The sequence below is a fragment of the Pseudomonas fluorescens genome, from assembly GCF_005938625.1.
Lineage (GTDB): Bacteria > Pseudomonadota > Gammaproteobacteria > Pseudomonadales > Pseudomonadaceae > Aquipseudomonas > Aquipseudomonas fluorescens_BD.
The window spans coordinates 1-57206 of sequence record NZ_VCNJ01000024.1 but is presented as its reverse complement, the minus strand read 5'-3'; the positions used below and the strand labels follow the sequence as shown (position 1 = coordinate 57206).

The 57206-nt window shown below is 57.7% G+C and carries 51 protein-coding genes and 1 pseudogene (1 of these 52 running past the window's edge); 29 read left to right on the top strand and 23 right to left on the bottom strand.

Annotation, left to right across the window (positions count from 1 at the left end; translation table 11 throughout):
• The 4 genes from murA to hisC all read left to right on the top strand — a co-directional run.
• A protein-coding gene (gene murA / locus FGA82_RS15535; protein WP_007912385.1) for a UDP-N-acetylglucosamine 1-carboxyvinyltransferase crosses the window boundary here: on the top strand, positions 1-508 show its 3' portion. 758 nt of this gene lie to the left of the window's left edge; only the last 508 of its 1266 coding nucleotides appear in the window; the start codon falls outside the window, past its left edge; it ends in the stop codon at positions 506-508.
• 127 nt (positions 509-635) lie between these two features.
• The gene (hisG, locus tag FGA82_RS15530) at positions 636-1271 is read left to right on the top strand and encodes an ATP phosphoribosyltransferase (RefSeq protein WP_007912384.1); all 636 of its coding nucleotides are present in this window, start codon (positions 636-638) and stop codon (positions 1269-1271) included.
• A gap of 125 nt (positions 1272-1396) precedes the next feature.
• Positions 1397-2722 (top strand): histidinol dehydrogenase, encoded by a 1326-nt coding sequence (gene hisD, locus FGA82_RS15525; protein ID WP_141127745.1) that lies wholly within the window; start codon positions 1397-1399, stop codon positions 2720-2722.
• A gap of 2 nt (positions 2723-2724) precedes the next feature.
• Positions 2725-3777, top strand: a complete 1053-nt coding sequence (gene hisC, locus FGA82_RS15520; RefSeq protein WP_141127744.1) for a histidinol-phosphate transaminase — start codon at positions 2725-2727, stop codon at positions 3775-3777.
• A 222-nt stretch (positions 3778-3999) separates the two neighbouring features.
• Here hisC and FGA82_RS15515 read toward each other — a convergent pair whose 3' ends face one another.
• The 3 genes from FGA82_RS15515 to algW all read right to left on the bottom strand — a co-directional run bounded on the left by FGA82_RS15515 (position 4000) and on the right by algW (position 8083).
• A complete protein-coding gene (locus tag FGA82_RS15515; RefSeq protein ID WP_141127743.1) occupies positions 4000-4719 on the bottom strand; it encodes a DUF4198 domain-containing protein in 720 nt (239 codons plus the stop codon).
• Positions 4720-4731: 12 nt separating this feature from the next.
• Positions 4732-6837: a TonB-dependent siderophore receptor gene (locus tag FGA82_RS15510; RefSeq protein ID WP_141127742.1), complete on the bottom strand. Its 2106-nt coding sequence runs from the start codon at positions 6835-6837 to the stop codon at positions 4732-4734.
• 88 nt (positions 6838-6925) lie between these two features.
• Positions 6926-8083, bottom strand: a complete 1158-nt coding sequence (algW, locus tag FGA82_RS15505) for a Do family serine endopeptidase AlgW (protein WP_141127741.1) — start codon at positions 8081-8083, stop codon at positions 6926-6928.
• Positions 8084-8186: 103 nt separating this feature from the next.
• Here algW and FGA82_RS15500 point away from each other — a divergent pair, with 103 nt between their 5' ends.
• From FGA82_RS15500 to cysN, 4 genes and pseudogenes are all read left to right on the top strand, one after another.
• Entirely contained in the window at positions 8187-8945 is a 759-nt protein-coding gene (locus FGA82_RS15500; protein ID WP_141127740.1) for a Nif3-like dinuclear metal center hexameric protein, read from the top strand.
• 252 nt (positions 8946-9197) lie between these two features.
• Positions 9198-10115, top strand: coding sequence for a sulfate adenylyltransferase subunit CysD (cysD, locus tag FGA82_RS15490; protein WP_007912374.1), 918 nt, complete (start codon positions 9198-9200; stop codon positions 10113-10115).
• 104 nt (positions 10116-10219) lie between these two features.
• Positions 10220-10491: pseudogene (locus FGA82_RS15485) on the top strand (four helix bundle protein); the annotation flags it as partial.
• Positions 10492-10613: 122 nt separating this feature from the next.
• Positions 10614-12512, top strand: coding sequence for a sulfate adenylyltransferase subunit CysN (gene cysN, locus FGA82_RS15480; RefSeq protein WP_141127739.1), 1899 nt, complete (start codon positions 10614-10616; stop codon positions 12510-12512).
• A 260-nt stretch (positions 12513-12772) separates the two neighbouring features.
• Here cysN and FGA82_RS15475 read toward each other — a convergent pair whose 3' ends face one another.
• Genes FGA82_RS15475 through FGA82_RS15465 form a run of 3 tightly spaced genes read right to left on the bottom strand, consistent with a single transcriptional unit; the run spans position 12773 to position 16162 of the window.
• Positions 12773-13675, bottom strand: coding sequence for an acyltransferase (locus FGA82_RS15475; protein ID WP_141127738.1), 903 nt, complete (start codon positions 13673-13675; stop codon positions 12773-12775).
• Positions 13676-15775, bottom strand: a complete 2100-nt coding sequence (gene pta, locus FGA82_RS15470) for a phosphate acetyltransferase (protein WP_122595131.1) — start codon at positions 15773-15775, stop codon at positions 13676-13678.
• A 60-nt stretch (positions 15776-15835) separates the two neighbouring features.
• Entirely contained in the window at positions 15836-16162 is a 327-nt protein-coding gene (locus FGA82_RS15465; RefSeq protein WP_141127737.1) for a DUF3565 domain-containing protein, read from the bottom strand.
• On the opposite strand from FGA82_RS15465, the gene FGA82_RS15460 reads away from it, so the two are divergent.
• The 3 genes from FGA82_RS15460 (at position 16131) to FGA82_RS15450 (ending at position 18521) form a co-directional block, all read left to right on the top strand.
• Positions 16131-16616 (top strand): FKBP-type peptidyl-prolyl cis-trans isomerase, encoded by a 486-nt coding sequence (locus FGA82_RS15460; protein WP_007912368.1) that lies wholly within the window; start codon positions 16131-16133, stop codon positions 16614-16616. The two genes, FGA82_RS15465 and FGA82_RS15460, sit on opposite strands and share 32 nt — an antisense overlap.
• 123 nt (positions 16617-16739) lie before the next feature.
• Positions 16740-17222 carry a glutathione peroxidase gene (locus FGA82_RS15455; RefSeq protein WP_141127736.1) on the top strand — a complete coding sequence of 161 codons (483 nt, stop codon included), beginning with the start codon at positions 16740-16742 and terminating at the stop codon, positions 17220-17222.
• A gap of 195 nt (positions 17223-17417) precedes the next feature.
• Positions 17418-18521 carry an NADH:flavin oxidoreductase gene (locus FGA82_RS15450; RefSeq protein ID WP_141127735.1) on the top strand — a complete coding sequence of 368 codons (1104 nt, stop codon included), beginning with the start codon at positions 17418-17420 and terminating at the stop codon, positions 18519-18521.
• Between the two features lie 109 nt (positions 18522-18630).
• On the opposite strand, the gene FGA82_RS15445 is transcribed toward FGA82_RS15450, so the two are convergent.
• A complete protein-coding gene (locus FGA82_RS15445; protein WP_141127734.1) occupies positions 18631-19806 on the bottom strand; it encodes a glycosyltransferase family 4 protein in 1176 nt (391 codons plus the stop codon).
• Positions 19807-19944: 138 nt separating this feature from the next.
• On the opposite strand from FGA82_RS15445, the gene FGA82_RS15440 reads away from it, so the two are divergent.
• The gene (locus FGA82_RS15440; protein WP_141127733.1) at positions 19945-20520 is read left to right on the top strand and encodes a hypothetical protein; all 576 of its coding nucleotides are present in this window, start codon (positions 19945-19947) and stop codon (positions 20518-20520) included.
• Between the two features lie 25 nt (positions 20521-20545).
• On the opposite strand, the gene cysZ is transcribed toward FGA82_RS15440, so the two are convergent.
• Positions 20546-21301, bottom strand: coding sequence for a sulfate transporter CysZ (cysZ, locus tag FGA82_RS15435; RefSeq protein WP_141127732.1), 756 nt, complete (start codon positions 21299-21301; stop codon positions 20546-20548).
• A gap of 312 nt (positions 21302-21613) precedes the next feature.
• Here cysZ and trxB point away from each other — a divergent pair, with 312 nt between their 5' ends.
• Positions 21614-22576, top strand: coding sequence for a thioredoxin-disulfide reductase (trxB, locus tag FGA82_RS15425; RefSeq protein ID WP_034154501.1), 963 nt, complete (start codon positions 21614-21616; stop codon positions 22574-22576).
• A gap of 205 nt (positions 22577-22781) precedes the next feature.
• Here the strand turns inward: trxB and FGA82_RS15420 are convergent, their stop codons facing one another.
• From FGA82_RS15420 to FGA82_RS15395, 6 genes are all read right to left on the bottom strand, one after another.
• Positions 22782-23120 carry a HopJ type III effector protein gene (locus FGA82_RS15420; protein ID WP_141127731.1) on the bottom strand — a complete coding sequence of 113 codons (339 nt, stop codon included), beginning with the start codon at positions 23118-23120 and terminating at the stop codon, positions 22782-22784.
• Complete coding sequence (locus tag FGA82_RS15415) at positions 23113-23409, bottom strand: DUF1244 domain-containing protein (protein WP_034154503.1); 297 nt, start codon at positions 23407-23409, stop codon at positions 23113-23115. Before FGA82_RS15415 ends, FGA82_RS15420 begins: the two co-directional genes overlap by 8 nt.
• Positions 23410-23504: 95 nt before the next feature.
• Entirely contained in the window at positions 23505-23876 is a 372-nt protein-coding gene (folX, locus tag FGA82_RS15410) for a dihydroneopterin triphosphate 2'-epimerase (protein WP_007914273.1), read from the bottom strand.
• On the bottom strand, positions 23877-24437 hold the full coding sequence (gene folE, locus FGA82_RS15405; RefSeq protein WP_141127730.1) for a GTP cyclohydrolase I FolE: 561 nt from the start codon (positions 24435-24437) through the stop codon (positions 23877-23879).
• 21 nt (positions 24438-24458) lie between these two features.
• Complete coding sequence (gene folM / locus FGA82_RS15400; protein WP_141127729.1) at positions 24459-25169, bottom strand: dihydromonapterin reductase; 711 nt, start codon at positions 25167-25169, stop codon at positions 24459-24461.
• Between the two features lie 133 nt (positions 25170-25302).
• On the bottom strand, positions 25303-25869 hold the full coding sequence (locus tag FGA82_RS15395; protein ID WP_038357558.1) for an antibiotic biosynthesis monooxygenase: 567 nt from the start codon (positions 25867-25869) through the stop codon (positions 25303-25305).
• Between the two features lie 213 nt (positions 25870-26082).
• On the opposite strand from FGA82_RS15395, the gene FGA82_RS15390 reads away from it, so the two are divergent.
• Positions 26083-27042: a MerR family transcriptional regulator gene (locus FGA82_RS15390; protein ID WP_141127728.1), complete on the top strand. Its 960-nt coding sequence runs from the start codon at positions 26083-26085 to the stop codon at positions 27040-27042.
• Between the two features lie 3 nt (positions 27043-27045).
• Here FGA82_RS15390 and FGA82_RS15385 read toward each other — a convergent pair whose 3' ends face one another.
• The gene (locus FGA82_RS15385; protein ID WP_122606005.1) at positions 27046-27651 is read right to left on the bottom strand and encodes a hypothetical protein; all 606 of its coding nucleotides are present in this window, start codon (positions 27649-27651) and stop codon (positions 27046-27048) included.
• A 54-nt stretch (positions 27652-27705) separates the two neighbouring features.
• Entirely contained in the window at positions 27706-28182 is a 477-nt protein-coding gene (locus tag FGA82_RS15380; RefSeq protein WP_141127727.1) for a PAS domain-containing protein, read from the bottom strand.
• Positions 28183-28336: 154 nt separating this feature from the next.
• Between FGA82_RS15380 and FGA82_RS15375 the strand changes: the two genes are divergently transcribed.
• The gene (locus FGA82_RS15375) at positions 28337-28792 is read left to right on the top strand and encodes a flavodoxin (protein WP_141127726.1); all 456 of its coding nucleotides are present in this window, start codon (positions 28337-28339) and stop codon (positions 28790-28792) included.
• Here FGA82_RS15375 and FGA82_RS15370 read toward each other — a convergent pair.
• Complete coding sequence (locus FGA82_RS15370) at positions 28782-29669, bottom strand: LysR family transcriptional regulator (RefSeq protein ID WP_141127725.1); 888 nt, start codon at positions 29667-29669, stop codon at positions 28782-28784. The genes FGA82_RS15375 and FGA82_RS15370 overlap by 11 nt on opposite strands.
• Positions 29670-29766: 97 nt before the next feature.
• On the opposite strand from FGA82_RS15370, the gene FGA82_RS15365 reads away from it, so the two are divergent.
• From FGA82_RS15365 to FGA82_RS15345, 5 genes are all read left to right on the top strand, one after another.
• A complete protein-coding gene (locus FGA82_RS15365) occupies positions 29767-30153 on the top strand; it encodes a CidA/LrgA family protein (protein WP_141127724.1) in 387 nt (128 codons plus the stop codon).
• Entirely contained in the window at positions 30143-30829 is a 687-nt protein-coding gene (locus FGA82_RS15360) for an LrgB family protein (protein WP_141127723.1), read from the top strand. Before FGA82_RS15365 ends, FGA82_RS15360 begins: the two co-directional genes overlap by 11 nt.
• Positions 30830-30960: 131 nt before the next feature.
• The gene (locus FGA82_RS15355; protein WP_141127722.1) at positions 30961-31743 is read left to right on the top strand and encodes a class II aldolase/adducin family protein; all 783 of its coding nucleotides are present in this window, start codon (positions 30961-30963) and stop codon (positions 31741-31743) included.
• The gene (locus tag FGA82_RS15350) at positions 31743-32645 is read left to right on the top strand and encodes an alpha/beta fold hydrolase (protein ID WP_141127721.1); all 903 of its coding nucleotides are present in this window, start codon (positions 31743-31745) and stop codon (positions 32643-32645) included. The genes FGA82_RS15355 and FGA82_RS15350 overlap by 1 nt, the downstream gene beginning before the upstream one ends.
• 200 nt (positions 32646-32845) lie before the next feature.
• Complete coding sequence (locus tag FGA82_RS15345) at positions 32846-33757, top strand: SDR family oxidoreductase (RefSeq protein WP_141127720.1); 912 nt, start codon at positions 32846-32848, stop codon at positions 33755-33757.
• 387 nt (positions 33758-34144) lie between these two features.
• Here FGA82_RS15345 and FGA82_RS15340 read toward each other — a convergent pair whose 3' ends face one another.
• On the bottom strand, positions 34145-34405 hold the full coding sequence (locus tag FGA82_RS15340) for a hypothetical protein (protein ID WP_141127719.1): 261 nt from the start codon (positions 34403-34405) through the stop codon (positions 34145-34147).
• The gene (locus FGA82_RS15335; protein ID WP_141127718.1) at positions 34405-36543 is read right to left on the bottom strand and encodes an S-type pyocin domain-containing protein; all 2139 of its coding nucleotides are present in this window, start codon (positions 36541-36543) and stop codon (positions 34405-34407) included. The genes FGA82_RS15340 and FGA82_RS15335 overlap by 1 nt, the downstream gene beginning before the upstream one ends.
• A 721-nt stretch (positions 36544-37264) precedes the next feature.
• On the opposite strand from FGA82_RS15335, the gene FGA82_RS15330 reads away from it, so the two are divergent.
• The 4 genes from FGA82_RS15330 (at position 37265) to FGA82_RS15315 (ending at position 46832) form a co-directional block, all read left to right on the top strand.
• Positions 37265-39058, top strand: a complete 1794-nt coding sequence (locus FGA82_RS15330; RefSeq protein ID WP_141127717.1) for a DUF1302 domain-containing protein — start codon at positions 37265-37267, stop codon at positions 39056-39058.
• 23 nt (positions 39059-39081) lie between these two features.
• On the top strand, positions 39082-40449 hold the full coding sequence (locus FGA82_RS15325) for a DUF1329 domain-containing protein (RefSeq protein WP_141127716.1): 1368 nt from the start codon (positions 39082-39084) through the stop codon (positions 40447-40449).
• A 139-nt stretch (positions 40450-40588) separates the two neighbouring features.
• Positions 40589-43147 carry a LuxR C-terminal-related transcriptional regulator gene (locus FGA82_RS15320; RefSeq protein ID WP_141127715.1) on the top strand — a complete coding sequence of 853 codons (2559 nt, stop codon included), beginning with the start codon at positions 40589-40591 and terminating at the stop codon, positions 43145-43147.
• A 169-nt stretch (positions 43148-43316) separates the two neighbouring features.
• On the top strand, positions 43317-46832 hold the full coding sequence (locus FGA82_RS15315) for a dermonecrotic toxin domain-containing protein (protein WP_141127714.1): 3516 nt from the start codon (positions 43317-43319) through the stop codon (positions 46830-46832).
• A gap of 52 nt (positions 46833-46884) precedes the next feature.
• Here FGA82_RS15315 and FGA82_RS15310 read toward each other — a convergent pair whose 3' ends face one another.
• Positions 46885-47673, bottom strand: a complete 789-nt coding sequence (locus tag FGA82_RS15310; protein ID WP_141127713.1) for an IclR family transcriptional regulator — start codon at positions 47671-47673, stop codon at positions 46885-46887.
• A 164-nt stretch (positions 47674-47837) separates the two neighbouring features.
• On the opposite strand from FGA82_RS15310, the gene hmgA reads away from it, so the two are divergent.
• The 4 genes from hmgA to FGA82_RS15290 all read left to right on the top strand — a co-directional run bounded on the left by hmgA (position 47838) and on the right by FGA82_RS15290 (position 52605).
• Positions 47838-49142: a homogentisate 1,2-dioxygenase gene (gene hmgA / locus FGA82_RS15305; protein ID WP_141127712.1), complete on the top strand. Its 1305-nt coding sequence runs from the start codon at positions 47838-47840 to the stop codon at positions 49140-49142.
• A 3-nt stretch (positions 49143-49145) separates the two neighbouring features.
• On the top strand, positions 49146-50450 hold the full coding sequence (fahA, locus tag FGA82_RS15300; protein WP_141127711.1) for a fumarylacetoacetase: 1305 nt from the start codon (positions 49146-49148) through the stop codon (positions 50448-50450).
• Between the two features lie 12 nt (positions 50451-50462).
• Complete coding sequence (maiA, locus tag FGA82_RS15295; RefSeq protein WP_141127710.1) at positions 50463-51098, top strand: maleylacetoacetate isomerase; 636 nt, start codon at positions 50463-50465, stop codon at positions 51096-51098.
• A gap of 151 nt (positions 51099-51249) precedes the next feature.
• Positions 51250-52605 carry an MFS transporter gene (locus FGA82_RS15290; protein ID WP_141127709.1) on the top strand — a complete coding sequence of 452 codons (1356 nt, stop codon included), beginning with the start codon at positions 51250-51252 and terminating at the stop codon, positions 52603-52605.
• Between the two features lie 87 nt (positions 52606-52692).
• On the opposite strand, the gene FGA82_RS15285 is transcribed toward FGA82_RS15290, so the two are convergent.
• Positions 52693-53496 (bottom strand): SirB1 family protein, encoded by an 804-nt coding sequence (locus tag FGA82_RS15285; RefSeq protein WP_141127708.1) that lies wholly within the window; start codon positions 53494-53496, stop codon positions 52693-52695.
• A 186-nt stretch (positions 53497-53682) separates the two neighbouring features.
• Between FGA82_RS15285 and FGA82_RS15280 the strand changes: the two genes are divergently transcribed.
• A complete protein-coding gene (locus tag FGA82_RS15280; RefSeq protein WP_141127707.1) occupies positions 53683-54702 on the top strand; it encodes a Leu/Phe/Val dehydrogenase in 1020 nt (339 codons plus the stop codon).
• 2 nt (positions 54703-54704) lie between these two features.
• Here FGA82_RS15280 and FGA82_RS15275 read toward each other — a convergent pair whose 3' ends face one another.
• Both FGA82_RS15275 and FGA82_RS15270 read right to left on the bottom strand, forming a co-directional pair.
• Positions 54705-56003 (bottom strand): hypothetical protein, encoded by a 1299-nt coding sequence (locus FGA82_RS15275; protein WP_141127706.1) that lies wholly within the window; start codon positions 56001-56003, stop codon positions 54705-54707.
• Positions 56004-56038: 35 nt separating this feature from the next.
• Positions 56039-57142 carry a nucleotidyltransferase domain-containing protein gene (locus tag FGA82_RS15270; RefSeq protein WP_141127705.1) on the bottom strand — a complete coding sequence of 368 codons (1104 nt, stop codon included), beginning with the start codon at positions 57140-57142 and terminating at the stop codon, positions 56039-56041.
• Between the last annotated feature and the right edge of the window lie 64 nt (positions 57143-57206).

The window sequence follows — 57206 nt, the reverse complement described above, 5'->3', positions numbered from 1 at the left end:
GGTCAAGGACACCGATCCGACCATCCTTGAAGCGGTTCTGGAAAAACTCCGTGAAGCCGGCGCAGAAATCACCTGTGGTGAAGACTGGATCGAGCTGAACATGCACGGCAAGCGTCCGAAAGCAGTCAACGTGCGCACTGCGCCGTACCCTGCATTCCCGACCGACATGCAAGCGCAGTTCATCTCGCTCAACGCCATTGCCGAAGGCACCGGTGCGGTGATCGAGACGATCTTCGAAAACCGTTTCATGCACGTGTACGAACTGCACCGCATGGGCGCCAAGATCCAGGTCGAAGGCAACACTGCCATCGTTACCGGTACTGAAGTCCTCAAGGGCGCGCCAGTGATGGCCACCGACCTGCGTGCTTCGGCCAGTCTGGTGATCTCGGCACTGGTTGCCGAAGGCGACACGCTGATCGACCGCATCTACCACATCGACCGTGGTTATGAGTGCATCGAAGAAAAACTGCAGATGCTGGGCGCCAAGATCCGTCGCGTTCCGGGCTGATTGCTGCATTGGGACACAGGGACGTGTCCACTGAATTCGTTTTGAGTCGAGCCGGTTTCCGGCTCGATGTATGTCCGGCGCCGATTGCGACCGGACATGAGTACCTTGATAAGGACTGACGTTTCCCATGTTGACCATCGCACTGTCCAAGGGCCGCATCCTTGACGACACCCTGCCGCTTCTCGCCGAAGCGGGCATTGTGCCGACCGAGAATCCGGACAAGAGCCGCAAGCTGATCATTCCCACGACGCAGGACGACGTTCGTCTGCTGATCGTGCGTGCCACCGATGTGCCGACCTATGTCGAGCATGGCGCGGCTGACCTCGGCGTGGCCGGTAAAGACGTGCTGATGGAATACACCGGTCAGGGCCTGTACGAGCCTCTGGACCTGCAGATCGCCCAGTGCAAGCTGATGACCGCCGGCAAGATCGGCGCGCCTGAGCCCAAGGGCCGTCTGCGCGTGGCGACCAAATTCGTCAACGTTGCCAAGCGTTACTACGCCGAGCAGGGCCGTCAGGTCGACATCATCAAGCTGTACGGCTCGATGGAGCTGGCACCGCTGATCGGTCTGGCCGACAAGATCATCGACGTGGTCGACACCGGTAACACCTTGCGCGCCAACGGCCTGGAACCTCAGGAACTGATCGCCACGATCAGCTCGCGCCTGGTGGTCAACAAGGCTTCGATGAAGATGCAACACGCCCGAATCCAGGCGTTGATCGATACCCTGCGCAACGCAGTGGAATCGCGACACCGCGGCTGATTCACCTGCGCGACGTTAAGTCGCGCCCGTCTATCCGCCTCATAGCCAGAATCTCAGGTGCCCAAGCGGAAACGACTGCTAAGTTAGGGCGCCTGAGTTTTTGCCATTCCTATGAGGCTCTCGCTATGACCGCACCGACTGCAATTCGCCGACTCAACGCTGCTGACCCGGATTTCGCGCATCATCTGGATCATCTGCTGAGCTGGGAAAGTGTGTCTGACGACTCGGTCAATCAGCGGGTGCTGGACATCATCAAGGCTGTGCGCGAACGCGGTGACGCGGCGCTGGTGGAGTTCACCCAGAAATTCGATGGCCTCGAAGTCGCCTCGATGGCCGACCTGATCCTGCCGCGCGAGCGTCTGGAACTGGCCCTGACCCGCATCACCGTGGCGCAGCGCGAAGCACTGGAAAAAGCCGCCGCTCGCGTGCGTAGCTACCACGAAAAACAGAAGCAGGATTCCTGGAGCTACACCGAGGCCGACGGCACCGTGCTCGGCCAGAAGGTTACGCCGCTGGATCGTGCCGGTCTGTACGTGCCGGGCGGCAAGGCGTCGTACCCGTCGTCGGTGTTGATGAATGCGATTCCGGCCAAAGTGGCGGGTGTGACCGAAGTGGTCATGGTCGTGCCAACGCCGCGCGGCGAAATCAACGAGCTGGTGCTGGCGGCCGCGTGCATCGCTGGCGTTGACCGTGTGTTCACGATAGGTGGCGCGCAAGCCGTCGCTGCGTTGGCCTACGGCACCGAAAGCGTGCCGAAGGTCGACAAAGTGGTTGGCCCGGGCAACATCTATGTCGCCACCGCCAAGCGTCACGTATTCGGTCAGGTCGGCATCGACATGATCGCCGGTCCTTCGGAAATTCTCGTGGTGTGCGACGGCCAGACCGATCCGGACTGGATCGCCATGGACCTGTTTTCGCAAGCCGAGCACGACGAAGACGCCCAGGCGATCCTGGTCAGCCCGGACGCCGAGTTCCTCGACAAGGTCGCGGCGAGCATCGACAAACTGCTGCCGACCATGGACCGCGCAACCATCATCGAAACGTCGATCAATGGCCGTGGTGCGCTGATTCACGTGCGCGATATGGCGCAAGCCATCGAAGTCGCCAACCGCATCGCCCCGGAACACTTGGAGCTGTCGGTCGCCGACCCACAGGCCTGGCTGCCGCAGATCCGCCACGCAGGCGCGATCTTCATGGGCCGTCATACTTCCGAAGCGCTGGGCGATTACTGCGCAGGTCCGAACCACGTATTGCCGACGTCCGGCACTGCGCGGTTCTCCTCACCGCTGGGCGTGTACGACTTCCAGAAGCGTTCGTCGATCATTTTCTGCTCCGAGGCCGGTGCTTCCGAGCTGGGTAAAACTGCATCCGTGCTGGCCCGTGGCGAATCCCTGAGCGCTCACGCGCGCAGCGCCGAATACCGCATCAAAGACGAATCGAAGGGGAACTGAACATGAGCAAATTCTGGAGCCCGTTCGTCAAGGATCTGGTGCCGTACGTGCCGGGCGAACAGCCAAAGCTGACCAAACTGGTCAAGCTCAACACCAACGAAAACCCGTACGGCCCATCGCCAAAAGCCTTGGCGGCGATGCAGGTCGAACTGAATGACAACCTGCGTCTGTACCCGGACCCGAACAGTGACCTGCTGAAAACTGCGGTCGCCAACTACTACGGCGTGCAAAGCAATCAGGTCTTTCTGGGCAACGGTTCGGACGAAGTGCTTGCGCACATTTTCCACGGCTTGCTGCAACACGATAAGCCGCTGTTGTTCCCCGACATCAGCTACAGCTTCTATCCGGTTTACTGCGGTTTGTACGGCATCGAGTTTGATGCGCTGCCGCTGGACGCGCAGTTCCAGATCAACCCGGCGGACTATGCGAAGCCGAATGGCGGGATCATTTTTCCTAACCCTAATGCACCCACCGGTTGCCTGTTGGCACTGGATGCGGTCGAGCAGATCCTCAAGGCCAGCGCGGATTCGGTGGTGGTGGTGGACGAGGCTTATATCGACTTCGGCGGTGAAACCGCGATTAGTCTGGTGGACCGTTATCCGAACCTGCTGGTGACGCAAACCCTGTCCAAGTCGCGCTCGCTGGCGGGCCTGCGTGTGGGCTTTGCGGTGGGGCATCCGGACCTGATCGAGGCACTGGAGCGGATCAAGAACAGCTTCAACTCGTATCCGCTGGATCGTCTGGCGATTGTCGGCGCAGCGGCGGCGTTCGAGGATCGAGAGCATTTCGACAAGACCTGCCGACTGGTGATCGAGAGCCGTGAGTGGGTGATTGCGCAATTGCAGACCAAGGGGTTTGAAGTGTTGCCGTCGGCGGCGAACTTCATCTTCGCCCGGCATCCGCAGCATGATGCGGCGGGGTTGGCGGCCAAGCTGCGTGAGCAGGGCGTGATTGTCAGGCACTTCAAGCAGGAGCGGATTGCGCAGTTCCTGCGGATTTCGATTGGTACGCCGGAGCAGAATCAGGCGCTGATCGATGGGCTTGGCGATCTCTAAAGGCAAGAGCCCCTCATCGGAACGCCGCCCGCCTAACCCTCTCCCAAAGGGAGAGGGGACTGACCGAGGCGCACTTTAGAGATACACCGACTTGAGATATCGAGTCGAACTCCAGTGTTGAAGAGCAAACAGATTTGCTCCCTTTCCCCCTCGCCCCCTTGGGGGAAAGGGTTGGGGTGAGGGGGTAATTTTCGGATTCAACAAATATCTCGAGTACACCACTTATTCGTGATGCGGTTCGCCAAGGAAGGTCAGTGAGCTGAACAAGCCGCGACTGTTCACATCAGCACTGTCCTTGACCGGCACCTCAACCTGCGCCGCAATCACATTCAACCCTTCATTCCTCACCAACACCTGCGCCCGACCATCCTTGTCAGTCTCGGTGCTCAACGTGTCAGGCGCGCTGCGATAGTCGCCAACCAACTTCACCCCGGCCGCCGGTTTGCCATCGAGCAACACTCGCACCGGCAATGACTTGCCCGGCCCAACCGTCAGCGGATCAACCTCCGGCAGAATCAACAATTTGATTTGATCAAGCTTCGGTAACTTCGCCCCCGGCTGATAAATCGCCAAACTGTATTTGAACGTCTCGGTCGCCTCGACAGCGCCCGGCACCTTGCTGCGTCCTTCGTTGACCCACTTCTTGTCAGCCGTTTGCGACCACATGCCATTGTTCAGCGCCACGGCCATCACCGCAGGCGACTTCAGCGGTTTCAAACGCGCGTGATCCGCCAGACGCTCGACGCTGACCGGAATCATCTTGCCGGCAACGTCGTAGGCCCAGGCGCCGCTGATCTTCTGCGCTTTGAACGCATTGTCCTCAGCGCCGTGACCGTAGACCACTTCGATATTGCCGCGACGTTGCTCGGTCCACAGGCCATGAGCCGAGACTTGACCGGTGAACAGCGCGGCGATGAGCACAAGGGATTTGCCGTATTGCATGGTGACGTCCTTTTACAGGTTGAGTGTCAGGCTGACGGTGAAATTGCGCGGCTCGCCGGGGTTGACCCAGTAGTTGCTGTAGGAGCGCTCGTAGTACTTTTCGTCGAAGAGATTGTTCAGGTTCAGGCCGACGGTGACGTTGTCGCTGGCTTTGTAATGAGCCAGCAGGTCGACGGTCTGGTAGGCCGGCAATTCGAAGTCGCTGCCGGATTCTCCTGATCGATCTCCGACATAAGTGAACGCCGCGCCGACATCCGAGCCGCGCAGATGGCCATCCTGAAACTCATAAACGCCAAGCAGGCTGCCGCTGCGTTTGGCCACGCCGAGGATGCGACTGCCGGTGGGAATTGCCGCGTCACCCTTGGTCACTTCTGCGTCGATGTAAGCAAAGGCGCCGATCACCCGCACTGCGTCAGTCACTTGTCCGGTGATTTGCAGATCGAAACCGCGACTGCGCGCCTTGCCCATCGCCCGGCTGGTGTCGCTGGCCGGGTCGAGGGCGAGGACGTTTTCCTTGTCGATGTGGAAGAAGGCGAGGGTGCTGCTCAGGCGCTCGTCGAACAGCTCGTTTTTGATCCCGAGTTCGTAGCCGACGCCTTCTTCCGGGTCGAAGGATTTGCCGGACGCGTCGAGGCCATTGTTCGGTTTGAACGAGGTCGAGGCGTTGGTGAACAGCCCGGTGTTCGGTGTCAGTTGGTAGAGCAGGCCGGCGCGTTGGGTGAGGGCGTCATGGCGCTGACTGCTCTTGGCGTTGCGGCTGTGGTCGTCGATGTGCTGATCGAAGTGCTCGAAACGCGCACCGATCATCCCGCGCAGTTTGTCGGTGATGACGATCTGATCCTGCAGGTTCAGTGCATGACTTTCGACGTGTTCGAAAAAGTCGCTGCCCGAGCGGGCGCCGTTGGGTTTCGGCTGACCGTAGATCGGCTTATAGATGTCGATGGCGTACGGGCCGCCGGCAATCGTGGTGACGCGCTCGTTCTTGCGGAAGTTTTCGTACTCGGTGCCGATCAGCAATTCGTGTTGCCACGGGCCGAGGTCGAACAGCCCGCGCAGCTCAAGCTGGGTGATGCTGTCGTGCCAGTTGGTGTCGCGCTCGCGATAGCGGCGGCTGTCAGTACGGTTGTCGGCGCTCAGCGGACGGTTTTCCGAGGCGTAGCCCCAGAGTTTGCCTTCCTTGTAATGACTGGCCAGGCGCAGTTTCCAGCTGTCGTTGAGATGATGTTCCAGCGTGGCCTGCAGCAGGTTGTTGTGGTTGTCGATGTTGCCGTCGTTGGGTTCGCCGAGGAAGGTCGAGCGCGACACGCCGCTCCATTTGTTGTTCGGTGCGACGATGCCACGATCGAAGGTCGAGCTGTGACGGACGATTTCGCTTTCCACCAACAGCGACGTGTCCGGGTTCAATTGCCAACTGATCGAGGGCGCGACGAATACGCGCTGGCTGTCGACGTGATCGCGAAAGCTGTGGTTGTCCTCAACGGCGAGGTTGATTCGCGAGAGCACATTGCCCTGATCATCCAGCGGCGTGTTAACGTCCAGTGCGGTGCGATAACGGTCCCAACTGCCGGCGCTGGTTTGCAGGGTGGTGAACCCTTCAGGCTGCGGTTTCTTGGTGACGATGTTCACTGTGCCACCCGGGTCGCCGCGGCCGTACAGACTGGCGGCAGGGCCCTTGAGCACTTCGATGCGCTCGATGTTGGCCGCGTCGGGTGTGCTCGGATAACCGCGATTGGCGCTGAAACCGTCCTTGTAAAACTCCGAGGTGGTGAAGCCGCGCACGCTGTATTCGTACAGCGTCAGGCCGCCAAAGTTGTTTTGCTTCGATACGCCACCGGCGAAATCCAGCGCGCGCTCGACACTGGTGCTGCCCAGATCCTTGAGCACGTTGGCGGGTACTACGCTGATCGCCTGCGGGATATCGCGTATTGCGGTGTCGGTTTTGGTTGCGCTGGACGAACGTGTGGCGCGATAGCCCTTGACCGGGCCGGTCGGCGATTCGTAGTCGGAGATGACGCTGATGGCGTCGAGTTCGAGGGGTTGTGGTTCTTCGGCGAAGACCGGATCAACCAGTAAACCGAGGCTCAGGCCGAGCAGGGAGGCCTTTGTTCGAGACGACATGTTATGTTGTTCCAATTCTTAGAATTGAAACAATATAACATGACTGTTGAGAATGTCTTTTATTCGCGCACTTGGCGCGAACAAAATTTTATTCTTCTTTTTCTTTCACCGGCGCCGGTGGCGGACGCAGGCCGATTTCAGCGGTGAGCTTCAGCTCTTTGCCGTTGCGCATCACCTGAATCGTCACCTTGTCAGTCGGTTTGATCCGCGCGACCTGGTTCATCGAACGACGGCCATCACCGGCCGGCTCGCCATCGATGCTCAGAATCACATCGCCCAGTTGCAGGCCGGCCTTCTGCGCCGGGCCATCGCGGAAGATCCCCGCGACGACAATCCCCGGACGCCCGGACAGACCGAACGACTCGGCCAGTTCCTGGGTCAGCGGTTGTACTTCAATGCCCAGCCAGCCACGAATTACCTGACCGTGCTCGATGATCGATTTCATCACCTCCATCGCCAGTTTCACCGGGATCGCAAAGCCGATGCCTTGCGAGCCGCCGGACTTGGAGAAGATCGCTGTGTTGATGCCGGTGAGGTTGCCGTTGGCATCGACCAGCGCACCGCCGGAGTTGCCCGGGTTGATCGCCGCGTCGGTCTGGATGAAGTCTTCGTAGTTGTTCAGGCCCAACTGATTACGCCCGGTGGCGCTGATGATGCCCATGGTCACGGTCTGGCCAACGCCGAACGGGTTGCCGATGGCCAGTGCGACGTCGCCGATACGAATGTTGTCGGAGCGGCCGACGGTGATGGACGGCAGGGTTTTCAAATCGATTTTCAATACCGCGAGGTCAGTTTCCGGATCGCTGCCGATCACCCGGGCGAGGGTTTCACGACCGTCCTTCAGGGCCACGACAATCTGATCGGCGCCGCTGGTCACGTGGTTGTTGGTCAGAATGTAGCCTTCAGGGCTCATGATCACGCCGGAACCGAGGCTCGATTCCATGCGTTTCTGCTTCGGCGAGTTATCACCGAAGAAGCGGCGGAACTGCGGATCTTCAAACAGCGGATGCGCCGGTTTGTTGATGACTTTGGTGGTGTACAGATTGACCACTGAAGGCGCGGCGATTGTCACCGCGTCCGCATAGGACACCGGCCCCTGCTGCACGCTGGTGGTCTGCGGCGCCTGTTGCAGGTTGACGTCGAGGCTCGGCAGCCCGACCCACTGCGGGTAACGCTGAATAATCAACAGAGCGATAAGCACGCCGGCCAACAACGGCCAGCCCATAAAACGCAGCGCCTTGAACATTAAGCACGTCCTGGAAGAGTTGCAGGCGGGGTCAGACCGCCCATAATGTCGCGCATTATACGAGGCCGCGCGTGCCTCTGAACGGGATATTTAGGAGTCTTTCATGGCCGTTGCCCTCAGCACCCTCGTCGAAGAAGCCGACCGTTACCTCGCCAGTGCGAAAATTGCCGATTATTGCCCGAATGGATTGCAGGTTGAGGGCCGTCCTCAGGTGATGCGTATCGTCAGTGGCGTCACGGCCAGTCAGGCGTTGCTGGATGCCGCCGTTGAGGCCGAGGCCGATCTGGTGCTGGTGCATCACGGTTACTTCTGGAAGGGCGAGAATCCGTGCGTCACCGGCATGAAGCAGCGCCGGCTGAAGACCTTGCTCAAGCACGACATCAGTCTGCTCGCCTATCACTTGCCGCTGGATCTGCACCCGGATGTCGGTAATAACGTGCAGCTTGCTCGCCAATTGGACATCACCGTCGAAGGCCCGCTGGATCCGGACAATCTGAAAATCGTCGGTCTGGTCGGTTCCTTGAACGAGCCGATGACCGCACGCGATTTCGCCCGCAAGGTGCAAGAAGTCATGGGCCGCGAACCGTTGCTGATTGAAGGTAATCCGATGATTCGTCGGGTTGGCTGGTGCACCGGCGGCGGACAGGGTTATATCGATCAGGCCGTCGCGGCGGGTGTCGATCTGTACCTGAGCGGTGAAGCGTCCGAGCAGACCTTCCACAGCGCCCGCGAGAACGACATCAGCTTCATCGCCGCCGGCCACCACGCCACTGAACGTTATGGCGTGCAGGCCTTGGGCGACTACCTGGCAAAACGCTTCGCCGTCGAACACATTTTCATCGATTGCCCCAACCCGATCTGAAAACCACCGCAAATCCCTGTGGGAGCGAGCTTGCTCGCGAAGAGGCCGTATCAGTCGCCATCATTGTTGAATGGCACACCGCTTTCGCGAGCAAGTTCGCTCCCACATTGGTCCCCATCGGCCGAACTGGCAGGCATATTCATATACCCTTTCGATCTAGTTGGCGTCCTGATTAGAAGAGGCCGCTGTGCTAGGATTTCCCGCTCGAACACGGCCCGCTGGCCGTTCATAAGAAAGTTTTCGTGAGTAGCCATGGTCGACAAACTGACGCATCTGAAACAGCTGGAGGCGGAAAGCATCCACATCATCCGCGAGGTGGCCGCCGAGTTCGATAACCCGGTGATGCTGTACTCCATCGGTAAAGACTCCGCCGTGATGCTGCACCTGGCACGAAAGGCGTTCTTCCCGGGCAAACTGCCGTTTCCGGTGATGCACGTCGACACCCGCTGGAAATTCCAGGAGATGTACAAGTTCCGCGACAAGATGGTCGAAGAACTCGGCCTGGACCTGATCACCCACATCAACCCCGATGGCGTGGCGCAGAACATCAACCCGTTCACCCACGGCAGCGCCAAGCACACCGACATCATGAAAACCGAAGGCCTGAAACAGGCACTCGACAAACATGGTTTCGACGCAGCATTCGGCGGCGCCCGTCGCGATGAAGAGAAATCCCGCGCCAAAGAGCGCGTGTACTCGTTCCGCGACAGCAAGCACCGCTGGGACCCGAAAAACCAGCGCCCAGAGCTGTGGAACGTCTACAACGGCAAGGTCAACAAGGGCGAATCCATCCGCGTATTCCCGTTGTCGAACTGGACCGAACTGGACATCTGGCAGTACATCTACCTCGAAGGCATCCCGATTGTGCCGCTGTATTTCGCCGCCGAACGCGAAGTGATCGAGAAGAACGGCACGCTGATCATGATCGACGACGAACGCATCCTCGAGCACCTGTCCGACGAAGACAAAGCGCGCATCGTCAAAAAGAAAGTGCGTTTCCGCACCCTTGGCTGCTACCCGTTGACGGGCGCCGTGGAGTCCGAGGCCGAAAGCCTCACGGACATCATTCAAGAAATGCTCCTGACGCGAACTTCCGAGCGCCAGGGCCGAGTCATCGATCACGATGGTGCAGGCTCGATGGAAGACAAAAAACGTCAGGGGTACTTTTAAGCTTCGAGTTACAAGCGGCAAGCTGCAAGTTAAAGGCGGTATGCGTAACTTTACAGTTTGGCGCTTGCGGCCGGTTGCTGCGAGCCGGAATCGGATGACTCGTAATGGATTTCGAGAAACTGGTTGTTTGGCAGCGAAGCAAATGTTTAGCGGTGGGGATTTTTAGAGAGTTTGCGCGATGCGGGGATTTTGGATTCAAGGATCAGATCACCCGCTCTGCACTGTCAGTGCCTTCCAAATTGCTGAAGGGATGGAGCGTCGGAGTTGCAAAGAAAAGGTGCACTTTCTTTGGATCGCGAAGGCTTCTTGCGGAGAGTTGCGGACCCAGATCCTGATAGGCCGAGATATCGCTTACATCGCAGAACCGCTGGCTGAAAATTGGATTATGGAAACCCGTGAGCTTTCTAGAATGCTGGGCGGGTTGATCAACAAAATTTCTGACTAGCTGTACGCCGACAAGCTTGCCGCTTGAAGCTTACAGCTCGGAGCTTGAATGCAATGAGCCACGTATCTGATTTGATCAGCGAGGACATCCTCGCCTACCTGGGCCAGCACGAACGTAAAGAGCTGCTGCGCTTTTTGACTTGCGGTAACGTCGATGACGGCAAGAGCACCCTGATCGGGCGCCTGCTGCACGATTCGAAAATGATCTACGAAGATCACCTCGAAGCCATTACCCGCGACTCGAAGAAAGTCGGCACCACCGGTGACGACATCGACCTGGCGTTGCTGGTCGACGGCCTGCAGGCCGAGCGTGAGCAGGGCATCACCATTGATGTCGCTTACCGTTATTTCTCCACCGCGAAACGCAAATTCATCATCGCCGATACACCTGGCCATGAGCAGTACACCCGCAACATGGCCACTGGTGCGTCCACCTGTGATCTGGCGATCATTCTGGTCGACGCGCGTTACGGCGTGCAGACCCAGACCCGTCGTCACAGCTTTATCGCCTCGTTGCTGGGGATCAAACACATCGTCGTCGCCATCAACAAAATGGACTTGAAGGGTTTCGATGAAGGCGTGTTCGAGTCGATCAAGGCCGACTACCTGAAGTTCGCCGAAGGCTTGAAGATGAAGCCGACCAGCATGCACTTCGTGCCGATGTCTGCTCTCAAGGGCGACAACGTGGTCAATAAGTCCGAGCGCTCGCCTTGGTACAAAGGCCAGTCGCTGATGGAAATTCTCGAGACCGTGGAAGTGGCGGGCGACCGCAACTTCACCGATCTGCGTTTCCCGGTGCAGTACGTCAACCGTCCGAACCTGAACTTCCGTGGTTTCGCCGGCACGCTGGCTAGCGGCATCGTCAAGAAAGGCGACGAGGTGGTGGTGCTGCCGTCGGGCAAGAGCAGCCGTGTGAAATCCATCGTCACTTTCGAAGGTGAGCTGGAACACGCCGGTCCAGGCCAGGCTGTCACGCTGACCATGGAAGACGAAATCGACATCTCCCGTGGCGACCTGTTGGTGCATGCCGACAACGTGCCGCCGGTCACCGACAGCTTCGAAGCGATGCTGGTGTGGATGGCTGAAGAGCCGATGCTGCCGGGCAAGAAATACGACATCAAACGCGCCACCAGTTACGTGCCGGGCTCGATTGCCAGCATCGTCAACAAGGTCGACGTGAACACGTTGGAAGAAGGCCCGGCGAGCGCGTTGCAGCTCAACGAAATCGGCAAGGTGAAGATCGCGCTCGACGCGCCGATCGCCCTCGACGGTTACGAAAGCAACCGCACCACCGGCGCGTTTATCATCATCGACCGTTTGACCAACGGCACGGTCGGCGCCGGCATGATCGTCGCCCAGCCTGTGTCGCATGGCACTGCCACGCACCACGGCAAACTGGCCCACGTAGCCACTGAAGAACGCGCTCAACGCTTCGGTCAGCAACCGGCTACCGTTCTGTTCAGCGGCCTGTCGGGCGCGGGCAAGAGCACGCTGGCTTATGCGGTTGAACGCAAGCTGTTCGACATGGGCCGTGCGGTGTTTGTGCTGGATGGTCAGAACCTGCGTCACGACCTCAACAAAGGTCTGCCACAGGATCGCGCCGGGCGTACCGAGAACTGGCGTCGTGCTGCGCACGTTGCTCGTCAGTTCAACGAAGCCGGTCTGCTGACCCTGGCTGCGTTCGTCGCACCGAGTGCTGAAGGCCGCGAGCAGGCCAAGGACCTGATCGGCAAGGATCGTCTGCTGACGGTCTACGTGCAGGCCTCGCCGGCCGTGTGCGCCGAGCGTGATCCGCAAGGTCTGTATGCCGCCGCTGGCGACAACATCCCGGGCGAATCCTTCCCGTACGACGTGCCGCTGAATGCCGATCTGGTGATCGACACGCAGACGCTGAGTGTGGAAGACAGCGTCAAGCAAGTGCTGGATCTGCTGCGCAAGCGTGGCGCGATCTAAGCGTTAGCGACAAATAAAAAGCCCGCCGATGAGCAATCATCGGCGGGCTTTTTTGTCGCTTTGAGAATGTCAAAAGATCGCAGCCTTCGGCAGCTCCTACAGGATGTACGCCGATCCAATGCAGGAGCTGCCGAAGGCTGCGATCTTTTCGTGATCGTTCCCACGCTCTGCGTGGGAACGCAGCCCGGGACGCTCCGCGTCCCCTCTAAAGCGGACGCAGAGCGTCCAGTGAGGCATTCCCACGCGGAGCGTGGGAACGATCATACGGAAGGGTATTCGCGGTGCATCTGTTCCAGCAGCGCATCCTTGTCCAGCCACAGCTGGTTGATCCAGCCCTGAAACTGCAGGCGATACTCACCGTCCTGATCGTAGTTCTTGCCAATGAACTGCTGCGGAATCTTCAGCTCTTCAAAGTGCACCACTACATCGCGCACATTGCCGCAGAGCAAATCCCAGAACCCCGGACGCCCGGCCGGGTAGTGAATCGTCACGTTAACGATCGACTCCAGTTGTTCGCCCATTGCATCCAGTACAAATGCGATCCCGCCAGCCTTCGGCTTGAGCAGATATTTGAACGGCGATTGCTGCTGCGCATGCTTGCCTTCAGTGAACCGCGTGCCCTCGACGAAGTTGAAAATCCCTACCGGATTATTGCGGAATTTCGCGCAGGTCTTGCGCGTGGTTTCCAGGTCTTTGCCTTTCTTCTCCGGGTGCTTGGCGAGGTACGCCTTGGAGTAGCGCTTCATGAACGGAAAGCCCAACGCCCACCACGCCAGACCAATCACCGGCACCCAGATCAGCTCCTGCTTGAGGAAGAATTTCAGCGGCTGAATACGACGGTTGAGCACGTATTGCAGCACCAGAATATCCACCCAGCTCTGGTGGTTGCTGGTGATCAGGTACGAGTGCTGATAGTCGAGGCCTTGCAAGCCGCTGATGTGCCAGCGAGTGCGGCGCACCAGATTCATCCAGCCCTTGTTATTGCTGATCCACGCTTCATGGGTGTGGCTCATCAGCCAACCGGCGATGCGTTGGGTCAAGGCAAACGGCAGCGCCTTGACCAGCGCCACGCAAAACAGAAATGAGCAGAGCAGAATCGTGTTGAGTGCCAACAGCAGCGAGGCGATCACGCCGCGCACGGGTGCAGGTAGAAAATCCAGCATTTATACATCCATAGGTCGGTTGGCGGCTTGAATCGCGGTGAGGGCGATGGTGTAGACGATGTCATCGACTTGCGCGCCGCGCGGCAAGTCATTCACCGGTTTGCGCAGGCCTTGCAGCATCGGCCCGAGGCTGACGCAATCGGCGCTGCGCTGCACCGCTTTGTGGGTGGTGTTGCCGGTGTTCAGATCCGGGAACACGAACACGGTGGCGCGACCGGCCACCTGACTGTTCGGCGCCAGTTGCCGGGCGACTTCAGCGTTGGCCGCGGCGTCGTATTGCAGCGGGCCGTCGATCAGCAGCGAGTGCTGTTGTTCGTGGGCGAGCAGGGTGGCTTCGCGGACTTTCTCAACCTCTTCGCCAGTGGCGGATTCGCCGCTGGAGTAACTGATCATTGCCACGCGCGGAGTGATGCCGAACGCGGCCGCCGAGTCGGCACTTTGCAGGGCAATCTCGGCCAGTTCGGTGGCGCTCGGGTGCGGGTTCATCACGCAGTCGCCGTAGACCAGCACTTCTTCCGGGAACAACATGAAGAACACCGACGACACCAGCGTGCAGCCCGGTGCGGTCTTGATCAACTGCAAGGCCGGGCGGATGGTGTTGGCCGTGGTGTTGATCACGCCGGAAACGAGGCCGTCGACTTCATCCAGTGCGAGCATCATGGTGCCGATCACCACGGTGTCTTCCAGCTGCTGCTCGGCCATCGGTGCATTGAGGCTTTTGGTCTTGCGCAGGGCGACCATCGGCTCGACGTAGCGCTCGCGGATCAGATCCGGATCGAGAATCTCCAGTCCCGGCGGCAACACGATGCCTTGAGCGCGAGCGACGGCTTCGACGTCTTCCGGTTTCGCCAGCAACACGCAACGGGCAATCCCGCGCTCCTGACAGATCGCCGCTGCTTGCACAGTGAACGGCTCGCTACCTTCGGGCAGGACGATGCGTTTGTTCGCCGCTTGCGCACGCTGAATCAATTGATAGCGGAACACCGCCGGCGACAGACGCATTTCCCGTGGCGTGCCGCAGCGTTGGTGCAGCCATTTCGCGTCGAGATGGCTGGCAACGAAGTCGGTGATGATCTCCGCACGCTCGCGGTCATCGATCGGGATTTCCTTGTTCAAACCGTTGAGCAGGTTGGCGGTGTCGTAGGAACCGGTGCTCACCGACAGCACCGGCAAACCGGCCTGCAACGCGCCACGACACAGATCCATGATGCGCGGGTCGGGCAGGGTGTCGCTGGTCAGCAACAGGCCGGCCAGCGGCACACCGTTGATCGCCGCGAGGCTGACGGCGAGGATGATGTCGTCGCGATCGCCCGGGGTCACCACCAGCACGCCGGGCTTGAGCAGCTCGACGGTGTTGCGCATGGTCCGTGCGCAAATGATGATTTTGGTCATCCGTCGGGTTTCGTAGTCACCGGCGTTGAGCACTTGCGCGCCCATCAGATCGGCGACGTCGCGGGTGCGTGGCGCGTTGAGTTCCGGCTGATAGGGAATGCAGCCGAGCAGGCGGAAATCACCGCTGCGCAGCAGCGGCGAATGCTCCTTCAGACGCGCGGCGAAGGCGTCCATGCTCTCGTCGGTTTTGACCTTGTTGAGAATGACGCCGAGGACTTTCGGGTCTTTCGGCCCGCCGAACAATTGCGCCTGCAATTCGACACGGCCGGAGAGCTCGGCGAGCACTTCATTTTCCGGCGCCGAGACCAGAATTACTTCGGCATCGAGGCTCTTGGCCAAATGCAAATTGACCCGCGCGGCGTAACTGGCGCTGCGGGTCGGCACCATGCCTTCGACGACCAGCACGTCTTTGCCGATTGCCGCTTGCTGGTAGAGGGTGATGATTTCTTCGAGCAATTCATCGAGCTGACCGTCGCCGAGCATTCGCTCGACATGCGCCAGACCCAGTGGCTGCGGCGGTTTCAGACCGTGGGTGCGCGCGACCAGTTCGGTGGAACGCTCAGGGCCGGTGTCACCCGGATGCGGCTGTGCAATCGGTTTGAAGAAACCGACTTTCAGCCCGGCACGCTCAAGCGTGCGCACCAGCCCGAGGCTGATGGAGGTCAGACCCACGCCAAAATCGGTGGGTGCGATAAAAAAAGTTTGCATGCGAATTCTCTAAGGGTGCATGGCAATGGCGTCAGTCTATATCTGGCTGACTACCGAAATTCAGTCGCCAAGGTTAGCGCTAACCGAGCCTTGAGCGCACCAACCGCAGGCAAAGGGTTGGCCTATTTTTTCAATACGTTGCGCCGGATCCAGCACCCACGCCCGCGATTGCCACGGCGGCTGGTGACGCAGGTGCTGGGTGTGGCCACAGGATAGCTCGACGACCCAATGACCTTCTTCGTCCTGATGGAAGCCAGCAATCGTCGAAACCCGTTTGTCCGGGTTGTGTTCGCTTTCGCGCGATTGCTTCGCTAAACTTGGCCTTTCTATATTCTTATGCAAAAGGTCTCGCCCCATGCTGATCGCCGCCAATAAGGCTGTCTCCATCGACTATACCCTGACCAACGACGCTGGTGAGGTCATCGACAGCTCCGCCGGCGGCGCTCCGCTGGTCTACCTGCAAGGCGCAGGCAACATCATTCCGGGCCTGGAAAAAGCTCTGGAAGGCAAAGCTGTTGGTGACGAGCTGGAAGTTTCCGTTGAGCCGGAAGACGCTTACGGCGAATACGCCGCCGAGCTGGTCAGCACCCTGAGCCGCAGCATGTTCGAAGGCGTTGACGAGCTGGAAGTCGGCATGCAGTTCCACGCTTCGGCGCCGGACGGCCAGATGCAAATCGTCACCATCCGTGACCTCGACGGCGACGACGTGACTGTCGACGGCAACCACCCACTGGCCGGTCAGCGCCTGAACTTCAAAGTGAAGATCGTTGACATCCGTGACGCCAGCCAGGAAGAAATCGCTCATGGTCACGTCCATGGCGAAGGTGGCCATCACCACTGATTTTCTGCGCTAAGCTTCGAGTACTGGAGAGGCGCCTGCGGGCGCCTTTTTAGTCCGCGGCTGTCCTTGGTGGCCTCGCCAAGTGGCTGTTTCGAGTAGAACATCGGAATCCTGGAGTTCGTCATGAGTGCTTTTCACGACCTTAAGTTGACAGCCCTGGATGGTCAGGAGCTACCGCTGGCGCCGTTCAAGGGCCAAGTCGTGCTGGTGGTCAACGTCGCCTCCAAGTGCGGCTTGACGCCTCAGTACGCGGCGCTGGAAAACCTCCATCAGCAATTCAAAGGCAAAGGCTTCAGTGTGCTGGGCCTGCCGTGCAACCAGTTTGCCGGTCAGGAACCCGGTTCTGAAAAGGAAATTCAGGAGTTCTGCAGCCTTAACTATGGCGTAACGTTTCCGTTGTCGAGCAAGCTCGAAGTCAACGGCCACGAACGGCATCAACTCTACCGCCTGCTGGCGGGTGAGGGTGCTGAGTTTCCCGGTGACATCACCTGGAATTTCGAAAAGTTTTTGCTCGGCAAGGACGGCCGGGTGCTGGCGCGGTTCTCGCCGCGTACGGCGCCGGATGATCCGACCATTGTGCATGCGATTGAAAAAGCGCTGAGCTGAAACAGCAAGATCAAAAGATCGCAGCCTTCGGCAGCTCCTACAGGTGACCTCAAAACCCCATGTAGGAGCTGCCGAAGGCTGCGATCTTTTGCTTTGCGTCTTTTAATCCTAAATCACCCAAATCAATAGTGCTGTTCAAAGGCTTTGCGTCTCCATATTATCGCCGTCATAAAGCCTTCTCTGTGGAGCCCTTCGATGCCCGTTCAAGCCTTGTTCAAACCGTTCCATCTCGGTGCCCTCGAACTGCCGACCCGCGTGGTCATGGCACCAATGACCCGCTCGTTTTCACCGGGTGGCGTGCCTAATTCGAAAGTCATCGAGTACTACCGCCGTCGCGCGGCGGCCGGTGTTGGCCTGATCATTACTGAAGGCACCACCGTCGGCCACATTGCCTCCAACGGTTACCCGAACGTGCCGCAATTCTTCGGTGAAGCGCCGTTGGCCGGCTGGAAGAAAGTCGTCGACGCCGTTCACACTGAAGGCGGCAAGATTGTTCCGCAGCTGTGGCACGTGGGCAGCGTGCGCCGCATCGGCACCGAGCCGGATGCCAGCGTTCCGGGTTACGGCCCGTCGGAAAAACTCAAGGACGGTCAGGTCGTGGTGCACGGCATGACCAAACAAGACATTCAGGACGTGGTCGCAGCCTTCGCCCAAGCGGCCAAAGATGCACAAAGCATCGGCATGGACGGCGTGGAAATCCACGGTGCCCACGGTTACCTGATCGACCAGTTCTTCTGGGAAGGCAGCAACCAGCGCACTGACGAATACGGCGGCAGCCTGGCCAACCGTTCGCGTTTCGCCATCGAACTGATTCAAGCCGTGCGTGCAGCGGTCGGCGAGGGTTTCCCGATCATCTTCAGATTCTCCCAATGGAAGCAGCAGGATTACACCGCGCGTCTGGTGCAAACTCCGGAAGCACTGGGCGAATTCCTCAAGCCGTTGTCTGACGCCGGTGTGGATATTTTCCACTGCTCGACGCGGCGTTTCTGGGAGCCTGAGTTTGACGGCTCCGAGCTGAACCTCGCCGGCTGGACGCGCAAACTCACCGGCAAGCCGACCATCACCGTTGGCAGCGTCGGTCTGGATGGCGAGTTCCTGCAGTTCATGGTCAACACCGACAAGGTCGCGCAACCGGCCAGTCTGGAAAACCTGCTGGAGCGTCTGAACAAGGAAGAGTTCGATCTGGTGGCGGTAGGGCGTGCGCTGCTGGTCGATCCGGATTGGGCGCTGAAGGTTCGTGAAGGGCGCGAGCAGGATATCTTGCCGTTCAGCCGTGAGGCGTTGATGACGCTAGTTTAAGCGGCGGCTGTACTGACGCCATCGCGAGCAGGCTCACTCCTACAATTGGAATGCATTCCACCTGTAGGAGTGAGCCTGCTCGCGATAGCGGTCTCCAAGTCGCCTGGATTCAAGGCAATGTCTGCGCATTCGGCACCACCTGCTCCCCCACACAAGCCCCGCGCAAATGCTTTTCAAACTGCTCGATAACCGCCGGCCAGCCCTGACGACTCGCATGCTGCCGCGCATTCAAGCGCACGCAACGCAACGTCTCATCCTCTTCCAGCAACCACGCCGCCGCCTCGCAAAACGCTTGCTCATCGCCGGGCATTGCCAGCACGCCGTTGTAGCCGTGGCGAATATGCTGCGCCGCCGCTGCCTGATCGTATGCCACCACACCAAGGCCTGACGCCAATGCTTCAAGCACAACATTGCCGAAGGTTTCGGTCAGACTCGGAAATAGAAACAAATCTCCAGACGCATAGTGCGCCGCCAACGCTTCACCGCGCTGCACACCGCAGAAAACCGCCCCGGGCAAATCCTTTTCCAGCGCCAGCCGTTGCGGCCCGTCGCCGACGACGATCAGTTTCAAATTGCGCTGTGGATAAGTGTCACGCAATTTTTCGAAGCAGCGTTTGAGCAGCCCGAGGTTCTTCTCCGGCGCGAGTCGTCCGACATGAATCACGGCAATGTCCAGCTCGGTCAGACCCCACTGCTCACGCAAGGCATTCAGCCGTTTGCTTGGATGAAACAACTGGCTATCCACGCCTCGCGACAACAGCGCCAACCGCTCGAAATGCCGCCGCTCCAGTTCCAGGCGCTGGCTGACGCTCGGCACCAACGTCATGGCCGAACGATTGTGGAACCAGCGCAGGTAATGCGTGAGCATCCGCGTCAGCAGACCGAGGCCGTACTGACTGGTGTATTGCTGAAAGTTGGTGTGAAACCCGCTGACCACTGAAATCCCCAGGCGCCGCGCCGCCCGCAGCGCCGACAGCCCGAGCGGACCTTCCGTGGCGATGTACAAGACGTCGGGACGCTGGCGCTTCCAGCGCCGCAGCAGTTTGTGCATCGACGACTGACCCCATTGCAGCCCCGGATACCCCGGCAACGGCCAGCCCCGGCACAGCAGCAGCGACTCATCTTCACTGCGTTGCGGATCACCAGGCTGACGCGGGCGCACCAGTTCAACCTGATGCCCACGCGCGCGCAATCCATCGCACAAGCGTCCAAGAGTATTGGCCACTCCGTTGATTTCCGGTGGGAAGGTTTCGCTGATCAGGGTGATGTGTAGAGCTGTCGTCATGACCTCAGTGTCGGCTGAGGCCGTGTCGTCATTGTGTCGAGTTGATGATGGATTGATGACAGCTGCTTTCAGTCTGCCTAAACCTTTTGCCTGTGCGGTCGTTAGCCTTGGCTTGAACTCTTTTCCAGGAAAACGGCTGTGTCCGAGAATGCTTATGCGTCGCCTGAGGCGCAACTGTGGGTTGCGGATGAACAAACTCCAGAGTTTTATGTTGTCGCACGGTGGAAGTTCATGCTGCTGTCGATCCTCAGTTTTGGTCTGTATTTTTACTTCTGGATCTACAAGAACTGGAGCCTGTACAAGCGAAGTACTCGACAAGAGTTATGGCCGTGGGCACGCGCGTTTTTTTATTTGTTTTTCGTGCATCAGCTTTATCGGCAAGCCAAAAAGCGAATCCACGACAGGGGCGGTAAGTCCGATTGGGATCTTGAGCAGTGGGCGACAGTCTTTGTGGTATTGACCGTCGTCGCGCACATATTCGAAAAGCTTCCCAAGCAGATTCCTGAGTTGAGTTTTCTTGGTCTTGTCGCCTTGATCATGTTGCCGATAAGAGTTTATATCGCGAGCGAAGGTCAACAACTGATCAATTTGGCTGCGAACGATCCTCAGGGCCTGAGTAACAATCGCCTCAACGCCTGGAACTTGCTGATCATCGTGCCAGGCGTTGCGGTGTGGGTGTTGGTAGGGCTGATGTTAGCTGGCGTTTACCCCTGAGTTATCAGGATTAAAGCCTGCTGGCTCAGGCCTTTTCCTGAGCCAGCACCTCGGCGCCACGCTCACGCACCCAGAACAGCGTCGCCCCTGCCACCGCAGCCGGCATCATCAGAATGTTGACCACCGGAATCAGCAGCACCAGATAAACGATCCCGCCAAAACTCATGCTCTGCCAGCGCTTCTGGCGCAGCCAGGCGAGCATTTCGTTCCAGCCCAGTTTGTGGTTGTCCGCCGGGTAGTCGATGTACTGGATCGCCATCATCCACACACCGAACAGCAGCCACAGTGGCGCGGCGATGATGTTCACCACCGGGATGAACGAGAGGATGAACAGGCCTATCGCCCGTGGCAGGAAATAGCCGAGTTTGCGCATTTCCCGGGCCAGGGTGCGCGGGATCATGGCGATCAGTTCGCCCCAGCTGAACGCCGGAAAGTCATCGGTGCCGCGCACCACCACTTCGACTTTCTCCGCGAGAAAGCCGTTGAACGGTGCGGCGATTACGTTGGCGAGCATGGTGAAGGTGAAGAACACCATCAGCGCCACCAGCACCACAAACAAGGGCCAGAGGATGTAGCTGAGAAAACTCAGCCACTCGGGCAGCGACGGCATCAGCGTATCGACCCACAGGCTGAACTGGTGGCCGGCCAGATAAATCAATCCGACGAACAGCACCAGGTTGATCGCCAGCGGCAGCAACACGAACAGGCGCAGGCCTGGGCTCAAGACCAGTTTGAGGCCTTCGCGCAGATATTGCGGGCCGGACAGAACGGGGGCGGGCATAAGGTGCTCCGAGCAAGGGAAAACGCGCCGACCTTACCGACTTTGCAACGACGGCGAAAGCGCGGTAGAGCAATCGACATTCACTGTAACAAAGACGTCCATCTCGTCAGTGTGTCGGCATAGAGACCACCTATGAGCTGGATTGTTAAACCGTATTTCCTTAATCTTGCCCCCCTCGATACGCTGCACCCAACTTTTTACAGGACTGTCGAGCTCAAGCCTTCCCCAAGGTTTTCCACAGTCCTTTTTTATTCCCGCCGGCAGTCCGGCGATCCGCGCCATTTTTTTCGGCCCGGTCAACAGGAGCAGGTCATGTCTGAAGTCCGTCATTCGCGAGTGATTATTCTCGGTTCCGGCCCTGCCGGTTACAGCGCTGCGGTATACGCGGCCCGTGCCAATCTCAAGCCACTGCTGATCACCGGCATGCAGGCTGGCGGTCAACTGACCACCACCACCGAAGTCGACAACTGGCCGGGCGACGTCCACGGTCTGACGGGGCCGGTGCTGATGGAGCGTATGCGTGAGCACGCCGAGCGTTTTGAAACCGAGATCGTGTTCGATCACATCAACGCCGTCGACTTCGCTGCCAAGCCCTACACCCTGACCGGTGACAGCGCGACTTACACCTGCGACGCCCTGATCATCGCCACCGGCGCCAGCGCGCGTTACCTGGGCTTGCCGTCGGAAGAAGCGTTCATGGGCAAAGGCGTTTCGGCCTGCGCGACCTGTGACGGTTTCTTCTATCGCAACAAGCCTGTTGCAGTGGTCGGCGGCGGCAACACCGCTGTTGAAGAAGCACTGTACCTGGCCAACATCGCCAGCACCGTGACCCTGATCCACCGTCGTGAAACCTTCCGCGCCGAGAAGATCCTGATCGACAAGCTCAACGCTCGCGTCGCTGAAGGCAAGATCATCCTCAAGTTGAACGCTACTCTCGACGAAGTATTGGGCGATAACATGGGTGTGACCGGTGCGCGTCTGAAAAACAACGACGGCAGCTTCGACGAAATCACCGTCGACGGCGTGTTCATCGCCATCGGCCACACTCCGAACACCTCGCTGTTCGAAGGCCAGCTGACCTTGAAAGACGGTTATCTGGTGGTGCACGGCGGCCGTGAAGGCAATGCGACTGCGACCAGCGTCGAAGGCATCTTCGCCGCCGGTGACGTGGCTGACCACGTTTACCGCCAGGCGATCACCTCGGCCGGCGCCGGCTGCATGGCGGCACTGGACACTGAGCGTTACCTGGACGGTCTGCAGAACGCTTCGTTCTAAGATCGCAGGGATAAAAAAACCGGCCAGATTGGCCGGTTTTTTGTGCCCGGAGTTTCAGCTACGTGATGATCGTTCCCACGCTCTGCGTGGGAATGCCTCATCTGGACGCTCTGCGTCCGATGGGACGCGGAGCGTCCCCGGCTGCATTCCCACGCGGAGCGTGGGAACGATCACGGTGCCGAAGGCTGCGATCTTTTGATCTTGATCAGCGGCGGGTCAGGGGTTGGGCGGTGAATTTGACGCCGGCCAGGCCGTGCTTGATCAGCGCACGAATGTTGCCGTGATCGCTGCCCTCAGGCGTCGCCACCACCGAACGATAATGCTCGCCAAACGCCAACAGCGCTTCTTCATCGCTCAGCCCTTCCAGCAGCGCCAGACCTAGAGTCTTGCACGAGCCTTCGTTCTGCCCGGCGGCGTTTTCCACGCCACCGTTGTTGAAGGCTTGCGGCTGGTAGTCGTAACCGGCAGCGATGAAGGCCAGTGTGTCGGCGAAAGCGTGGTCGCCGCTCTTGAAGCCGGTGCGCAGGGTGTTCAGATCACTCATGGGTTTTTCCTTTGGCGAACGCCGCTTGCTGTTCGGCGTTGGCTTCTTGCTGAAATTGGGCTTTCCACTCGGCGTACGGCATGCCGTAAACCACTTCGCGGGCGTCATCGAGGCTGACCTCGATCTGGCGCTCGTCGGCTTCGGCCTTGTACCACTTCGATAGGCAGTTGCGGCAGAAGCCGGCGAGGTTCATCAAGTCGATGTTCTGCACGTCCTTGCGGCTGTCCAGATGGGCGACCAGCCGGCGGAAAGCGGCGGCTTCGAGTTCGAGGCGTTGTTGCTCGTTCATGGGAGTCTCTGCGAGACAGCTTCAAGCGACGAGCTTCAAGCTGCAGATGGTTGGCGGTGAAACGAAGTTTACAGCTTGCCGCTTGAAGCTTGAAGCTAGCGGCTCGCTGCAAGCGTGATCGACACCGACTCGGCAAACCGCAGCGCATGCGGCTTGTCGACTTCGACTTCGGCGTACAGCACCGAGCCGTTGCTCATCACCAAGTCGAGCAATTCCTGAGTCAGGCGTTCGAGCAAGGCAAAGCGGTTGCCCTCGACGTGGGCGATGATCGCTTTGGTGATCGTGCGGTAATTCAGCGCGTGATCAATGTCGTTGTCACGCACCGCTTCCTGCGCGGCGTACAGAATCGTCAGGTTGATCAGTACATCCTGCTTGTTGAGGATCTCGTCCTCGTTGATCCCGATAAAGGTGCGCAAGCGCAGATCCTTGACCCGGATGCGCGCCATTCCCGGCTGAAGTTGTGGCATTTACTTGCTCCGTCCAATCAATTGCAGGAACTCCTGGCGGGTGTTGCTCGACTCACGGAAGGCGCCAAGCATGACCGAGGTGTTCATGGTCGAATTCTGTTTCTCGACACCGCGCATCATCATGCACATGTGCCTGGCCTCGATGACCACGGCGACGCCGGCGGCCTCGGTAACTTGTTGCACCGCATCGGCGATTTGCCGGGTGAGGTTTTCCTGAATTTGCAGGCGCCGGGCGAACATGTCCACCAGTCGGGCGATTTTCGACAGGCCCAGTACCTTGCCTGTCGGAATATAAGCCACATGGGCCTTGCCGATGAAGGGCAGCAGGTGATGTTCGCACAAAGAGTACAACTCGATGTCGGCGACGATGATCATCTCGTCACTGTCCGAGGCAAACAGCGCGCCATTGACGATCTCGTCGACGCTCTGCTCATAGCCATGACACAGGTATTGCATGGCCTTGGCCGCGCGCAGCGGGGTGTCGAGCAATCCTTCACGGTCGGGATCTTCACCGAGGCCAATGAGGATTTCACGGTAATTTTCGGGCAGTGAGCGGGTCATGGACTTCCTCGCAGGCAGGCGTTATTTGACGTGCCTTCCGCCGTTGACGGTCAGGGTTGTCCCGGTGACATAAGGATTGTCGAGCAGATAACGCAGGCTTTGATAGATCACTTCGCTGCCCGGTTCGATGCCCAGCGCGGATTTGGCCAAGGCCTTGGCGCGATACGCTGCATCGTCGTCGGCATTGAACAATAGCAGGGCCGGGGCGATGCCGTTGACCTTGATTGCCGGCGCATAGCGGGCGGCGAACGACAACGTCAGGTTGTCGAGCCCAGCCTTGCTGGCACAATAACCGATGTGCTTGCTGCTGCCTTTGCGGGTGACATCGTCGCTGATGTGGATGATGTCGGCGGGCGTCGAGCGCTTTAGCAATTCACCGCAGTGCAGGTTGATCAGATAGGGTGCGAGCATGTGCAGATTGAACATGCGCGTGAAGGCTTCGGCCTCGCTGTCCGGGGTTTCGGCCAGCCATTCGGACGCGTTGTGCACAATGGCGCGCAGGCTCTCGGTGCGGGTTTTCAGTGTTTCGATGAAGGCGAGAATCCCGGCTTCGCTGGAGAAATCGGCGAACAGGCCGATGGCGCCCAGATCGCGCAATGTCTGCACGCCGGGGCGTTCGCTGCGGTAGGTGAAGATGACGCGATAGCCTTCTTCGAGTAACCGTTGCGCGCAATGCAGACCGACACGCTGGCCGGCACCGGTGATGAGGATCGGGGCGGAGGAAAGGGTCATGAACGGCTCGCGTCGCGGCTGGAGCAAAAACTATAACAGCGACGAGCCTGAAAAGATCGCAGCCTGCGGCAGCTCCTACCCTGGTCTGTGTTCAGTCCTGTAGGAGCTGTCGAGTGCAATGAGGCTGCGATCTTTAATGTTTCTGAGGTGTCGCCGAAACAGGCAGTCGCACCGGGGTGCTGTTCAGCCAGTTCGCCAGCAAGCGGGTCGACAATGGAATAAAGAAGTAAACCATCAACGGCGTCAGGCACGCCGTGCTGATCAACACGCGTGGCAACAAACTCATGTCAGCGAGCAACGGGCCGAGGACAAAATTGAACAGCAGCGACACCGGAAAGAACGCCAGCCAGATCGCGACAGCCTGCTTCCAGCGCGGTGGACGCTGACCGGCGGCGCCGAACCAGCCTTCGATACCACTGACCCGATGCTCTTTCGGGTGGGCAAACAGATCACTGCCACGGCTCAGCCACGCAGTGCGTGAAACCGAATGCTCCCACGCATGCAAAGTCTGCTCGTCGACAAAGCGGAAGATAATCTGAAATTCGTTATCGCCGGGCGGCGGCGCGAGGACGCCAGAGCCCAGGTAACCGGGGAAGTCAGTGGCCAGCTGTTCGCCTTCGCGCAGCCAGGCGATCAGATCCTGATAGCGACCATCGGCGACGCGACGCGCGACCATCAGCGTGACGGGGGAAGTAGACATTATGTATCTCCGTATTTCGAGTGCTTCGCTCCGGGTAGGAGTTTCGCCTGACGCAGGGCCGGGGTAGAGGCCCTGCGTTTTTCAACAAGCAAGGATTATTCCGGTTTTTCACGATTAAACCAGCGACTTTCGTCGCATTTCATCACTTGAACCCGATCGGGGCATAAGCGTTAGAATGGGATCCAATTAAACGACATGGAAGTTGAACGCCATATGCCTGTCATTACGGACGCAAGCCCCGCTTCACAGGCATCTGTCGCACTCGAGCGCGCCGATCTGTTCCCGATCCGTGAAGTCGCACGCCTCACCGGTGTAAACCCGGTTACCTTGCGCGCGTGGGAGCGGCGCTATGGTCTGATTCAGCCGACACGCACCGAAAGCGGGCATCGGCTCTATTCGATGACCGATATCGAGCGCGTGCGCAGCATCGTTGACTGGATCGATCGTGGTGTTGCCGTGAGCAAGGTCGGCAAGATTCTCGCCAAGACCGAACCGATGAAAGTGCTGGCACACATCATCCCGGATGATCTGGTACAAGCGGATTACCTGCAATGGCAGGAGCAGATCCAGCAGGCGGTCAGTGCGTTTGACGACCAGCAACTGGATCGCGTCTATGGGCAGATATTCTCTTCTTACGCGTTGCCCGTGGTGTTTCAGGACATCCTCATGCCGTTGTGGCTGCAATTGTTGCAGCGCCAGGAGGCTTTCGGGCAAACCAGCGAGTGGCTGTTCTTCGATGGATTCCTGCGGGCGCGCGTGTTGCAGCGGATTGTAATGCTGCGCGGCACGCAACCGCGCCGGGTGATCGTCAGTGCGCTTGCCGGGCAGTGTCGGGAGCTGGAATTGCTGGTGGCGGCGTTGTTTCTCAGCGACAGCAATGCCGGTGTTCGGGTGCTGACGACAGGTCAGCCGTTCGATGAACTGACGCTGGTGTGCGAAAAGATCAAACCTGATGCACTCGTGCTGTTTTCCAATCACGCGCCCAGCGCCGAATTGCCTCGGCGTCTGAACCGGCTGGCGTTGAGCCTCGATTGTCAGTTGATGCTGGCGGGCGATGCTTCAGATCTGGCACAGGACAATTTGGCCGGATCCTCTGTTGCATGTCTTGGAAACGAAGGGGCAAGCATGCGTCAACGCATGCTGCAATTTCTTGCCGGGAAGCTGGATACCTGAAACTCAGGTGTGCAGGGCAGGATGCGTCAGGCGATGTTGCTGCAGGATGAACTGACGCAGACGCTCGGTTTCGTCGGTGTCGGTCTGGCTGAGTTCGTAGGCGTAGAAACCACTTTCGGTTTCCCGTTCGAAATTGCCACGCAATGAAATCCGCTCATAGCCCGAAGGGCTGAACCACAACGCAAAATGCTTGGGTGGTTTGGTCTTGTTGCGCACTTCCAGCAACACGCCTTTGTGCGAAACCTCATGGACCCACAACGTGCCCGGTTGACCCTTGGCGTTTTCCAGGGCTACCGGCTCTTCGAGAGCCAGGCGCCATGGCCGTACCATCGGGCCGTCTTCGTAAATACTCGGCACGCCGAGGCGCAGATGCAGCGCGTGAAACTCGTCTTCCACCAGATGCAACGGGAAGGTCATCTGCTGATTTTCGAAGTTGGCCTGAATGGTCACTTGCTCGTGAGCGGCCAGGCGCGTGAGCAGATCACGGATCTGCGAACCGCCGTTGACCAGCAGACTCGACGTCGCATCCCGCACGTTCAGTTGCGGGTTGTGCTGCATGGTCTGGATGAAATCCAGCTCATCCTGAGTGAGGAGGGCGTCGCGCTGCATGGCTAACTCGAAAGATATAGTTACAAAGTCATTGGTGATTGTAGTTAATGACAATTAGTTCGCGATTTTGTTTTGACCGTTTGTCGCTTTAAGCGCTGTCAGTTCTGCTTTGAGGGCTGTGACCTCGGCCTCAAGCTGCACCACGCGCTGCTGTGCCTTGACCTGAACGGTGACATCCTTCTGCACGCCAACGAAATAAGTCTGCCCGTCATCGGCGTTTTTTACCGTGGAAAGCGACAGCTCATTCCAGAACGGCGTGCCGTCCTTGCGATAGTTGCGCAGGATTTCCCGGCACGATCCGTTGTTGCGCAATACATTGCGAATCAGCTCCAGACTCTCCTGGTCGCGATCACCGGCCTGAAGAAAGCGGCAGTCCTGATAGAGGATTTCCTCACTGGTGTAGCCGGTCAGTCGTTCAAAGGCCGGGTTCACATAGATCAGGATATTGTCCTGCTCACCTTCCTTTTCGGCGACCACGATCCCGTCGTTCGACGCATTGATCACCATTTGCAGCAGACTGGCATTGATCATCTTTGAATCCTTTCAGAGTTGTCAGTGGCACGCATTCTAGAAGAACCGTAAGCGCTGTCTACTGGCCATTACCGCCAATTGAGATCCAATCGCAGCTTTGCGTCGGAGGCTGTTACTATCGCCGCTCATTTTTTTCAGTTTCAGGATCAGATTGATGAAAGTCGCCATCCTCTCCGGTTCGGTCTACGGCACCGCCGAAGAAGTCGCCCGCCATGCCCAGAACCTGTTGAAAGCCGCTGGCTTTGAAACCTTCTACAACTCGCGCGCCAGCCTCGCCGACATTCAGGCGTTCGGCCCCGAAGCATTGCTCGCAGTGACCTCGACCACTGGCATGGGCGAATTGCCCGACAACCTGCAACCGCTGTATTCGGCGATTCGCGACCAGTTGCCAGCCGCATTGCTCGGTTTGCCGGGCGCAGTGATTGCCTTGGGCGACGCCAGTTATGGCGACACCTTCTGCGGCGGTGGCGAGCAAATGCGTGAGCTGTTTGGCGAACTCGGCGTGCGCGAAGTGCAAGAGATGCTGCGTATCGACGCCAGCGAAAGCGTCACCCCGGAAACCGACGCCGAGCCTTGGCTGGCGCAGTTTATCGACGCGCTCAAGGGCTGATCCCGCGCTCGCGCAGCAAGCTTAGCCACGCCTGCGCGGCTTTTGACAGATAGGCGCCGCGACGCCAGATGAAGGCGATATCCCAACGCAGATAATCCGGCGCGCGCAAGGTCAGGCGCACCACGCCTGGCCGCACCAGACCGCGCGCGACCACGCTGGGCAACAGCACCACACCTTGCCCGGCGGCCACCAGCGCCGCGAGAAAATCCGCCTGACCGCTGCGTCCGCCTTCCTTCGGCGTGAAACCCAGTTGCTGACACGCCTGCAGCAAGCGGTCGTTGAGCACGAAGCTGCGCTGATAGAGCAGAAAGGGCGTCTCGGCCAATTCTTCCAGACCAACCTCGCCCTGATCGGCCAGCGGATGATCCACCGGCAGCAGGGCGTCGAGTGGCTCATCGCAAAACGGCTGCCAGTCGAATTGTGGATCCTTGGGCAACAGACTGCCGCCCAATTCCAGCTCCCCGCTCAACACTGCCTGCTCGATATTACGGCTGCCACCCTCCAGCAATTGCACGCTGATATTCGGATAGCGCCGACGGTACTCGGCAAACAGTCCGGCGAACAGCGCGTCACTGCCCAGCAGTGGCAGGCCGAGACGTAACTCTCCACGCGCCAGATGACTGAGGTCGTCCAGTTCAACCAACAACTCGTTGCGCAAACGCAGCATCGCTTCAGCGCGTTGCAGTACCACGCTGCCAGCGGAGGTCAGGCGCAACTGCGAACCGAGCCGCTCGAGCAGAGGCGTGCCGAGGCTTTGTTCGAGCTGCGCGATTTGTTTGCTTACCGCTGACTGACTGATGTGCAGGGTTTTTGCGGCTTGAGTGAAACCGCCCTGATGCATGACTTCGACAAAACTGCGCAGCTGTTTGAATTCCATAACCATGATTCCAATTTGGAATGGCTTTGAGTCTAACAATTCGCTTCGGGGATGGCAGTGCGCTTCGTAAAATATGCCTCCTGTCAGGAGCACAATCATGAACGCCGTCACCCTCAAACATCTGTCCCGTCTTCTCGCCGAACTTGTCGTATTGCTCGGTCTCTACCTGCTCGGCTGCCAACTGGCGGCTTGGTTGGCGTGGCCGATTCCCGGTGGCGTGATCGGCATGGCGCTGTTGCTGCTGGCATTTGCCTTTGGCTGGGTCAAACCTGCCGCGCTGCAATTGGGCGCAGGGTTGCTGATGGCCGAGATGCTGTTGTTCTTTATCCCGGCACTGATGAGTCTGCTCGACTACGGCGCGCTGTTGCGCGATGACGGCTGGCGCATCCTGCTGGTGATCGCAGCCAGCACCTTGATGGTGATGCTGGTCACCGCGTTCACCGTCGAGCTTGCGGTGCGTATGAGGCGGTCCCATGAAGCTTGAATGGATGCCGATGTTCTGGCTGGCCTTTACCCTGGTGGCATACCTGTTCAGTCGCTGGTTGTATCGGCGCACCGGGCGCTACGTCTTGTCTCCACTGATTCTGGTGCCGGCCTTACTGCTGGCGCTTGCCGTGCCGTTGCACACCGCTTATGCGGAGTACTCCAGCAACACCCATTGGCTGATGCTGGTGCTCGGCCCAGTCACCGTCGCTTTTGCCGTGCCGATCTGGCAGCAACGTCGCTTATTGATGCGGCACTGGTCGGCACTGCTGCTGGGCATGGTGGCCGGCAGTGCGGCATCGATCGGTACTTCCTTCGGACTGGCCAAGGCGTTGGCGCTCGACAGCTCCGTGACGATGTCACTGGTGCCGCGCTCGATCACCACACCGTTCGCCATGCCGCTGGCGCAGAATCTGGGCGGCGTGCCGGAGTTGACTGCCGTTTTTGTGATGTTCACCGGAGTGTTTGGCGCGATGCTCGGCGGCGTGCTGTTGAAGTGGTTGCCGTTGCGCAGTGCCTTGGCCCGCGGTGCTTTGTTCGGTGTCGGCGCGCACGGTGCCGGTGTCAGCCGGGCCCATGAAGTGGGCGGTGAAGAAGGCTCTGTCGCCGGGCTGGTGATGGTGCTCACCGGATTGCTCAATCTGTTTGCCGCGCCTTTGTTGGCGTCGTTGCTTTGACATGGATCCAAGGTGTTTGCGTTGCTGACTCGGTCAGTCATCAAGCTGGCTGCCAATGCAACTACGCGATCCTCTGCGCCTGACTAGACTGCTCGTACGTGCAGAACAATAAGAACGCAGAGGTGCATACAGTGAGCGTAGCCCCCGTCCAATCGTCCCTTAATGTCAAAGACCAGGTCAGTGCTGCGGAATGGCAGACCCGAGTCGATCTCGCCGCTTGTTATCGTCTGGTCGCGCTGCATGGCTGGGACGATCTGATCTTCACGCATATTTCCGCCAAGGTGCCGGGCACCGAAGATTTCCTGATCAATCCGTTCGGTCTGATGTTCCATGAGATCACCGCGTCGAGTCTGGTGAAAGTCGATCAGGCCGGCAACAAGCTCATGGATAGCCCATACGAAATCAATCCCGCCGGTTACACCATCCACAGCGCCGTGCACGAAGTGCGGCATGATGTGGTTTGCGTGCTGCATACGCACACCGCGTGCGGTGTCGCGGTGTCGGCGCAAAAGCAGGGTGTGTTGCCGATCAGCCAGCAGTCGCTGTTCGTGCTGTCGAGCCTGGCGTATCACGCTTATGAAGGCGTGGCGCTGAACCACGAAGAGAAGGCGCGCCTTCAGGCTGATCTGGGCGAGCACAATTTCCTGATGCTGCACAACCACGGTCTGCTGACCTGTGGCGGCACCATCGCCGATACGTTTCTGATGATGTTCACCTTCCAGCGCGCCTGCGACATCCAGGTCATGGCGCAAACCGGTGGTGCTGAACTCATCGCCATCGAACCGCACATTCTGGCGGGCGCCAAAGCGATGATCGCCGGCGTCACCAAAAGTGCTCAAGGCATGGGTGGTGCGCTGGCCTGGCCGGCGTTGCTGCGCAAACTCGATAAACAAGACCCCGGATATAAACTCTAATGCCTCTTGCCGAGATTCCTCTGTGTGTCTGGCGTAAACGCAGCCAGACGTTTGTCTTTCGTGGCCAGCCGATTCGTTACTGGACGGCGGGGCAGGGTGAACCGTTACTGCTGATCCACGGCTTCCCGACCGCCAGTTGGGACTGGCATTACCTGTGGCAGCCACTGGCCCAGCGTTATCGGGTGATCGCCTGCGACATGCTCGGCTTCGGTGATTCGGCCAAACCGCTCAATCACACGTACAGCCTGCTGGAACAGGCTGATCTGCAACAGGCCTTGCTCGCGCATTTGCAGGTTGAGCAACCGGTGCATGTGCTGGCGCACGATTACGGTGACAGCGTTGCCCAGGAACTGCTCGCCCGGCACTACGAAGATCAGATCGAGGTCGCCAGTTGCGTGTTCCTCAATGGCGGATTATTTCCGGAAACCCATCGTCCGGTGCTGATGCAGAAACTGTTGCTCAGCCCGCTGGGCTGGATGATCGGCCGCGCATTCACCCGCGATGCTCTGGTGAAAAGCTTCCGGCAGATCTTCGGTCCGCAGACGCGCCCGACTGAAAGTGAACTGGACGATTTCTGGAGCCTGGTCGACAGCAATCGCGGGCCACGGATCATGCACAAATTGATCAGCTACATTCCCGAGCGTCGGGTGCAGCGTGATCGCTGGGTGACGGCGATGCAGCGCGGCGAGATTCCGTTGCGGGTGATCGATGGCGAAGTCGATCCGATTTCCGGGGCGCACATGGTCGAGCGTTACCGTGAATTGATCCCCGACGCAGATACGGTGCTGCTGCCGGGCATCGGTCACTATCCTCAGACCGAGGCGCCGGTGCAGGTGCTCAAGCACTATCTGGCGTTTCGTGAGCGTTTTGTGCTGCCACCGCGCAAAGTGGCATGCTCCTGACAGATCAAAAGATCGCAGCATGCGGCAGCGCCTACATTAGATTTGTGTAGGAGCTGCCGCAGGCTGCGATTTTTGGTCTTCTGACGCCCTCATCATCGCGCAACCTTATTGCACACCATTCAGCCTCAGCCGTGTTCGTTGTGACTCAAAGCCCTGTGCCTGACACTCAGGATCAATACTGGCCTGCTGGAGTTGCTGCGATGAATGAGTCTGTGCGTTTCGAAGATAAAGTTGTCATCGTCACCGGAGCCGGTGGTGGCCTCGGACGCGCTCACGCATTGTTGTTTGCCAGACAGGGCGCCAAAGTGCTGGTCAACGACCTCGGCGGCTCGGCTCAGGGCGAAGGCGCCAACGCCTCCGCCGCCGATCGCGTGGTAGCGGAAATTCGCGCGGCCGGCGGTATCGCCGAAGCCAACCACGACTCGGTCACCGACGGCGACAAACTGGTGCAGAACGCCCTCGATGCCTTCGGCCGCGTCGACGTCGTCGTCAACAACGCCGGCATCCTGCGCGACAAGACCTTCCACAAAATGGACGACGCCGACTGGGATCTGGTTTACCGCGTCCATGTCGAAGGCGCCTACAAAGTCACCCGCGCCGCATGGCCGCACCTGCGTGAGCAAAACTATGGCCGGGTGATCTTCACCGCCTCGACCTCGGGCATCTACGGCAACTTCGGTCAGTCCAACTACGGCATGGCCAAGCTGGGCCTTTACGGTTTGACCCGCACACTGGCCATCGAAGGTCGCAAGAACAACATCCTCGTCAACGCCATCGCGCCTACCGGCGGCACGCGCATGACCGAAGGCCTGATCCCGCCGCAAGTGTTCGAGCAATTGAAACCGGAGCTGGTCAGTCCGCTGGTGGTGTATCTGGCCAGCGAACAATGCCAAGAAACGTCAGGGCTGTTCGAAGTCGGTGGCGGCTGGATGGGCAAGGTGCGTTGGGAGCGCAGCCTCGGCGCCGGGTTTGATCCACGGGCGGGTTTCTCGCCGGAAGATGTCGCGGCGCACTGGCAGCAGATTTGTGATTTCGAAGGGGCGGCGCATCCGAAGGACAATATTGAGGCGCTGAAAGAGATGATGGCGAATTTGCAGAAGTATTCGCTTTAAAAGACGTTTGAGCCTCGCTGCGTTCTCGATGCGGCGAGGCTTGTTCCATTATTCCTTGTACCGTTTATCAATCATCAACTCCGGGATTCTCCAGTTTGGACCCGCAAATGGGGGAATCTTCCCGCTGATGCAGGTGAGGTGGCTAAAACGGCGCCCATAAAAAAGGCCGCTGCAAACGCAGCGGCCAAGGTAAGACGTTTGATCAAGGAGCGACAAATCACCCTGAGCAATAATTTCTCCCTAGCATTGGCAGCAGATTAGTGATTTCGAAGAAACGGCGCATCCAAGAACAATATTGGTGTGCTGAAAGAGATGATGGCGAATTTGTAGAAGTATTCGCTTTAAGGGGTGAGGCCACCAAGCTCGAGCTTGGCGGCCAACAACCCATTAAACGTATCGTTTTTCGGCCATGAATTTTGGAGCCTTCCAGTTGGGGCCTTTAATAGCTAAGCCTTTATCCCCGTGTTCCAGTACTCCAGACGCGATAAGTCGAGTGTAGGCATCCTCTAGGGCTCCATATTGACTGATCAAATCTCGGTTGTATTGTCTGATCATCATGTCCAGGTGCGGATTTGGTTTGAACAGTGAAAATACGGTGACGATGTCATCCAATGGTTCATTTTTCACAATTTGCTCAATGGTATTCATTACCAGATCTCCTTAAGCAACTTTTGGTACTCACGCTCTTCTTGCCGCCTTGCAGCTTCCAGCGCCTCTGGCGTATATAACAACGTTGGAGCATCTTTAAGCTTGTAATCCTCCAGTGTTGCAGTGTGGACGTTGTTCCATACGGAAGAGTCTTTATCGGGCATTTCCGTGTCGCCATATCCCAAGGCTTTAAGCCTTTCGAACTCTCTGATCTCATGAGTGTAGAAGCGTTTGTCGGTATCGGTTACCTCTAGTTCTCCTCGAAAAATTCGTTCTAGACGATCGATCATTATTTTATTTGCATCAGAATCTGGGAACTTTGAAGTGTGTAGCTTCACGATATCAATTCCGTTTTTTGCGATGATCGACGGTACCCAGTCCGAGCTTGTAACCGGTAAACCTGTTTCTTCGGGGTTGAAATCTCGCCCGCTGTGTTCCCCGTCCTCGACACCCCCGTACGGACTGCTGAACACCATATAAAGTGGCGCAATCCCCGAGTCATCGGGGAACACGATGACGAATCGTTCCCAACCTTCAACAAGGATCGGATTGAGGTCCAGCCGTCCTTCAATCGGAACAATAGGAGCGCCGGAATAGGCTGGCGCATCAGTCTCGGCAATGGGCGATACAGTCGAGCTGTTACCCGGCGAGATAGCGGGTGTCCAGGTCAGAAAGTCCGTCGGCGAATCTGGTAGCGCTACTTCATAAACATCATTCAGCAAGTCATAGGCCGCATTCAGAACCAGCACACTCGAGCGGATATGGAAGTCATCGCTTGTGGCGACGAAGATTTCCGCGCCAGCGCCGACCCGCCTTACGCCCAATCCCACGGGCAGCTCTAATGTGCCTTGCTGATCCGCTATTTCGCGCAATGTCTGAGGAGACTCCGGCGACAACTCCGCAAGTGGAACGCTCATGGAAAAGCGTTCGCCGTTGCCCAAGCGTGATGGCATTAACAGTGCCGCGAAACCTACCAGCACCGGACCGCTGATCAGCGCAGCGCCTGCCGCCTTCACGGCCAGTAATCCTGTGCGCATTGCGCTGAGAATTCCGGATGACGATGCCGGAGGAAGACGAATGGTTTTGGAGGCAAAAGACAAAACCGGACTGGTTGAAGCCACGGCTCCTGAAGCCGGATATACATGCTGGATCTCTGCTGAATGACCTTCCTGCTGGTTCGCTTCTACACGCTGCTCCATTTGCGCTTGGAGACGAGCTTGCTCGGCAGCAAACGCCTGTGCGGCTGCTTCAGCTTTTGCTTGTGCTTCGGCTAAAGCGCTCTTCAATGCCGCGATTCGCGCTTGTTCCCGAGCTTCAGCTCTCATTTCAGCAAGAATGCGTGCCAACTGGGCGGAGTATTTTGCCAGGTATGCATCCATATCCTGCTTTTTCGCCAGCGTGGCAAGTCGCGCCTGTTCACGGGCACGAATTTGCTCCTGCTCTTGACGTGCAGCTTCAGCAATTTCTCTTTGACGTTGCTGTTCTAAGGCAATCCGTGCGTGTTCTGCCGCTACTCGCCGAGCTTCTGCCGCCGCTTGTGCTTGCGCCTGATCATTTGTCTGAACGGCGGCCAGCCAGTTCTGCACGTTGACCTGTTGCTGGTTGAGCATCTGAATTGATTGCGCCAGCAATTTCGCTTCGTGTGCGGCTCTGTACGAGGCTGCCCAGGTCTGCATCGCAATTCCCCGCGCATTAACGGTTCTATCGATGCTTTGGGCTTTTCGAAAGTAGGCATGGAAGTCTTTATTAAGTGGGTCATCTCCAAAGAACTGATTTGCTTGTGCTGTTTTTTGATGAAATTCAGCGGTTTTTCTTTGAGTCAGGGTATGCCGTACACCCAGTTCACGAATGATTGCTTGCGCGGGAGGAAGCGGGTGGGTTGCGCCTTCCAGCCGCGTTGCGGCCAGATCCTGCTCGATTGATTGGGGCAGTTGCTCTGTTCGAGTTTGAAACTCACGAGCAGTTCTCAGGCTGTGGGCAGTAAACTCCCGAGAGTTGACTTGAACATTGTTAGGAATAGCAAACGTGCCGCTTTGGGAGAGGTTCGGTGATGTCCCTCGAATCAAAGGTGTGTTGGGGGGGGCTGTTGCTGTCGTATGAACAGCTTCGGTTAACACAAAGGGTGGAGGCTTTTGCATATTCATGTCCTTTTGAATGTGCGTGATAACTCGTTGGCAAGTCAGCGAGGCCGATAGTGACGTCCGTGTCACCAGCGAGGGGTTGAGGTGTTTCAAGTTACATCAGACTTGCGGTTACAAAATCTGAGAAGCCCGTAAGTAACAGGGCGTTGTTTCGAGAGGTTTTTCGCAGGCTAATAACAAAGCAAGGAGAATTCTTCTGCGCCGCAGGAAAGTTCCTACGTTGTTCTCGGAAAGTGTTTGCAGGTTGTAGGGATGACTTTTCAACAGGCATAAAAAAGGCCGCTGCAAACGCAGCGGCCAAGGTAAGACGTTGGATCAAGGAGCTACAAATCAACGTCAGTGAACACCGGGGCGATAAACCGAAGTCTTCGATTTATCTGAAATCTGTCAGCAATGGCCTGAGTTGCTCAAAGGCCAGTGCTTCGTGCTTTGCGGCGTGTCCCGTGAAAGCGCGTTCAGAATAAGGTCTTGAGCGCGTAGGAAAAATACCGATTCTGGACATGCACTGTTGCGGGGCATGCAACAGTCCCGTGATCCGATGTGCACCATGCGCTGCACTGATGATCCTCCATCCAGCCAATCCATGAACGGCGCAAAGCCGCGCCGCGCAAGGCCATTCATCCTTTCGAGCGACAACACGAATACCTCCTTGGTGCGCTTATCGACGCAATTGTCCGGCAGTAGGGTGGGGCCTTCTGTCACTCACCGGGGAAGACGCATGACAAAAACAACAATGCGCGCCATCTTCACACCGCAGGCGCTGGCAGCCGCGGTGGCTTTGGGTTGCTGCGCCCAGGCGCAAGCGGTTGCGTTCAACATTGGCGAAATCGAGGGCACTTTCGACTCGTCGCTGTCGATCGGTGCGAGTTGGGGCATGCGCGATGCCGACAAGTCGCTGGTCGGCACGGTCAATGGTGGTACCGGGCAATCCTCGACCGGTGATGACGGGCGTTTGAATTTCAAGAAGGGCGAGACCTTCTCGAAAATCTTCAAAGGCATTCACGACCTTGAACTCAAGTACGGCGACACCGGCGTCTTCGTGCGTGGCAAGTACTGGTATGACTTCGAGCTGAAGGACGAGGACCGCGAGTTCAAGCCGATCAGCGACAGCGGCCGCAAGGAAGGCGCGAAATCTTCCGGCGCACAAATTCTCGATGCATTCGTCTATCACAACTATTCCATCGCCGATCTGCCGGGCACCGTGCGCGCCGGTAAACAGGTGGTGAGCTGGGGCGAAAGTACCTTCATCGGCAACTCGATCAACAGCATCAACCCGATCGACGTTTCAGCGTTTCGCCGCCCTGGTGCGGAGATCAAGGAAGGCCTGATTCCGGTCAACATGCTGTTTGGTTCGCAAGGCCTGACCGATCAACTGACCGTTGAAGGCTTCTATCAACTGGAATGGGACCAGACTGTTCTCGACAACTGCGGCACCTTCTTTGGTGTCGATGTGGCGGCGGACGGGTGCAACAACGGCTACACCGTCGGCAACCCCGCAATCGCACCGTTTGTTCCGCTGACCCAGGCCTTTGGACAAGGCATTCAGGTGACTCGCGAAGGCGTGGTGATTCCTCGTGGCGGTGACCGTGATGCGCGGGATTCCGGGCAATGGGGTACGGCGTTGCGCTGGCTCGGTGACGACACTGAATACGGTCTCTACTTCATGAACTACCACAGCCGTACGCCGACGGTAGGCACCACCACGGCCGGTCTTTCGACGCTGGCGGCATTGCCGGGTATGGTCGGGATCGCCAATGGCCTGGCCCCCGGCAGCGGCTCCGGTCTGGCGCAGAGCGTCATGCTCGGACGTGGTGGGTATTACCTTGAATACCCGGAAGACATTCGTCTCTACGGCGCAAGTTTTTCCACCACATTGCCCACCGGCACTGCATGGACTGGCGAGATCAGCTACCGCCCGAACGCTCCGGTGCAGGTCAACACCAACGACCTGACACTGGCGCTGCTCAACCCGATTGCCGGTGGCACGGCGTCGCCACTTTCGACCTCACCAGGAGCGGACAACAAAGGCTATCGGCGCAAGGAAGTCACGCAGATCCAGAGCACGCTCACGCACTTTTTCGATCAGGTCTGGGGCGCTCAGCGTTTGACCCTGGTCGGTGAAGCGGCGGTGGTGCGGGTCGGCGGTCTGGAGTCGCGCGACAAGCTGCGTTATGGCCGCGACTCGGTGTATGGCCAATACGGTTTCGGCGGTGACACTGATGGTTTCGTCACCTCGACCTCGTGGGGCTACCGCGCCCGGGCGATCCTCGATTACGCCAACGTGATCGGCGGGATCAACCTCAAACCCAACCTGTCGTGGTCGCATGACGTCGCCGGTTACGGCCCCAACGGCCTGTTCAACGAAGGCGCGAAAGCGATCAGCGTCGGCGTCGATGCCGACTACCGCAACACCTACACCGCGAGCCTCAGTTACACCGACTTTTTCGGTGGTGACTACAACGTCCTCGAAGACCGTGACTTCGTCGCACTGAGCTTCGGCGTGAACTTCTGATCTGCCCGAGAAGGATGACTGCAATGCGCAAAATGATTCTGCAATGTGGTGTGCTGGCCCTGAGTCTGCTGGCGGCCAACGTGATGGCGGCGGTGTCGCCAGACGAGGCCAACAAACTCGGCACCAGCCTGACGCCATTGGGTGCCGAGAAGGCTGGCAACGCTGACGGCTCGATTCCGGCATGGACTGGCGGCATTCCGAAAAACGCCGGTGCGGTGGACAGCAAGGGTTTCCTCGCCGACCCGTTCGCCAATGAAAAACCGCTGTTCACCATCACCGCGGCCAACGTCGACAAGTACAAGGACAAGCTCTCCGACGGTCAGGTGGCGATGTTCAAACGCTACCCGGAGACCTACAAGATCCCGGTCTATCCGACCCACCGCACCGTCGCCGCGCCAGCGGAAATCTACGAGTCGGCCAAGCGCAGCGCGCTCAACGTGACCACCATCAACGACGGTAACGGCCTGGCCAATTTCACCGGCAACCGCTACTACGCGTTCCCGATTCCGAAGAACGGCGTCGAGGTGTTGTGGAACCACATCACCCGTTATCACGGCGGTAACGTCAAACGCATCATCACTCAGGTCACTCCGCAAACCAACGGCAGTTACACGCCGATCCGCTTCGAAGAAGAGATCGCCGTGCCGCAATTGATGAAAGATCTCGATCCGGAAAAAGCCGCCAACGTGCTGACCTTCTTCAAGCAGTCGGTGACCGCGCCAGCGCGGTTGGCCGGTAATGTGCTGCTGGTGCACGAAACCCTCGATCAGGTGAAGGAACCGCGTCTGGCGTGGATCTACAATGCCGGCCAGCGCCGCGTGCGTCGCGCTCCGCAAGTGGCCTATGACGGCCCGGGCACCGCTGCCGATGGCCTGCGCACCTCGGATAACTTCGACATGTTCTCCGGTGCCCCGGATCGCTACGACTGGAAACTTGTCGGCAAGAAGGAAATGTACATCCCGTATAACAGCTACAAACTCGATTCGCCGAGCCTGAAATACGACGACATCGTCAAGGCCGGGCATATCAATCAGGACCTGACCCGCTATGAGCTGCACCGCGTGTGGGAAGTAATCGGTACGGTCAAACCTAGCGAGCGGCACATTTACGCCAAGCGCCACATGTACATCGACGAAGACAGCTGGCAGGTGGCGCTGGCGGACCACTACGACGGTCGCGGGCAACTGTGGCGTGTCGCCGAAGGGCATGCTCAGTACTACTACGATCACCAGGCGCAGGCCTACACCCTCGAAGCGCTCTACGACATCATCGCCGGTCGCTACATTGCCCTGGGGATGAAGAACGAAGAGAAGCACAGTTTCGAATTCGGCTTCGAAGCCAAGGCGGCTGACTACACGCCATCGGCCTTGCGCGCAGAGGGCGTGCGGTAACGGTTCCGATACATCGGCAGGGCAAAAGGCGACCGCACGGTCGCCTTTTTTATGGTCGTCAATCAGCGTGCTGAATACTCGTCAACAAGCGCACAGGAGAGGGCTAGGGTGAGCGCACAACGATAAGAAGGCTCACCCGATGACCGCCATGACCGCGCGCCTGGATCGACCCGGATTTCTGCCCAGACTTTCTTCACATCATCAGCCTCGCCCTCGATTAAGTGAGCCTCTACTGACATCGGTGGCGCGGATCAGGCTGATCTGCGCGCCAGCCGGCAGTGGCAAAAGCGCGTTGCTCTCGGAGTGCCTGGCACAGGCGCCGACGCATTGTCTGGTGCACTGGTTGCCATTGATGGGCGCGTCTTTGAGTAGCGGGGAACTCTGTCAGCGGCTTTGCCAAGTGTTGGGGCTGGCAGAAATGGATGAGGCACAGTTGATTACTGCTTTGGCACGCTGGTCGGCACCCACCTGGCTGTTTGTCGACGACTACTGTCGGCTGCCCGCCCCGGCACTCGATGCGCTGCTGGACCGCTTGCTGGCGCACAGCAGCCCGGCATTGATCTGGTGGATCGGCACGCGTCGGCGCCCGCAATGCAATTGGCCACGGTTGCTGTTGGACGACGAGTTGTATGAGTGTGAAAGCGCAACGCTGGCGCTGACCCAAGACGAAATCGCCCAGGCCCTGAAGCATTTGTCAGCGGAGCAGGCCGCCAGTGTAGCTGTGCGGATCGTTCATCGAACCGGTGGCTGGTGCGCCGGCGTGCGCATGGCGCTGCTGCAAAAATGCGACTGGGCGCAAAGCAATCAACCGCAGCAGCGGGTCGAGACGTTACTGGATTATCTGCAGCACGAACTGTTCAGCAGTCTGACGCCGGAGTTGGCGGAAGTCTGGCGCGTGCTGGCAAACCTGCCGCGCTTCAACGCTGAACTGTGTGAGCACTTGTTCGGAGCCGGGGAGGGCGCGGACTACCTGCGAACCCTGCAAACGCTGGGTTGCTTCATCGAACCCTGGAATGACTCGTCCCAGTGGTTGCAGATCTTTGCACCTTTGGCTCAAGTAATGCGCGATGAGCGCTGGCCTGCGGCCCGCTCATGGCATCGTCGAGCATGCCAATGGTTCGCGGCTGCCGGGGACTGGCGCTCGGCTTTCGAGCAGGCGTTGTTTGCTGAGGAATTCGAAACGGCAATCAGTCTGTTGCAGCACTTCAACTTTGAGCATCTGTTTGAAGAGCAAACGGTGGTGCTGTTGTTGCGCCTGCATGAATATCAGGGCGAAGGATTGACCTTGGGATCACCGCAGTTGGTCGGGCTGATTACCGCAGCTCTGCTGTTTGCCGGCCGGTTCGAACAGGCCACGCAGTGCATCGCGCATCTGGCGAGGTTCATGCCGCAACCTTCGGCGGCACTGGAGCGACAACTGCTTGCACGCTGGCAAGCGCAACAAGGTTGGCTGATGCATTTACAAGGATGTATGACGCCTGCGCGTGAACTCTTTCAACAAGCTCTGGACGCGCTCGATGGCGATGCCTGGGCCACAAGGCTGCTGTGTCTGTCAGGGCTGACTCAACAAGCCTTGTTATGCGATGAACTCGAAACAGCGCACACCATCAGCCGCGAAGCGTTGCGTCTGGCGCGGGCACAAGGCTCCTTGTTGTTTGAAGGCTTGCTCGAACTTGATCACGCGCAGTTGCTTGAACAGCGTGGAACTCCCGCCCGCGCTGACAACCTCTTGCTGAGCATCGAGCAATTGCTTGGCCAGCGCGCCGAGCGGCCATCACCGCTGCTCGGTCGCATCGCAATACGTCGTGGTCGGTTGGCAATGAGTATGGGACTTGAGGAGCAAGCCACTGTGCTGTTCAAACAGGGCCTGGAGGATTGTCTGCGCAGTCACGATAAACGTGTGCTGCATGCCTATCTCGGGCTGGCGCAAATTGCGGCCAATCATTGCGAATACGCGCAGGCGTTTGAGCGGTTGCACGAAGCTGAACGGTTGATGCAGCAGCGCCGAATTCCAGACACGGTTTATCGTGGTGTTTTGTTACAGGTCAGTAGCCAGATCTGGCTGCAACAGGGGCGGGCGCAGTTGGCGCATGAGGCGCTGAGCCGGGTGCTGCGTCACTATCAACCACCGAACGCATTGCAGGCACCTCCGGCGACAGTTCAATTGATTGCGCGTATTCAATACTTGTTGATATTGGCCACGGCATTTTTGCAACGGGGTAGTGACCTGCCAGAGCAACTTCAGTTGTTACTGGATACAGCACGCAAGTGCGGGGCGCAGACACTCGAAGCGGAGTTGCATTTCGCCTTGGCCGAGGTGGCTTTGCTGCACAACGATTCGTTACAAGTGGTTGAGCATGTGCAATGCGCATTAAGGATCGTCCGGCGCTCAGGGACGCAATTGCTGATACGGCAAGTCACTCTGCGTTCACCGAAAATATTTGATCCGACAATAGTGCCGGACGAAAAGCAGTACGTTACAACTCAACCTGAAGCCGAAAGTTCACTTAGTCAGCGAGAGTTGCAAGTGTTGGCATTGATTGCGACAGGTGATTCCAATCAACAAATTGCAGAAAAACTTTTCCTCTCATTGCATACCGTAAAAACACATGTCCGAAGGATTTATATAAAGTTGGGGGTGATGCGCAGGACTCATGCCGTGGCGAAGGCCAGAACATTGGGTTTGATGTTGGTGTGAGGTTGTTAAATATTGTTGGTTGTAGCATCAGGGGGTATTGCTGTTGTGGTTAAACACTGTTGGAAACAGTGCTGTGGGTATCTTTCTGCTCTGGATCTGAATTAGTTTGATTTGGCGAGGCAAGTTGTAATTGGTCACTTGTCATCATCAAGCTGATAGGGGTTTTATTGTGGAAAATAATAAAGAAGTCGAAGGTGAAAGTCTGCGTGAAGTGGGAAAAGCCCTGGAAAGTATCTCGCAAGAGTTGAAGCTTGCTCCGTCATTCTCGGTAGTACTGCAGGACACTTTGCGTGAGGCGTTATGGAAAGTCTCGGAAGGCGCGCGGCTAAGCAGCCTGTTTGTCAATGTCGTGGCGGGCGCCAGGCCGAAAAATAAACAGCCAGTCGGACGTTTGCTGGATGTCGCGCATGAGTGCCTGCGAAGTGGTCGGGCGCCAAACTATGATGTCAATGATTATGGCGTTTTCGATCACCCGAGTTTTACCAGTCGTGAAGATTTGCTTGCGCAAATCCCGATCCTGGCAGTTGAAAAACTGCTAGCAGATTTGCTGAAGCAGCTTGCAGTTGATTACACGGCCTCTGTGCGCAAGTACTGGGAAAACCCGACTGTTCAAAAAGCCGGCGGGGCTTATCCCCAGTTATCGCGCAAGTCTGCGCTGGGTGTTCTCGAAGCTGGCCTTTTCACTCGCGAACTGGAGGCGTTGGCGATTCAGGGCCTCATCACTGCGCAAGAAAGGGCACTAATCAGTACAACAGTACAAGCGGGTCTGACGGGCACTTGTTACGGGGTTTTTATTGAAGGCCAGAATGGCAAATACATTGAGCAGAACACGATGTTTGTACTGCCCCTTAAAAAGCCTGTTTACGAACAATTGGTTTCAGGTGAGCAGGGCGCTGTTGTGCTGTATAGCGCAAGTCTCGGTCTTGAGGTGTTTTCCTCCACGTCGACACTCGAACAGACGCTACTAAAACGACTGGGCACTCTGGAGACTCAGGAGGAATTTCTGCAAGCACTACCGCTTAGTGAACGAGCGGGATTTGCCTATGTTCCCGCTATTCGCTTTTTGAAAGTTCGCGCGAATTTGTTTGAACGCTTCGTGGATAAAAGGCTCCAGACGATGTACGGCGACGTCACTGGGTATCTGCAATCCATCGGTATGCCAAGTACGGATTATGATAAAGTTGTTGTCGCTGTAGAAAACGCACAATCCTTGCCAGCTGTTATTCGCCAGGCGAAGCAACGCCAAGTAGAACTGCTTAAGCATATAGAACGCAATGCTTGGCCTCACTGGTTGAAGAGTAGCTCCGATGTCAATCGGGAAGTCTATGTTTCTCTGAAAAAGCAGTTGCTGGAATCCGAGGTCAAACACCACGATGTCACTCACGGTGTTTCTTCCCTGAAAGACTATGCGCGGTTAGTCGTAGAGGACTTCATATCGCCGGGTAAAGATGAACGAATCGACCCGGACACCTTATTCGTGAAGGTAACCCATACCGTGCCTCTGGCGAATGGCAAGAAAGTGGAGCTCATCGAGCGCAAAACACTGACTCAGGCCTTTATGCACGGTACTCACGATTTGGCAGGGCAATATCAGATCGTTCCGGAAGTCCCCAGCAGTCTTCCAAAACTGAGCCCTTCCAGCATCCTCCGTGCCATCCAGGCGTTGAATGTTCGTGTTGCTTATACTTCGGCGCAACGCCTTCTTCACTCGACAGAAGAGTTTTCCGAATCTCTTCGAGAAGTTTTTGGTCGCCGAACTGCGCTATCCATGTTCTCGGCGATCCTGCAGAAGCACGTGAGTCCGGCTGCGCAGGATCTGGTGACGCGTTACAACCTCGGCGACGTATCGATTGAAACGCTGGGCGTGGCACTCAAAAATTGGTTCAAACCCTTCAATGGTTTGCTGGTTTATCGCAGGAAAGGTGTGGCAGCCGATCGTAGCGTTCATGTCCTTCATATGCCGGGTTCGCCAGTCGGGCAGGACTGGTTCGAGTTCGCTGACCTGAAAAGTTTGCAGCACAAGTTGGCGCAATGGGCGGCCAAACCTGAAACCTGGGCGTACATGCTGAATCAGGCACACGCCAGCGACAGTGACGAGATGCAACGTGATTATCTAAGCAAAAAACCATTTGAGATGCTGGACGAACGGTGGTGGTCGAAGATTAAGTTGGTTGATTTAGCCGAGAAGGGGCCTTTGTTCGGCGCCGTTAAAAATCACATCATGTGGAATATCGATCAAACCGAAGTCGCTACCCCCCAATGGTACAGAAAGGCTAATTCGAGCGATCAGCAACTACTCAATCGTCTGAATCATGATTTCAAGGCTATTCATCATCATTCCCGGGAGACACTGGCGGTCGAGCCGTTCAAACAATTTGCCAGTCAGCTGGTGAAGAAGGAGCTGAAGCAATATTTTGCTCGGACAGGTTCATCTGTGGACATTAACCCTGATGAGATCTGGGTCAACTTTCACGCCGATTCGAAAATCAGCCTCACCGATCTGTTTATTCAGTGGCAAACGTGGCGCAGTGACGTAAGCGCGTTTGAGAAATTTTTCACTTGGGTGAACCCTCTATTGGCCGGGCCTGGTGAATTGAGAGAGCAGCTCAGAAAAGCCACTTTCTGGACGTTTACCGGTCAGCGTATTGACCAGCTGAATGCCAGTGTTATCAATGATCTGATCGATCTGAGACCCGGTGAAAAGTATCTTCAATATCTGAAGGACAAATTCCTCAATGCGTCCGATGTTGACCTGAAGTCAAACCTGTATCGAAAAACAAAACAAAACGAAATGCTTCGCGCTGCATTGATACAGAAAATCAAAGGCGAACTGTCGGTCGACCAATACAACTGGTTGCAGGGACTCATTAACGGATTTGATCGGGATCTGCCTCGTCAGGGCATCATCACCACGGGTGGGAAGCCGGGCATTGGCGTTTACGAGTTCACTCTTAGGGGACGCGCACTTGTCGGGGCTTACGTTTTTGGGCGCAAAGTCAGCGGGCGTGATGAGTTTTTTGTCTATATTCCCGATACGCCTGATGGCAAGGATTTCTTCCCTGTCCAGGAACTTGCTGGTCGATTGAAAAGCGTGACCTTCAACAAAAAGGTCTTGAGCCTCGCTCGTCTGGAACATCAGCAGGAAGTGAAAAACCTCCTGAACACCTACTGGGACTCGATCCCGGTAGCGACCAGCAATCCAGAATTGACCAACAGTTATCCAGTACTGGCTTTCAAACAGGAGTACCTGGCTAAAATCGGGCAACTCGTCGCCGATGTGGATTTTCAGACGACCAGTTATCTGGAAGCGCTGTGGAAGGATGTGAGGGTACTGGCCGAATTTGCCCTGGATGTGGCTTCGATGTTCGTTGCGCCACTTGGCCTGGCACTGACCGTACTGCGCATTACTCAGTCGGTTGTGCTGGGCATTGTGGCTTCCAGTCAGGGCTCGGATGAGGCTGCGAACGCACACTTTGCATCGGCGTGGCGAGGGGCGATTCTGTTGTACGTTGGCAAAGTGGCGGCGATCGGCGCGCCCGTGAACCCGATTGCTCTGCTATCGAGCGTCAGGGATTTCGCCGATGTCATGGCAGGCGTCACCGGTGTTGAAGTCAGCATCAACTACGTGACAGCAATCACCGCACCTCCTGCGGTCGTGAACAGCACCACTCGCCTGCTCAACTGACAGGTGAAACCGCGCGAGTCACGGCCCTCGTTACTCGCTCGATTGGCGCAGTTCAGGCTGGCAGAGGCTCATAGCCCATCCGCCAACTCACGGCCCGCGTCGCCGCCAGCAAGCGCTGCGCCGCCGGGCCGTTTTCGTCGGCGTGGAACAGCGAGGTCGGGCCGACGATGGTCAGCACGGCGGCGACCTGCCCGACAGCGTTGAACACCGGTGCGGATAACGCATCCACACCCGGCATCAGCAGACCATGCACATGATGCAGACCGCGTTCGCGGATTTGTTCGCACAGGGTTGCGTAGGTTTTTTCGTCCTTCAGCGGATGATCCACTGTGGCAATTTCCCGATCACGCAACTCATCTGTTTCCCGATGCGGCAGATAGGCGCTGAACACCAGCCCCGTCGATGAACTGAGCAGCGGCAACACTGAACCCAATTGCGTCACCACCGTCACCGCGCGCACGGCCGGCTCGATGTGCACCACGGTTGCGCCCTGATTGCCCCACACCGCCAAAAAGCAGGTCTCGTTGAGTTCGTCGCGTAGTTCGGCCAATGGCAGGGCGGCGACTTTCAGCACGTCCATACTGTTGAGGGCGGCCAGGCCCACGCGCAGCGCTTCACGGCCCAGACCGTAATGGTTGGTTGCGGCGTTCTGCTCGGCGAACCCCGAGGCGATCAATGCCTGCAGATAGCGATGCACTTTGCTCGCCGGCATCTGCACATGTTCGGCCAGTCGCGACAACGAAGTGGACGGCGACAACTCGGCCAAGGCCTTGAGGATGTCGGTGCCGACTTCGGCGGAGCGGACTTTCTGTTTGCCGTTGCTGTCGCTGGTTTTTTCCATGGTGCGGCCGGGTTCCGAAACGAATGGGCGTCTTTATAGCTTGACGCCGGATAGCGAGCAAATTACGTTATGCGTAATCGAATTACGATAATAACAACCCCGGCGTGCCGATACCTCTGAGCCAGAGCGATGGGCCACTGCCGACTCCCTGTTCAGGAGGCTCCATGAACCTCGATTCAACCGCTCAGGCGCTGGCGTACCAGTCCGGCTTCGGCAACGAATTCAGCACTGAAGCGTTACCCGGCGCGCTGCCCGTCGGCCAGAATTCCCCGCAAAAAGCCCCGTACGGCCTCTACACCGAATTGTTTTCCGGCACCGCGTTCACCATGACTCGCAGTGAAGCGCGGCGTACCTGGATGTACCGCATTCAGCCGTCGGCCAATCACCCGGCCTTCGCCAAACTGGAACGGCAACTGGCGGGCGGCCCATTGGGTGAAGTAACGCCCAATCGCCTGCGCTGGAACCCGCTGGAGATTCCGGCAGAACCGACCGATTTCATCGACGGACTGGTGAGCATGGCCGCCAACGCCGGTGCCGAGAAACCGTCCGGCATCAGCATCTACAACTACGCCGCCAACCGTTCGATGGAGCGCGTGTTCTTCAATGCCGACGGCGAACTGCTGCTGGTGCCGCAACTCGGCCGTCTGCGCATCGCCACCGAACTGGGCGTACTGGAAGTCGCGCCACTGGAAATTGCCGTGCTGCCGCGCGGCTTGAAATTCCGCGTTGAACTGCTCGACCCGCAAGCACGCGGTTACGTCGCCGAAAACCACGGCGCGCCGCTGCGCTTGCCGGATCTCGGGCCGATCGGCAGTAACGGTCTGGCCAATCCGCGCGATTTCCTGAGCCCGGTCGCCGCTTACGAAAACCTTCAGCAACCAACCACACTGGTGCAGAAATTCCTCGGTCAGTTGTGGGCCACCGAACTCAATCACTCGCCGCTGAACGTGGTCGCCTGGCACGGCAACAACGTGCCGTACAAATACGATCTGCGCCGTTTCAACACCATCGGCACGGTGAGTTTTGATCACCCGGATCCGTCGATCTTCACCGTGCTGACTTCGCCGACCAGCGTGCACGGCCTGGCCAACCTCGACTTCGTGATCTTCCCGCCGCGCTGGATGGTTGCCGAAAACACCTTCCGGCCGCCGTGGTTTCACCGCAACCTGATGAACGAATTCATGGGCCTGATCCAGGGCGAATACGACGCCAAGGCTGAGGGCTTCGTGCCGGGCGGCGCCTCGCTGCACAGTTGCATGAGCGCCCACGGTCCGGACGGCGAAACCTGCACCAAAGCGATCAACGCCGAGCTCAAACCAGCGAAAATCGACAACACCATGGCCTTCATGTTCGAGACCAGCCAAGTGCTGCGCCCAAGCCGCTTCGCCCTCGACTGCCCGCAACTGCAATCCACTTACGACGCCTGCTGGGCCACGCTGCCCGCCACGTTCGACCCGACCCGGAGATAATCCATGACGCAGAATTCCATCACCCGCAGCTGGGTCGCTTCGGCCAATGGCCACGCTGATTTCCCGTTGCAAAACCTGCCGCTCGGCGTATTCAGCATCGCTGATTCGGCACCGCGCGCTGGCGTGGCGATTGGCGAACACATCTTCGATCTGCAAGTTGCTCTGGAAGCAGGGCTGTTCGACGGTGCTGCACGTAGCGCCGTCGAAGCCATGCACGGCGGCCAGTTGAACGCGTTCTTCGACCTCGGTCGCGAGGCACGTGTTGCTCTGCGTACGCGCCTGTTGGAACTGTTCAGTGAAGGCAGCACGCATCGCGGCAACATCGAAGCCCAAGGTGCAAAATTGCTGCCCCTGGCCGCCGATTGCCAACTGCATCTGCCAGCACGCATCAGCGACTACACCGACTTCTACGTCGGGATCGAGCACGCGCAGAACGTCGGCAAACTGTTCCGTCCGGATAACCCGCTGCTGCCGAATTACAAGCATGTGCCGATCGGTTATCACGGTCGCGCCTCCACCGTGCGCGCCTCCGGCACCGACGTACGTCGTCCGAAAGGACAGACCTTGCCGGCCGGTCAGACCGAGCCGACGTTTGGCCCGTGCGCACGTCTGGACTATGAGCTGGAACTGGGCATCTGGATCGGCCAGGGCAACGAGATGGGCGATTCGATCGCCATCGGTGACGCCGCTGATCACATCGCCGGTTTCTGCCTGCTCAACGACTGGTCGGCGCGCGATATCCAGGCCTGGGAATACCAGCCGCTGGGTCCGTTCCTGTCGAAAAGTTTCATCACCAGCGTCTCGCCATGGGTTGTAACTGCTGAAGCCTTGGAGCCGTTCCGCACCGCGCAACCGGCGCGCCCTGAAGGTGATCCGCAGCCACTGCCATACCTGTTCGATAAACGTGATCAGGCTGGCGGTGCCTTCGACATCGAACTGGAAGTGTTGCTGCTGACCGAAGGCATGCGCGAGCAGAACCTGCCGGCTCATCGCCTGACCCTGAGCAACACCCGCTACATGTACTGGACCGTCGCACAAATGGTCGCGCACCACAGCGTAAACGGTTGCCAGTTGCAGGCTGGTGACCTGTTCGGTTCGGGCACCTTGTCCGGCCCTGAAAACGGTCAGTTCGGCAGCCTGCTGGAAATCACCGAGGGCGGTAAAAAGCCAATCGAGCTGGCCTCTGGCGAGGTGCGTAAATTCCTCGAGGACGGTGATGAAATCATCCTGCGCGCTCGCTGCGTCCGTGATGGTTTTGCTTCGATCGGTTTCGGCGAATGCCGCGGCAAAGTGCTGGCGGCGCGCTGACAGGAGCGGGTTATGGATCTTTATACCTATTACCGTTCGACCTCGTCGTACCGGGTGCGAATTGCGCTGGCGCTCAAAGGTCTGGACTACCAGGCGCTGCCGGTCAATCTGATCGCACCGCCGGGTGGCGAGCATCGGCAAGCGGCGTATCTGGCGATCAATCCGCAGGGCCGGGTGCCGGCCTTGCGCACTGACGAAGGCGGTTTGCTGATTCAGTCTCCGGCCATCATCGAGTACCTGGAAGAACGTTATCCACAGGTGCCGTTGCTGCCTGAAGATCTGCTCGCCCGTGCACAAGTGCGCGGCGTGGCGGCGGTGATCGGTTGCGATGTACATCCGCTGCATAACGTCAGCGTGCTCAATCGCCTGCGCCAGTTGGGGCAGGACGAACCGCAGGTGGTCGAGTGGATCAGTCACTGGATCGGCCAAGGGCTGGCGACAGTGGAGCAGTTGATTGGCGATGAGGGCTTCTGTTTTGGTGAGTGGCCGTGCGTGGCGGATGTTTACCTGATACCGCAGTTGTATGCGGCAGAGCGGTTCAATGTCTCGTTGGATGAATACCCGAAAGTCCGTCGCGTTGCCGCGCTGGCAGCTGAACATCCGGCGTTCATCAAGGCGCATCCGGCCAATCAATCAGATACACCGTAACTGATCGTTCCCACGCTCTGCGTGGGAACGCATCCCGTGACGCTCTGCGTCACAGTGGACGCAGAGCGTCCCCGGCGGCATTCCCACGCGGAGCGTGGGAACGATCCGGTTGCCACACCAAAAATCATAAAAACAAAACAGGTACCTTGCGATGCACAACCAGATCGCCAGCTTCCGCGCGGCACTCGACGCCCGTCCTGTGTCCCGCTATCAGTGGTTACTCTTGATCCTGCTTGCCTTGCTGTTGGTCACCGATGGCTATGACGCCCAAGTGCTCGGTTACGTGGTGCCCGCGCTGGCACAGGACTGGGGCCTGGAAAAGTCTGCGTTCGGGCCTGTGTTCAGTGCCAACCTGCTTGGCCTCACCCTCGGTTCCCTGGCCGTCACGCCGCTGGCTGACCGCTTTGGCGTGCGGCGGATTCTGCTCGCCTGCGTGCTGATCTACGCCACGCTGACGGTGCTGATGGTTTTTGCCGATTCCTTGAACACACTGATGATCGCGCGCTTTATCTGCGGCATCGGCATGGGCGGGGCGATGCCCAGTGCCATGGCGCTGATGTCAGAATATTCGCCACCGCGGTTGCGCACCTTGATGGTGACGCTGGCGGCGTGTGGCTTCTCGTTCGGGGGCGCCGCGGGCGGTTTCGTCGCCGCCGGTTTTATCGACCAGTTCGGCTGGCAAGCGGTGTTCCTCGCCGGTGGCGTCACGCCGTTGCTGCTGTTTCCGTTTCTCTGGTGGATGCTGCCGGAATCGCTGCCGCGCCTGCTGCGTGATACACCACCGTATGCGCGACTGCGCAAAGTCACCGTGCGCATGCTGCCGGATTGGCAACCGCCCGTTGCCAGCGTCGAACAGAACGAGCGCGAGCAGGGCAGCAAACTGACCGTGGTCGAGTTATTCCGCAACGGTTACGCACGGCCGACCTTGCTGATCTGGGCGACGTTTTTCGTCAGCCTGATTCTGCTGTATTTCATGATCAGCTGGCTGCCGACACTGCTGCTGGAAAGCGGTCTGAAACTCAACGAAGCCAATCTGGTGACGTCGATGTTTCTCTTCGCCGGCACTTTGGGCGCGATTTGCATGGCCTGGTTTGCCGACCGCTTGAAGCGCAAGGTTCGTTTGTTGTCAGCGGTGTTGGCCGGTGCGGCGCTGTGCACGATTCTGCTCGGTCTCAACCACGACAACCCGCGTTATCTGGTGGCCTGCGTCTTCGCTGCCGGGTTCTGCATCATCGGCGGGCAACTGACGCTGAATGCGTTTGCCAGCAATTTCTACCCGGCGCATGTGCGTGCGACCGGCACCGGTTGGGCGTTGGGCGTGGGGCGCTTCGGTTCGATACTCGGGCCGCTGTTTGGCAGCCTGTTGTTGGCGATGCACATTCCGGTGGCGCAGATTTTCTTCTTCTGTGCGATTCCGGCGGTGATTGCTGCGTTGCTGATCATTCAGGTGCGCTCGCCTTCCGAAGGAAGTTCGGCAGTTGGAATGGGGATATCTGTCGAATCCTGAAGAGCAAAAGATCGCAGCCTTCGGCAATTCCTACATGGGAATGCATATATCAATGTAGGAGGTGCCGAAGGCTGCGATCTTTTGTGTTTAATGGACGACGGAATTGGGCGGCAGGTGCCCGAGGCGTTCGGTCAGTCGCAGGCGTTGAATCGGGTCGTCGCTGAGCATCAGCGCATGTTCCAGATCAAAGCGCTCGGCATTCGGACAGTCGAGCCGCTGATAAAGGCTGGCTCGGGCCAGGTAATCAGCGGCTCCGGCGTCACCCAGTTCGAGCACGCGTTCGGCATCGATCAGCGCAGCGATGAAGTCATCATGCGTCAGGTGTAACTGGCGCAGGTTGCGCGACAGGCGCTGAAGCATCTGCTGGGGGGAGGCGGTCAGTAGATGCTCGGCATTGAGTTTCATGTTCGGCCCGTATTGGCGCTGCAACAGTTCGCGACAGTCATTGGGGTACAAGCGCCGGCCACCGCACGGATCAAGCAGGTGATCGGCGCCGGGCACCCGCAACAGGAAGTGTCCGGGGAAATTGACGCCGACCAGAGGAATCTCCAGAACCCGCGCGAGCTCAAGAGCAATCAGCGCCAACGTCAACGGCTGGCCGCGACGCGTCTGCAACACTTTGTGCAACAGCGCAGCCTGCGGACGCAGTGGTAAAAAGTCGTCCTGTGCAAAGCCCAGATCGGTCATGCGACGTAACAAGGGTTGCGCCAGCTCACTCACCGGCAGCATCGGCAAACCGTAGCTGACCCGTTGTTGCAGATCTTTGAATTCATGCAGCAGCGCTTCGGGGTCGACCGCTTTTTCGTGCTCGGCCGCCATCCACAGCGCGGCTTCGAACAGCGCGGGCGGTGAACGGTGCAGGCATTCGAAAAAACGTTGACGCGCACTCATCGAAATCTCCGGGGAATGCCTCGTTTTAGCCCGGTCCGTGCCATTCGTCCAGTACCCCCGCTGCGCAGGTTTACGGTTATGCCGCAAAGCCGTGGTCTGCGCAGGCGCTTATTCCGGTGCGCTCCAGCAATTTTCAGGCGCAGGCCTATACTGGCGTTCTACAAGAAGTGATTCGGGAGCCCAACGATGTTTGCGCTCATGCAAAGCACTCGCCTGGAATCGCTGCACCTTAGCGTCGATCCGGTCACCGGGTTGAAGGCGGTCATTGCCATCCATAACAGTCGCCTCGGGCCAGCCTTGGGTGGATGTCGTTATCTTGCCTATCCCAATGACGAATCGGCTGTCGAAGACGCCATCCGCCTTGCTCAGGGCATGAGTTACAAGGCCGCACTGGCGGGGCTGCCGCAAGGCGGTGGCGTTGCCGTGATCGTGCGTCCGGTGCATGTGGAAAACCGTGGTGCACTGTTCGAAGCGTTTGGCCGTTGTATCAATCAGCTTGATGGTCGCTACATCACCGCGATCGACAGCGGGACCTCGGTGGCGGACATGGACTGCATCGCTCAGCAGACCCAGCATGTCACCAGCACCACGTCGGCCGGTGATCCCGCACCACACGCAGCCATGGGGGTGTTTGCCGGCATTCGCGCAACGGCGATGGCTCGGCTGGGCAGCGACAATCTCGAAGGTTTGCGCATCGCGATTCAGGGCCTGGGCAATGTCGGTTTTGCCTTGGCCGAGCAACTGCACGCCGCCGGGGCAGAACTGCTGGTCAGCGACATTGACCACGGCAAAGTACAACTGGCGATGGAACAACTCAACGCTCACCCGATCGCTAACGACGCGTTGCTCAGTACGCCGTGCGACATCCTTGCACCGTGCGGTCTGGGTGGGGTTCTGAACAGCCACACCGTCACGCAATTACGCTGTTCGGCAGTGGCAGGCTCTGCCAACAATCAGCTGACACATCTGGATGTGGCCGATCAACTGGAGCGCCGCGGCATTCTTTATGCCCCCGATTATGTGATCAATGCCGGAGGCTTGATCTACGTCTCGCTAAAGCATCGCGGTGAAGAATTGACCACCATTACCGCGCATCTGTCGAAGATCAGCTCTCGACTCACCGAAGTATTTGCCCATGCACAGGCGGAAAAACGTTCGCCGGCGCGGGTGGCCGACGAGTTGGCCGAGAAGGTGTTGTATCGTTGACCCTAAGCTGAGGAACCCAGTGCTGTAGTCGATTTTCTTTCGATATGCACCACGTACATCGCAAGTAACAAGAAGCAGACAAAATAGGACGCACTGTAGGTGGAGAGCAAAGAGAAGGCCGTTTTGCTTTCCACCCCTTGGTAGAAAACGCTGCCAACGTAGATCAGGTAAATGGCGGCGTTGATGACAATTTGTGGAATGACGGTGTTACCAAGTGCTCTGATGTGTGAGCTGATCAACATTAACAATCCAGTGGCCAGAAACATGGAAGTGATGCTTTCCGTGAGGTAAGTGTTGCCGGCTTGCATGTCATTACTTACACCAAAAATCATCAGAATGGAGTGACCAAAACCTGCGAATAGCATCAGTGGCATAACCATGCTGGCCGTCAACAGGATGAAGGCGTCAATGTTGAGTTTTGAACCCGGTTTTTTAGTGATGTAGATGCTGTGGATCTGTGTAAAGGCCGATACCGGAATTGTCATCAATGTAACGACGCTGATGGCAATTGAAAAAATCGAGACCAGGTCCCTGTCAACCAGGAAAAGTTTTTTGTTGACAATGAAGAATGCGAGTCGTTGTAACGATAAGCCTATGCCTGTTGGGGCACCTAGCTTGAATAATTGCAGACAGAGGTCAGGTTGAACATGGCCGCTCCATAAATCCCGTTTTAATGAAATGTATAAGTAGTACGCAAACTCTATGACAGCGCAAACAAGCATGAGCCGTACAATGGCCAATGAAGAGTTCTCGGCAGGCGCGATCAGGAATATGAGTGTTGCTGAAGTGATCAGCGGTACAAAATTGATCAGGCGTGCTTTACTGCTGGTCTTGTCCTTTATGTGGGCTTCAAAAAAACTGTTGAAAAAGCTCGTGAATATGTAAACAGCAATATAGGTCAGGTAAGTGAATTCAAGAGCGGTAGCGCGGTAGTGTAATGGCAGGGTTTGCACTTCTTCCGAAGAGAAATATATGATCGTCACACAGGCGCATATTACAAATGTTGCCGATATTGCGGCAATTAAAAAGGAGGATATGAAAATTTCCTGAATGCCGTGGTTGGGATGCCTGCTGGTCAGGTTTCCAATGGCCATAAACATGAATGTTGCAATGGTCGCTGGAAAAATGAAGGCGGCGGCGATGTAGCTGAAAAATGCAAACTCATCAATATTCTTGTTGGCAAGAAGTATTCCGATGATCGACATGCTTATGTACGGGAAAAATCGATTGGCCGTGAACTTTAATATGTTCTCCCGGTAGAACGAAAAATACCCGTCTTTTATTGTTATCATGCTGCTCATGATTCTGCGCACCTTTGCTCAGGTTTTACTCAAGGTCATTGGGGAGCAAGCAAGAAGTCGAAGTCATGACTTACGATATTTATGGCCTTGGCATTTCCAAATGATGTTAAAAACTCAAACGTGCTGTCGAACGGCAAGCCGAGTAACTCCCGGGCCTGGAATGCCAGATCCGTTGTTGTTTGCTGGTTGTCGATCAACGCCCACAACACTGCAGCCGCCTCGGGAAGTTCCAGAACCGGAGTTCCATCCATAATCAGATAAAAACGTGAGTGACTGTTGACTACCCGGCCAAGCCTGTCTTTGAAAACCGTCGATGCGACGTAACGCGTGTTTGTGGTGAAGAGTCTGGACGGCGTAAAAAACGCTTCATCCTCTATGTGTTTCTGTAGAATGCGATTGTCGCAAATCAGTTGGTGGAGGTTTTTGACATCCTGAATGTAGCTGTCTATCTGACGGGTATGCTGACATGGAACATGGCTGATGAGCTCGATGTAATGTGTAAATGCCAAGTGCTCGTCGCCGAGTAAACGTGTGGCATAACGCATCTGCCATTTTTCCAGGATAGACGTGGCGCCTTTCATTGCCAGCAGCATATTAAAACTGTGTTTGAGGGCGTTGTTTGCACTGAGGGACGCAGAGCGTTTGTCGCCGGTCATGATGAAGCCATTGCAAACTTTCAGTGAGCGTTCGGCGTTTAAAAAGCACATTTCAGTCAGGTTGGCCCTGAATGTTTCTATATCAAATCGTGTTTGCAATTCGTGAAACCGCTCCGTCGTGGTGAGCCCGATGCCCGAGTAAACACGATGGCACAGCAGTAATTCATAGTTTGTTACGCTTGCCAGATCCTCTCCTCGCTGGACAAACAATAGCGTGTTTTCCAGTTTCGCGAGCGTGATGCTGGTAATTTCTATCGGGCGATCATTATCAATGACGAGAGCCTCAGACTCTTCGCAGGTGTCAAAAACAGCATAGACATCGTAGTCCGAGTTGGGCGTTGCGATACCTTCGGCGACTGAACCCGAGAGAAAGCTGAATAATGGTTGTTTTTTATCTAAAAAAAATCTGGCCACCTCGGCAGCGACGAATTCAATTTCTTCAGTAGAGGGCCGAGTTTCGTTTTTTGCGGTCATAGATGTCATTGGACTGATTCCTGGAGGCATGGGTCAGTAGTCTTTAAGCACGGCGACCCGCCAGTCAATATAA

What these genes read in the sequence shown, in the direction of transcription:
- FGA82_RS15465 (WP_141127737.1), bottom strand. Translation starts at nt 16,162, where the DNA reads ATGGAGACAGCCTTATTGGCGGCGATCAGCATGGGGCGAGACCTTTTG.
- cysN (WP_141127739.1), top strand. Translation starts at nt 10,614, where the DNA reads ATGAGCCACGTATCTGATTTGATCAGCGAGGACATCCTCGCCTACCTG.
- FGA82_RS15390 (WP_141127728.1), top strand. Translation starts at nt 26,083, where the DNA reads ATGCCTGTCATTACGGACGCAAGCCCCGCTTCACAGGCATCTGTCGCA.
- FGA82_RS15450 (WP_141127735.1), top strand. Translation starts at nt 17,418, where the DNA reads ATGCCCGTTCAAGCCTTGTTCAAACCGTTCCATCTCGGTGCCCTCGAA.
- cysZ (WP_141127732.1), bottom strand. Translation starts at nt 21,301, where the DNA reads ATGCCCGCCCCCGTTCTGTCCGGCCCGCAATATCTGCGCGAAGGCCTC.
- trxB (WP_034154501.1), top strand. Translation starts at nt 21,614, where the DNA reads ATGTCTGAAGTCCGTCATTCGCGAGTGATTATTCTCGGTTCCGGCCCT.
- FGA82_RS15395 (WP_038357558.1), bottom strand. Translation starts at nt 25,869, where the DNA reads ATGTCTACTTCCCCCGTCACGCTGATGGTCGCGCGTCGCGTCGCCGAT.
- FGA82_RS15310 (WP_141127713.1), bottom strand. Translation starts at nt 47,673, where the DNA reads ATGGAAAAAACCAGCGACAGCAACGGCAAACAGAAAGTCCGCTCCGCC.
- FGA82_RS15345 (WP_141127720.1), top strand. Translation starts at nt 32,846, where the DNA reads ATGAATGAGTCTGTGCGTTTCGAAGATAAAGTTGTCATCGTCACCGGA.
- hisD (WP_141127745.1), top strand. Translation starts at nt 1,397, where the DNA reads ATGACCGCACCGACTGCAATTCGCCGACTCAACGCTGCTGACCCGGAT.
- FGA82_RS15350 (WP_141127721.1), top strand. Translation starts at nt 31,743, where the DNA reads ATGCCTCTTGCCGAGATTCCTCTGTGTGTCTGGCGTAAACGCAGCCAG.
- FGA82_RS15445 (WP_141127734.1), bottom strand. Translation starts at nt 19,806, where the DNA reads ATGACGACAGCTCTACACATCACCCTGATCAGCGAAACCTTCCCACCG.
- hmgA (WP_141127712.1), top strand. Translation starts at nt 47,838, where the DNA reads ATGAACCTCGATTCAACCGCTCAGGCGCTGGCGTACCAGTCCGGCTTC.
- FGA82_RS15360 (WP_141127723.1), top strand. Translation starts at nt 30,143, where the DNA reads ATGAAGCTTGAATGGATGCCGATGTTCTGGCTGGCCTTTACCCTGGTG.
- FGA82_RS15325 (WP_141127716.1), top strand. Translation starts at nt 39,082, where the DNA reads ATGCGCAAAATGATTCTGCAATGTGGTGTGCTGGCCCTGAGTCTGCTG.
- FGA82_RS15290 (WP_141127709.1), top strand. Translation starts at nt 51,250, where the DNA reads ATGCACAACCAGATCGCCAGCTTCCGCGCGGCACTCGACGCCCGTCCT.
- folX (WP_007914273.1), bottom strand. Translation starts at nt 23,876, where the DNA reads ATGCCACAACTTCAGCCGGGAATGGCGCGCATCCGGGTCAAGGATCTG.
- FGA82_RS15455 (WP_141127736.1), top strand. Translation starts at nt 16,740, where the DNA reads ATGAGTGCTTTTCACGACCTTAAGTTGACAGCCCTGGATGGTCAGGAG.
- FGA82_RS15460 (WP_007912368.1), top strand. Translation starts at nt 16,131, where the DNA reads ATGCTGATCGCCGCCAATAAGGCTGTCTCCATCGACTATACCCTGACC.
- FGA82_RS15420 (WP_141127731.1), bottom strand. Translation starts at nt 23,120, where the DNA reads ATGAGTGATCTGAACACCCTGCGCACCGGCTTCAAGAGCGGCGACCAC.
- FGA82_RS15270 (WP_141127705.1), bottom strand. Translation starts at nt 57,142, where the DNA reads ATGACATCTATGACCGCAAAAAACGAAACTCGGCCCTCTACTGAAGAA.
- cysD (WP_007912374.1), top strand. Translation starts at nt 9,198, where the DNA reads ATGGTCGACAAACTGACGCATCTGAAACAGCTGGAGGCGGAAAGCATC.
- FGA82_RS15285 (WP_141127708.1), bottom strand. Translation starts at nt 53,496, where the DNA reads ATGAGTGCGCGTCAACGTTTTTTCGAATGCCTGCACCGTTCACCGCCC.
- FGA82_RS15475 (WP_141127738.1), bottom strand. Translation starts at nt 13,675, where the DNA reads ATGCTGGATTTTCTACCTGCACCCGTGCGCGGCGTGATCGCCTCGCTG.
- FGA82_RS15380 (WP_141127727.1), bottom strand. Translation starts at nt 28,182, where the DNA reads ATGATCAATGCCAGTCTGCTGCAAATGGTGATCAATGCGTCGAACGAC.
- FGA82_RS15510 (WP_141127742.1), bottom strand. Translation starts at nt 6,837, where the DNA reads ATGTCGTCTCGAACAAAGGCCTCCCTGCTCGGCCTGAGCCTCGGTTTA.
- FGA82_RS15500 (WP_141127740.1), top strand. Translation starts at nt 8,187, where the DNA reads ATGGCCGTTGCCCTCAGCACCCTCGTCGAAGAAGCCGACCGTTACCTC.
- FGA82_RS15330 (WP_141127717.1), top strand. Translation starts at nt 37,265, where the DNA reads ATGACAAAAACAACAATGCGCGCCATCTTCACACCGCAGGCGCTGGCA.
- FGA82_RS15370 (WP_141127725.1), bottom strand. Translation starts at nt 29,669, where the DNA reads ATGGAATTCAAACAGCTGCGCAGTTTTGTCGAAGTCATGCATCAGGGC.
- fahA (WP_141127711.1), top strand. Translation starts at nt 49,146, where the DNA reads ATGACGCAGAATTCCATCACCCGCAGCTGGGTCGCTTCGGCCAATGGC.
- FGA82_RS15275 (WP_141127706.1), bottom strand. Translation starts at nt 56,003, where the DNA reads ATGAGCAGCATGATAACAATAAAAGACGGGTATTTTTCGTTCTACCGG.
- FGA82_RS15385 (WP_122606005.1), bottom strand. Translation starts at nt 27,651, where the DNA reads ATGCAGCGCGACGCCCTCCTCACTCAGGATGAGCTGGATTTCATCCAG.
- FGA82_RS15320 (WP_141127715.1), top strand. Translation starts at nt 40,589, where the DNA reads ATGACCGCCATGACCGCGCGCCTGGATCGACCCGGATTTCTGCCCAGA.
- FGA82_RS15515 (WP_141127743.1), bottom strand. Translation starts at nt 4,719, where the DNA reads ATGCAATACGGCAAATCCCTTGTGCTCATCGCCGCGCTGTTCACCGGT.
- pta (WP_122595131.1), bottom strand. Translation starts at nt 15,775, where the DNA reads ATGCAAACTTTTTTTATCGCACCCACCGATTTTGGCGTGGGTCTGACC.
- FGA82_RS15335 (WP_141127718.1), bottom strand. Translation starts at nt 36,543, where the DNA reads ATGCAAAAGCCTCCACCCTTTGTGTTAACCGAAGCTGTTCATACGACA.
- FGA82_RS15365 (WP_141127724.1), top strand. Translation starts at nt 29,767, where the DNA reads ATGAACGCCGTCACCCTCAAACATCTGTCCCGTCTTCTCGCCGAACTT.
- hisG (WP_007912384.1), top strand. Translation starts at nt 636, where the DNA reads ATGTTGACCATCGCACTGTCCAAGGGCCGCATCCTTGACGACACCCTG.
- maiA (WP_141127710.1), top strand. Translation starts at nt 50,463, where the DNA reads ATGGATCTTTATACCTATTACCGTTCGACCTCGTCGTACCGGGTGCGA.
- FGA82_RS15280 (WP_141127707.1), top strand. Translation starts at nt 53,683, where the DNA reads ATGTTTGCGCTCATGCAAAGCACTCGCCTGGAATCGCTGCACCTTAGC.
- hisC (WP_141127744.1), top strand. Translation starts at nt 2,725, where the DNA reads ATGAGCAAATTCTGGAGCCCGTTCGTCAAGGATCTGGTGCCGTACGTG.
- FGA82_RS15340 (WP_141127719.1), bottom strand. Translation starts at nt 34,405, where the DNA reads ATGAATACCATTGAGCAAATTGTGAAAAATGAACCATTGGATGACATC.
- algW (WP_141127741.1), bottom strand. Translation starts at nt 8,083, where the DNA reads ATGTTCAAGGCGCTGCGTTTTATGGGCTGGCCGTTGTTGGCCGGCGTG.
- folE (WP_141127730.1), bottom strand. Translation starts at nt 24,437, where the DNA reads ATGACCCGCTCACTGCCCGAAAATTACCGTGAAATCCTCATTGGCCTC.
- folM (WP_141127729.1), bottom strand. Translation starts at nt 25,169, where the DNA reads ATGACCCTTTCCTCCGCCCCGATCCTCATCACCGGTGCCGGCCAGCGT.
- FGA82_RS15415 (WP_034154503.1), bottom strand. Translation starts at nt 23,409, where the DNA reads ATGAACGAGCAACAACGCCTCGAACTCGAAGCCGCCGCTTTCCGCCGG.
- FGA82_RS15375 (WP_141127726.1), top strand. Translation starts at nt 28,337, where the DNA reads ATGAAAGTCGCCATCCTCTCCGGTTCGGTCTACGGCACCGCCGAAGAA.